This window comes from Streptosporangium sp. NPDC000095 (genome assembly GCF_042899335.1).
Classification (GTDB): domain Bacteria; phylum Actinomycetota; class Actinomycetes; order Streptosporangiales; family Streptosporangiaceae; genus Streptosporangium.
In genome coordinates this window covers 1,203,730-1,261,400 of record NZ_JBIAZS010000001.1, presented here as the reverse complement: position 1 = coordinate 1,261,400, position 57,671 = coordinate 1,203,730, and the positions used below count along the sequence as shown (strand labels likewise).

Sequence of the window (57,671 nt, the reverse complement as noted above, 5' to 3'; positions counted from 1 at the left end):
CGCCTCCGCGCAGCAGGTGCGCGATGTCGGTCACCTCGCCCACGTGCACCCAGCGCACCCGGCTGTCCAGCCGGTCGGCCCCCGCCACGACCCGTGGATTGCCCCGACGGACGGTGTCCAGGGCGAGGACGTCGGCGACGGTAGGGAGCACGTGTCGAGAATATCCGATCAGCATGTAAGCGCGAGGGGGTCACGCTTTACAGCCTGCTTGTCCCACCCTCCCCGCCACCTGCTTCCCCCGCGAGCGCGGTCACCGCTCGGCTCCCGTGGGGGCGGTCCAAGGATCGAAGACCCGCGCTGCGGCGGCCCTTACTCCATCGCCACCCCTCACCCGCTCTTGCGTGCCTACCGGCGTGACTCCCCGGTTTCTTCGATGTCCGCGCCGGGTGCCGAGCGGCTCCGAGGCGCCAGAGGTGGGGTGGCGCGGTTCAGGCGGGCATCCAGTCCGTCGAGGAAGCAGGTCAGGCCGAACTCGAAGTTGAGCGCCCTGGCGGAGTCGACGTCCATGCACCGGTACTCGGCGTAGCGGGCGGCCAGCTCGGGGTAGTCGGCCGCAGCCTTCTCCACCACGGGCTGCAGGGCCTCGTTCAGTTCGTTGGAGTCGAGGCCCGCTTTGGCGGTCATCGCTCGCCAGGAGATTTCGGGCGCGGTGACCCCGAGCACGTACGCCAGAAGCGTCGAGGCGGCGTGGTCCTGGTCGAGGCCGCGGAACCCGGCGTGGTCGAAGGTGGCGACGAGTCGGCTCATCATCCGCATCGCGTTGGGGCCGATGGCGGGGGTCGTCCCGATGTAGCTGATGACCCAGGGGTGTGCGAAGAGCGCCTGGCGGATGGAGTACGCGAAGGAGGAGGCGACGTTGCGCCAGGTGGTCTCCCGGACGTCCGGAATGTCGAACTCGCCGTAGACCTCGTCGAGGACCAGCTCAAGCAACTCGTCCTTGTTCGCCACGTGCCAGTAGATGCTGGTCGTCCCCGAGCCGAGCTTGGCGCCCAGGCGGCGCATGCTCAGTGCGTCCAGCCCTTCGGCGTCGAGCAGCTCCATCGCCGTGCGCACGATCTGCGTGCGGCTGAGGGTGGGACTCTTCGCGGTGCGCCGCTCACGGGTCCAGACGGAGCTGAATTGCTGTTCCACTCCTCAAGCATAAATCTTGTAGCACACTGTTCGAGTTTATCGTACGGTGTGCGAGTGGAATCGAACACTGTACGAGTCGAACGTGATCCGAGGCGCTGGTGGATCCTCGGAGTGCTCTGTCTGAGCCTGCTTGTCCTCGTGGTGGACAACACCGTCCTGAACCTGGCGATCCCCGCCCTCATGGTCGATCTGGGGGCGAGCCCGGCAGACATCCAGTGGATCATCGATGCCTATGTCCTGGTCTTCGCGGGGCTGCTGCTCACCTCCGGCAGCCTGTCGGACCGTTACGGTCGCAAGCGCTTCCTGATCATCGGTCTGGTGCTGTTCGGCGGCGCCTCGCTGCTCGCCGTGCTGGTCACCGAGCCCTGGCACCTGATCGGCGCCCGCGCGCTCATGGGCGTCGGCGGCTCCATCCTCATGCCGAGCACCCTGTCGATCCTGATCACCGTCTTCGACGACGAGGAACGCCGCAAGGCGATCGCCGCGTGGAGCGCGGTGGCGATGGTCGGCGTGATCGCCGGTCCCACGCTGGGCGGTTTCCTGCTCGAACACTACTGGTGGGGATCGATCTTCCTGCTCAACGTGCCGGTCGCGATCGTCGCCGTGATCGCCGCGGCGCTGCTGATGCCCGAGTCGCGCGGTCCGGCGAGAAGGCTCGACCCGGTCGGCGTCGTGCTGTCCACGACCGGCATGAGTGCCCTCGTCTACGTGGTCATCTCCGCGCCGACCGCGGGCTGGACCTCGGCGGAGTCGCTGGTCGCCGCCGGGCTGGCGGTGGTGGCGCTGGGGGCGTTCGTGATCTGGGAGCTCAGGACGGAGCACCCGATGCTTCCGCTGGAGCTGTTCCGCGACCGGAACTTCAGCGGGGCGTCGTTCTCGATCGTGCTGATGTCGTTCGGCACGGGAGCGCTGCTGCTGATGCTCACCCAGTACCTGCAGTTCGTGCTGGGCTACAGTCCGATGCGCGCCGGTCTCGCGCTGCTGCCGTACGCCGTGGCCGCCGCGGTGTTCAACGGGGTCGGCGCCGCGCTGGGGCAGAAGGTCAGCAACCGGATGCTGGTCGCCGTCGGCCTCGCCGTGATGGCCGGCGGGTTCGGGGTGCTCGCCGTCATGACCGCCGACACCGGGTACGGCCTGCTGATCACCGGCCTCATGCTGATGGGGGTCGGCGGGGGTCTGGCGGGACCCGCGGCCTACGCGACGCTGATGGGGGCGGTACCGCCCGCGCACGCCGGTGTCGGGTCGGCGCTCAACGACACCGTCCAGCAGGTCGGCATGGCGCTGAGCGTCGCCGTGCTCGGCAGCGTGCTGGCCGGGGTCTACACCGCGTCGATGCCCGACGACGCCCCGGCCGCCGCGCGCGAGTCGATCGGTGAGGCGCTGCGACTGGGGGACGGGGGAGTGATCGAGACCGCGCGTGAGGCGTTCGTCTCGGCCATGTCGTTCGGCTCCTGGGTGGGGGTCGGCTTCACCCTCGCCGCCGCCACGCTGGCGTTCCTGGTACTGCGCTCCGCGCCCGTGTCCGGGGCCGGTACGGAGGAAGGGCTGGTGAAGGCGGGGAGCTGAGAGGTCGTCCAGGTCGTCGGCCCCGTGCGGCTCGCGCCACGCCGAGGACGGCGCGAGCCGCACGGGGGCCGGGACGGGGCTCAGGTCGCCCGCGCTCCGGCGTGGGACGCGAGCCGCACGGGCTCCGCCGCGGGATGCGAGGGCGCCGTGGGATGCGAGCCGCACGGGCTCCCAGTGCCCCACGGCTTAGGTTTCAGGGATCGTTGCAACACCTGATCAGTTCAGGGGTTGCAGCGTTCGAGATTCGTGGCGTTCGGTCGCCGCAGGGGCGAAAGAAACTCCTGGCGCCAGCCAGTTGATCACCTGTGTTGCAACGCCCCCTTGAAACCGCCCGGCCGCGTCAGGGACCTTTCCCTGCGGAGCGGACGACCGCCTCCGGTGCCCCTCGGTGCCCTACCGCCCCAGGGTGAGGGTGATCCTCACGGGCAGAACCTGACAGTGTGCAGGGTTTGGCGGCGATATGCCGACATATTGTAGGTATGAGCGATGGCCCCGAGAGGCGATACTCGATGTATGTCGGACCTCCTTGCGCGCCATCGCGCGGTAATGCCCAACTGGCTGGCCCTTTACTACGACGAGCCCATCGAGATCGTCTCGGGCAAGGGAAACCGCGTCGTCGACGCGTCGGGCAAGAGCTATCTCGACTTCTTCGCGGGCATCCTGACCAACATGATCGGGTACGACGTGCCCGAGGTGCGCGAGGCCGTCGAGCGGCAGATCGCCACCGGTGTGGTGCACACCTCCACGGTCTACCTGCTGCGCGGTCAGGTGGAGCTGGCCGAGAAGATCGCGAGGCTCTCCGGCATCCCGGACGCGAAGGTCTTCTTCACCAACTCCGGCACCGAGGCGAACGAGACCGCTCTGCTGCTGGCGACCTACGCGCGTAAGTCCGACCAGGTGTTCGCCATGCGGCAGAGCTACCACGGCCGCTCCTTCGGAGCGGTCAGCGTCACGAGCAACCGCGCGTGGAAGAACAACTCGCTGTCACCGCTGAACGTGCACTTCCTGCACGGCGCCGACCGGCATCTCACCCGGTTCCGCGGCCTGTCCGACGCCGACTACATCGCGGCGTGCGTCGACGACCTGCGCCACGTGCTCTCCACCGTCGTCGCCGGCGACGTGGCGGCGCTGATCGCCGAGCCGATCCAGGGGGTGGGCGGTTTCACCATGCCTCCCGACGGGCTGTTCGCCGCCTACCAGGAGGTCCTCGACGCCGAGGGCATCCTGTTCATCTCCGACGAGGTGCAGACCGGCTGGGGGCGCACCGGCTCGGCCTTCTTCGGCATCCAGAACCACGGCGTCACGCCCGACATGATGACCTTCGCCAAGGGGCTGGGCAACGGCTTCGCGGTCGGCGGCGTCGTCGCCCGCGGCGACCTGATGGACAACCTCCACGCCGTGGGACTGGCCACCTTCGGCGGCAACCCGATCTCCATGGCCGCCGCCAACGCCACCCTGGACTACGTCCTCGACCACGACCTGCAGGCGAACGCCGCGAGGACCGGCGCCCTGATCATCGACGGGCTCCGTGCGGCGGCGCCGAGGCTGCCGATCGTCGGCGACGTCCGCGGCAAGGGCCTGATGTTCGCCGTCGAGCTGGTCGACCCGGCGACCGGCGAACCCTCGCCGGCCCTCGCCACCCGGTTCATGGAGGAGACCAGGAAGTCCGGCCTGCTCGCGGGCAAGGGCGGCCTGAAGGGCAACGTGCTCCGGATGGCCCCGCCGCTCACCCTCTCCCTCGACGAGGCCGCGGACGGCCTCGGGATCATCGTCAGCGCGCTCGAAACCATCAACGCCGAGGTCGTCTCGTGAAGAACGTCACCCACTGGATCGGCGGAGGCCCCGTCGAAGGCTCCGACCGTACTTCGGAGATCTTCGACCCCGCGACAGGGGAGGTCGCGGGCCGCGTCCACCTCGCGTCCGTGGGCGAGGTGGACGCGGCCGTGGCCGCCGCCGTCGAGGCCTGGCCCGCCTGGCGGGACGCCTCGCTGGTCAAGCGCTCGCAGGTGCTGTTCCGCTTCAGGGAGCTGATGTACGCCAACCGCGACGAGCTGGCCCGTCTCATCTCCGAGGAGCACGGCAAGGTCCACTCCGACGCGCTGGGCGAGGTCGCGAGGGGCCTGGAGGTCGTGGAGTTCGCCTGTGGCATCCCGCACCTGCTCAAGGGCGGTTTCTCCGAGGGCGTCTCCACCCGGGTCGACTCCTACTCGATCCGGCAGCCGCTGGGCGTCGTGGCCGGGATCACCCCGTTCAACTTCCCGGCGATGGTGCCGATGTGGATGTTCCCGATCGCGATCGCCGCGGGCAACGCCTTCGTCCTCAAGCCGTCGGAGAAGGACCCCTCGGCGTCGCTGCTGATGGCCGCGCTGTGGAAGGAGGCCGGGCTGCCCGACGGCGTCTTCAACATCGTCCAGGGCGACAAGGTGGCGGTGGACCGGCTGCTGGAGCACCCGGACGTGCGCGCGGTCTCGTTCGTCGGGTCCACGCCCATCGCGAGGTACGTCTACGAGACCGGCACCTCCCACGGCAAGCGGGTCCAGGCGCTCGGCGGCGCCAAGAACCACATGCTCGTCCTGCCCGACGCCGACCTCGACCTCGTCGCCGACGCGGCGGTGTCGGCCGGTTTCGGCTCGGCGGGGGAGCGCTGCATGGCGATCTCCGTCGTGCTCGCCGTGGATCCGGTCGGGGACGAGCTGGTCGACAAGATCGTCTCTCGGGTCTCCGCGCTCACCGTCGGTCCCGGCGGTGACCCGTCCTCCCAGATGGGACCTCTCGTCACCGGGGTCCACCGCGACAAGGTCGTCTCCTACCTCGACCTGGGCGTTTCCGAAGGCGCCAAGCTCGTCGTGGACGGCCGCCTGACCCCCGTCCTCGGGGGCGGCGCCGCCCAGGACACGGCCGGATTCTGGCTCGGCCCCACGGTCCTCGACCACGTGGCCGCCGGCTCCCGGGTCCACCGGGAGGAGATCTTCGGCCCGGTCCTGTCGATCGTCCGCGTCTCCTCGTACGAGGAGGGCCTGGAGCTGATCAACGGTGGTGAGTTCGGCAACGGCACCGCGATCTTCACCAACGACGGCGGCGCGGCCCGGCGTTTCCAGAACGAGGTGGAGGTCGGCATGATCGGCATCAATGTGCCGATCCCGGTGCCGATGGCCTTCTACAGCTTCGGCGGCTGGAAGGCATCGCTCTTCGGGGACACCCACGTCCACGGGGCCGAGGGCGTGCACTTCTACACCCGGGGCAAGGTCGTCACCTCCCGATGGCTCGACCCGAGCCACGGTGGCGTCAACCTCGGCTTCCCGACCAACGGGTAGCCTCCGACCCGCGAGGCCCGCGCCCCTCCTGCCGGGGCGTGGGCCTCGCGTCTTTTTCCGCCCCTTTCTCGGTGCGACATGCGGACACCCGGGGTGGGCGCGGGCCGGTAGGCTCCCGGGCAGGTCGGTGGCGATGTCGGGAGGAAACCTCGTGGGCCTCGTGGGCAGGGACAGGCTTCGCCTGGCGCGGCTGGGAGCGCTGCTCGGAGTGGGCGTGCTCGCGCTCGCCGCCTGCGCCCAGGCGGGGGCCACGACCACGGCGAGGCCGATGCGCGGCCCCTCGTCCTCCGCGACACCCGTCACCCCCTCCGCGACGCCCACCGCCGCGACCCGTGCGGCCAGTCCGAGCCCGACGCCTTCGCCGTCCATCGGCGAGGGCGAGGGCACGCTGCGGGTGCTCACCTTCCAGGGGTACGTCGAGTACGGCGGGACCAGTTCGCAGGTCAACTGGCTCACGCCCTTCGAGCGGGAGAGCGGCTGCGTCGTCAAGCTCGACCGGGTCCGTACGAGCGAGGAGATGGCCGTCAGGTTCGCCACCGGCGCCTACGACGCCGTCTCACCCGCCCCCGACCTGGCGGGGCTGCTGGTGGCGCAGGGGAAGGTGGCGCCGCTGGAGACGGCGTTGGTCGACGACTACCGGCGGATCCCCAGGCGGCTGCGCGAGCTGCCCGGCCTGCGCGAGGACGGCAAGGTCTACGGCATCCCCTACCTGTGGGGGGTCAACCGGGTCCTCTACGAGGAGGGCAGGCCCGAAGGGCCGTCGGCGCTCTACGAAACGTCCTCCGCGGCGATCAGGAACAGCCCGCTGAGCATCGCCGACGCCGCGCTCGCCCTCGGCGGGAGGCGTCCCGGGTCGAAGACCGAGGATCCGTTCCAGCTCACTTCCGCGCAGCTCGACGCCGCCCTGAGGCTCCTCGCCGAGGGCGAGGGTCCCGACCGGGTTTACTGGGACGGCTCACTCGACCTGGTCAGGGCCCTGTCGGCGGGACCGGTGCGGATCGCCCAGGCACTCCCATACCACCTGGACCTCTTCCGGCGCGCGGGCCGGCCGATGAAGGCGCTGGAGGGGGTGCCGATGACCGGGTGGGTCGACTCGTGGATGCTCGCGGCGAAGCCCGCCAGCCCCAACTGCGGCTACCGGTGGCTGAACTGGGTGAGTTCGGCGTCGGCGCAGCGCCCCGCCGCGGCCTGGACCGGGCTGGCCCCGGCCAATCCGGAGGCGTGTGGCGGTCACGCCCGTCGGATGTGCGAGATCTACCACGTGCGAGACAGCCGGTGGCTGCGCGATGTCGTCTTCGCCACCCGCCCGACGCGCGATTGCGGGGGTCGTGGTGGGGAATGCACCGATTACACCGAGTGGGCGGAGCGCTGGAAGCAGCTCCTGAAGTGACCGGTTTCCCGCCGGTCCGAGCGTGAAGGGCCGCGGGCCCGTCCTTCCCTCCTCGTGACACTCGTCTCCAGCCATGCCCGCATATCTCGCGTTTTGCCGCGCTTTTCGTTGTCGTGATCGTGTTTGGCGATGGATTCGATGGGAAAATCATGGCCTCAATATCGACTGGTTGACCAGTCAGTGGGTAGTCTGGTCGCCATGAGAATCCTTCTTGTTGGAGCGGGCGGCGTCGGTTCCGCCGTCGTGCCGATCGCCGCACGCCGAGATTTCTTCGAACACATCGTGGTCGCCGACTCCCAACAGGACCGGGCCACCGCCGTCGTGGCCAGGATCGCGGACCCGCGCTTCAGCGCCATCGGACTGGACGCCTCCGACCGGGTGGCGGTCGAGGCCGCCCTCGCCGAGCATCGCTGCGACGTGCTCTTCAACGCCGTGGACCCCCGCTTCACCATGTCCCTGTTCGAGGCGGCGCTCAACGCCGGGGCGCACTACCTCGACATGGCGATGTCGTTGTCGCGACCGCACCCGCGCAGGCCGTACGAGCTGACCGGGGTGAAACTCGGCGACGAGCAGTTCGCCCTCGCCGAGGCCTGGCGGCGGAAGGGCGGCCTGGCGCTGGTGGGGATGGGGGTGGAGCCGGGGCTCGCCGACGTGTTCGCGCGCTACGCCGCCGAGCACCTGTTCCGGAGCATCGAGGAGATCGGCATCCGCGACGGCTCCAACCTGGTGGTCGACGGCTACGACTTCGCGCCGACGTTCTCCATCTGGACGACGATCGAGGAGTGCCTCAACCCGCCGGTGATCTGGGAGAACGGCGGCTGGCACACCACCGAGCCGTTCAGTGAGCCCGAGGTGTTCGACTTCCCCGAGGGGATCGGGCCGGTCGAGTGCGTCAACGTCGAGCACGAGGAGGTGCTCCTCGTGCCCCGCTACATCGACGCCAAGCGGGTGACGTTCAAGTACGGCCTGGGTGAGGAGTTCATCGGGGTCCTGAAGACCCTGCACAAGCTCGGCCTGGACAACGCGGACAAGATCAAGGTGGGGGGAGTCGAGGCCTCGCCGCGCGACATGGTCGCGGCCAGCCTGCCCGACCCGGCCACCCTCGGCGACCGGATGCGCGGCAAGACCTGCGCCGGGACCTGGGTGAAGGGTGTGGGCAAGGACGGCCGGCCGCGCGAGGTGTATCTCTACCACGTGGTCGACAACGAGTGGTCGATGCGGGAGTACGGCTGCCAGGCCGTGGTCTGGCAGACGGCCGTGCACCCGGTGGTCGCCCTGGAACTGCTGGCCACCGGTGCCTGGTCGGGCAGTGGCGTGCTCGGCCCCGAGGCGTTCGACGCGGTGCCCTTCCTGGAGTTGCTCAACGCCTACGGCTCGCCGTGGGGCATGCGCGACGAGAGCACCGAGAGCGCTAAGACGCTCCTGTCCGCCTGAGGGCCCTCCCCGCCGTCTCCTCGGCTTACTTCGTAAAGGCGTTCCGGGGATTCCGGCCGCATCGGCTTCGCGAGGGTGATCGGGGTGCCGACGGAGGCCGCGGCCGTACCGGTGATCAACCGGTGCGGGGCCGCGGACTCGCACCGGTTGTCGAGAAGAGCTCAGAAGAAGGCCACGCGCCGGGGCCGGGAGCGGGCGTCGTCCTGCTGCGGTAGCAGCGCGTCGGCGCACTCCGGGCAGGCGAAGAGGGCCGTGCCGTCGGGGAGGCGGCCGATCCTGGTCCGCGGGCGAGGCCACTTCTTGTGGCAGGCCACGCAGGCGTCGCCCTCACGCTGGGTGCGGGTCAGTCCGTCGGGATCGAAGGTCATCGTGGCGTGTGCCGTGCTGGGTGGCCTCCAGTTCATCGTGTTCCTTTCAGCGCGGAGACCCCGCCTTGAGGCGTGGGAAGGAAACGCGGCAAGGCGCCGTACGGGTTGGTGGCGTGCGCGTGCGGTGGCGATGGCCGAGCCGCCTGCGCATCCCCGCACCACCCTCGCCGCCGGGCCGGCGGTGAGAGAAAACGCCTGTGGAGCCGGGGTGGGACCTCAGAGGGGAGAATTTCTCTCCTGGCGGGCAACTGGCGGTGAAGCGGGAGACCCACCCGTGAGGGGTGGAATCCCCTGGCTTCGGTCGTGGGGAGGAAGCCGATCACATTCCTCCAGCGTGGTGACTCCTTGTTCTCTCCCGTGGCTCGGCCGCGAGGAGGACGTCGGCACGTTTCCTGTCTTGATCGCGTACTTTCATATCGGAACCGTTATAACGCGGTCACGACCCGTGATCGCTGTGGCGGATGTCAAGCGGTGGTTAAATCACGGCCTACATGCGGGCCGTATAGCGGCAAAAGGGACACTCGGCATCAAGCCGGGTGCCCCTTTTGGTGTGTTCTAAACAGTCAGGCCTCGTTCACGGCCTTCTCCAGAATCGCGAGACCCTCCTCCAGGAGGTGATCGGGGATGACCAGTGGCGGCAGGAAACGCAGCACGTTGCCGTAGGTGCCCGCGGTCAGCACGAGCAGACCCTCCGCGTGACACCTTTTCGCGATCTCGCCCGCCGCGGTGGGGTGGGGCTCGCCGGTGCCGGGCACGACCAGCTCGATGGCGATCATGGCGCCTCGGCCGCGTACGTCGCCGATGATCGGGTTTCTCCTCGCCATGGCGCGCAGCCGCGGAAGCATGGTCTCGCCGATGCGGCGGGCCTTCCCGATCAGGTCGTCGGCCTCGATGGTCTCCATCACGCCCAGCGCGGCCTCGCAGGCGAGCGGGTTGCCGCCGTAGGTGCCGCCCAGCCCGCCGACGTGGACCTTGTCGAGGATCTCGGCGCGGCCGGTGACGGCGGCGAGCGGCAGGCCGCCCGCGATGCCCTTCGCGGTGACGATGATGTCGGGCACGATGCCCTCGTCCTCGCAGGCGAACAGGTGGCCGGTGCGGCAGAAGCCGGTCTGCACCTCGTCGGCGACGAAGACGATGCCGTTCTCGCGGCAGAACTCCAGGATCCTCGGCAGGAAGCCCTTGGCGGGCTCGATGAAGCCGCCTTCGCCCGCGATCGGCTCGATCACCACGGCGGCGACGTTCTCGGCGCCGATCTCCTTGGTGATCTGGTCGATCGCCTGGGCCGCGGCCTCCTCCGCGCAGTTCTCCGGGCCGGTGGGCCAGCGGAACGGGTAGGCGAGCGGTACCCGGTAGACCTCGGGCGCGAACGGGCCGAAGCGGTGCTTGTAGGGCATGTTCTTGGCCGTCAGCGTCATCGTCAGCAGGGTCCGGCCGTGGTAGCCGTGCTCGAAGACGACGACCGCCTGGCGGCCGGTGGCGTGGCGGGCGACCTTGACCGCGTTCTCCACCGCCTCGGCGCCGCTGTTGAGCAGGAAGGTGCGCTTCTCGTGGTCACCGGGGGTGATCTCGTTGAGTTTCTCGGCGACCCGCACGTACGACTCGTACGGCGTGATCATGAAGCAGGTGTGGGTGAAGTCCGCCACCTGCCTGCTCACCCGCTCGACGACGCGCGGGGCGGAGTTGCCGACACCGGTCACCGCGATGCCGGATCCGAAGTCGATCAGAGAGTTGCCGTCGGCGTCGACCACGACACCGCCCCCGGCGTGCGTCACGAAGACGGGCAGCGTGGTGCCGATGCCCGGTGGTACGGCGGCCTGCTTGCGCGCGAGCAGTTCGCGGGACCTCGGGCCGGGAATCTCGGTGACGAGGCGGCGCTCCTGCGGAAGCGAGGGGCCGCCCTCGGTGACGGTGCTCATGATGTGAAGCTATGTCGCCGATGCCGGTGTGCCGATGATGCACTATGGCAAAATTGCGAAGAGCAGAATAGACATAACGTACAAAAAAGGGGGTGGGGATGGCGCCGACGCTGAACACCGTCGTACGGCGGCTCGCCCTCGGGCTCGTGGTCCTCACCGGGCGGGAGGCGCTCGACCGGCCGGTGCGCTGGGTGGCGGTCAGCGAGCTGGAAGATCCCACCCCGTTCCTCGAGGGCGGCGAACTGGTTTTGACCACGGGCATGCGCCTGGACGCCCGCAACGCCGGCCCCTACGTCGAGCGCCTGGTCGCCAGAGACGTCGCCGGACTCGGGTTCGGCGTCGGACTCGGGCACGAGACGATCCCCGAGGCACTGGTCGAGGCCGCCACGCGGGCCGGGCTGCCGCTCGTCGAGGTGCCGCGCGACACCCCGTTCGTCGCCATCGGCAAGGCGGTGAGCGAGCTGATCGCCGCCGAGCAGTACGACGAGCTCAGCAGCGCCTTCGCCGCCCAGGGCCGCCTCACCCGTGCCGCGCTGCGCCCGGAGGGCCCTCGCGCGGTGATCGACCGCCTCGCCCGCGAGCTGGGCGGCTGGGCGATCCTGCTCGACGAGGCGGGGGCCGTACGACATCTGGCGGGCAGAGGCGCCGCCGCGGCGGCCGGAGACCTCGGCCCCGAGCTGGAACGGCTGAGAAGGATCACGAGTCAGGGCGCTCCCGCGAGCGTCGCCCTCTCCTCACCCGAGGAACACGTCATCGTGCGGCCACTGGGAGCCCGTCGGGTGAGGGGATTCCTCGCCGTCGGCATCGGCCGGTCCTTCACCCCGGTCGCGCACACCGTGGTCAACGCCGCCGCGTCCCTGCTCACACTCGCCGTCGAGCACGGTGTGGAGCACCTGGCCGCCGAACGCCGGGTCCGCTCCGCGGTGCTGCGGCTGCTGCTGGCCGGGCAGCCGGAGGCCGGGCGCGAGACGTTGGAGCGGCTGGGGGAGCGACTCGCCGGCGAGCCGCTGGTGGCGATCGCCTGCGCCGGTGAGCCGGAGGCGGTGCTCGAGGCCGCGGGGGCCGAGTTCGCGGCGGCCGACGGCGACAGGGTGGTCCTGCTGGTCCCGCCCGCGCGGGCCGACGCCGTGGCCGCGACGCTCGGAGAGTACGGCCCCGTCGGGGTCGGCGAACCGGTGGGTCTCGACGACCTGCGCGCGGGACTGGAGCAGGCCGACCGGGCGCTCGCCGCGGCCGGGCGCGGCACCGCGCCGGTGGCGCGCTTCGCCGACCTGGCGGGGCAGGGGCTGCTCTCCCTGCTCGACCCCGGCGTGGCGGAGGCGTTCTCCTCCGCGCTGCTCGCCCCGCTCAGGGAGTACGGCTCGCGCGCGGATCTGCTCGGGTCCCTGCGCGTCTACCTGGACTGCAACGGCCACTGGGACGCGGCGGCGCAGCGGCTCGGGGTGCACCGCCACACTCTGCGCTACCGCATGCGCCGGGTGGCGGAACTGGTCGGACGTGACCTTGAGGACCCCGCCGTCCGCGCCGAACTCTGGGTCGCCCTCGCCGTCGCCAGGTGAGGGCGGGGTCAGTCGCGGTCGACGACCAGATAGCGGGAGATGACGGCATAGGTGACCGTTTCGTAGGTGGCGCTGTCGCGCAGGTGCCCGGCACGTTCCAAGCCGATCGCGCCCTGGGCCGCGGCCCACACGGCGTCGGCGATCTTCCTGGGCTGGGTGGGGACGATGTATCCCGCCGAGATGCAGTCCGCGATCACCCGATCGACGATGTTCAGCGCCGCGCGGGCGAGGGTCCTGGCCCGCTCGCTCGGCACGAAGCCGGGGATCGCGCGCTCGAACATCAGGGCGTAGTAACCGGACTCGTCCAGCGCGACCTCCCGGTAGACGGGACCCAGCGCGATGAGGTGCTCCAGGGCGTCCTTGCGCGAGGGCACGGCCTCCAGACGGCGCCGGAAGCGCTCGAAGCCTTCCAGGTACAGCGCCTCGGCGAGGCCCTCCTTGCTGCCGAACATGGTGTAGACGACGGTCGTCGAGCATCCCGCCTCGGTGGCGATGCGACGCATCGAGAGGCTCTCCGGCCCGATGGTGACCAGCAACTGGCTGGCGACGTCGAGCAACCTGGCACGAAGCTCGTCCTGAGATGCCCGCTCACCGACAAGGTAGGCGCCCTGAAGGCCGCGCGGCGCCGAGAAGGTCATGCGCCCACGCCCTTCCGCTCTCATCGTCATCCGGTGACTTAGCCACGGTGAAGATCATTCAAACCGGTGCCTTGTAAGGAATATCCCCGATTACCCCTGTTTTCGTTACAGGGCACGGGCGGGCGGTTTTATGCGGAACGGCGTGCCGTCGCGAGGCTGTTGTGCGGAGTGGAGTAAGGCCGCTCCCATGCCGGTGACATAGCGTCTGGATATGGACGTGCGCCCCTTCTGGCTCGCCGGACGCCCCGCCAAGGGCGAGACCGAGCTCACCGTGACCAACCCGCATGACGGCCGCGTCGTCGCCGTCTGCTCCGTGCCGACCGACGGCCAGGTCGAGGAGGCCGTGGCCGCCGCGGCGGCCGTGCGGAAACAGGCCGCCGCGCTTCCGATCCACGTACGGGCCGAGGCCCTCGCGCACGTCTCGCGTCGCCTCGCCGAGCGCGCCGACGAGATCGCCGCCCTGATCACCGCCGAGAACGGCAAGCCGATCTTCTGGGCCCGCGGCGAGGTCGGCCGGGCGATCTCCACCTTCAGGTTCGCGGCCGAGGAGACCCGCCGTCTCGGTGGCGAGACCGTGCGCCTGGACACCGAGGCCGCCTCCGCGGGCCGCCTCGCCTACATCTCCCGGGTCCCGCACGGCCCGATCCTGGGCATCAGCCCGTTCAACTTCCCGCTCAACCTGGTCGCGCACAAGGTGGCCCCGGCCATCGCCGTCGGTGCCCCGATCGTCCTCAAACCCGCACCGGCGACGCCGGTCTCCTCGCTGGTCCTGGGCGAGATCCTGGCCGAGACCGACCTGCCGGAGGGCATGTTCTCCGTGCTCCCCGTGTCCAACGACCGCGCCGGTGCCCTGGTCGAGGACCCGCGCCTACCGGTCGTCTCCTTTACGGGTTCGGCCCCCGTGGGGTACGCGATCATCGACCGGGTCCCGCGCAAGCACGTGACCCTGGAACTCGGCGGCAACGCCGCCGCGGTCGTGCTCGCCGACGCCGACCTCGACTGGGCCGCCTCGCGGATCGCGCTGTTCTCCAACTACCAGGCCGGTCAGAGCTGCATCGCCGTACAGCGGGTGATCGTCGAGGCGTCGGTCCACGACGACTTCGTGGCCCGGCTCGTCCCGGCCGTCGAGGCCCTGGTCACCGGTGACCCCGCCGACGAGAAGACGCAGGTCGGCCCCCTCGTGTCGGCCGAGGCCGCCGAGCGCGTGGAGCAGTGGGTCGGCGAGGCCGTCTCCGCGGGCGCCCGCCTGCTGACCGGCGGCACCCGCGACGGCGCCACGTTCGCGCCGACCGTGCTCGCCGACGTGCCGGCCGACGCCAAGGTCTCCCGCGAGGAGGTCTTCGGCCCGGTGATGGTCGTTCAGAAGGTGTCCGGTGTGGACGAGGCGTTCGCCGCGGTCAACGACTCCAGGTACGGCCTGCAGGCGGGGGTGTTCACCCGCGACCTCGACCACGCCTTCCGCGCCAACCGGGAGCTGGAGGTCGGCGGTGTGATCATCGGTGACGTGCCGTCGTACCGCGCCGACCAGATGCCGTACGGAGGGGTCAAGGACTCGGGCGTCGGCCGCGAGGGACTTCGCTCGGCGATCGCGGACTTCACCTACGAGAAGGTGATGGTCCTCACCGGCCTCACCCTCTGACGGGCCGGGGCCCGACCCGCGCGCCGCCGATCCGCCCTTCCGAGGCTCATCAGGGGCACCGGCCCGAACTTTCGACGGGCCGGTCCCGGCGCCACAGGCCCGGCCTTCCGCGGCCGGTTCCGGCTCTCGGTGCCGTCGAAGCGACCTTGCGACGCTCTCGGCGCGGTCTCAGCGCCGAGGTCACGACGCGGAGGCCGTGGCGTAGAGGGCCTTGGCCGAGTCACCGAAGTAGGGGCCGTACATGGTGCGGCGGTCGTCGCTGTACTTGAAACTGCTGACCGAGACGATCGTGCCCCGGCCGGTGGAGGCGTCGAAGCCGCTCAGCCAGGGACCCCCGCTGGATCCGGCGGTCATGTCGCAGCGCATGCCCTGGTCGCGGGTCTGCCCGTTCGGGTCGTCGCGGAGCGGGCCCGCGCAGTAGACCAGGTGCTCGCCGTCGTAGGGCGCGTCGGCGGGAAAGCCGAAACCGCTCGCGAGGCGCCCCCTGGGAACGCCGAAGGCGATGTCCTGGCCGCCGACGACGTCGCCGAGGTGCCTGCCGCCGCTGGTGGCGACCGCCACCATGCCGATGTCGTGGCTGTCGTCGCCCTCACGCGACCAGGGGCCCGCGACGAACATGCGGCGCGCGGTGTACTGCCCGTACGGGCGGCGGCCCTGGCTGTAGCCGGGGACGAAGGTCCAGTTGTCGGCCCAGGCGCCGGTGCCGTCCTTGACGCAGTGGCCGGCGGTCACCACCAGATCCTTGTTGGCGCTCCTGACCGAGCTCGCCGAGCACACGAAGTCGCTGCCCTTGATGGTGAGGAACACCCGTCCCGTGGTGCGTGCCACCGCCCCGCCGGAGGTCCACCGGGCGCCGGCGGTGCGGGACACGGCGCCGCGCGATCTCTGGCGGGGGACGACCCCCCGACCGGTGGCGGAGAGCCGCCCGAGCGTTCCGGCGACCTTGTCGAGCCGGTCGAAGGGGGTCGCGGAGGCCATCCGGCGGGGGGTCCAGTAGCCGAGCAGGCGCTCCCGCTCCGACGCGGTGGGAGCGGGCGCGTGCTCGACGACGTCCGGAGCACCGGACGTCGCGACCGTCGCGGGTTTCCCCGTCGTCTCCGTCGTCCCGGCCTTCTCCGCCGTCTCCGCGAAGGGGTGGACGGAGGGCTTCGCGGACCGTTTCCCGAACTCGGTGACCGCCTGCCAGATGGCCGTCGCGCCGGGCATCGGGGCGCTCAGCGACCCGGCGAGGAGCGAGGCGGCCGCAAGCAGGGGGAGGCTTGAGGTCATGAAACCCGAGTTTGCACTACGTGTGGTGTTCCTGTGATTACTTTTGGTGAATATCAGGGGGTGCCGGTGGTCTGGGCCGCCTCGTAGACGGCCCGCGCCTCGGCCCCGAAGTAGGGACCGAACATCCAGCCCTCGGCGAAGCCGTACTTGAAGCTGTTCACCGAGTTCAGGGTGCCGAGGCCGGTGCTCTCGTTGAAGTCGAGGAACCAGGGTCCGCCGCTCGACCCGCCGGTCATGTCGCAGTTCAGCCCGATGTCGCGGGACATCAGGAAGTCGTCGAACGCGCGCCCGGAGCAGTAGACCAGTTTGGAACCGTCGTACGGGGCGGCGGCCGGGTAGCCGAAGGAGTGCATCTGCCGGCGTCGCGCCTGGTTGAAGGAGACGCCCTGGCCGCCGACCACGTCGGTCAGCGATTTGCCGTTCAGCGGGGCCACCACGGCCGAGGCCACGTCGTAGTTGATGTCCTCGCTGTTGTTCCACTGCGGGGTGGTGTAGAGGGTGGTCGCCACCCACGTGCCGTAAGGCCGGTCGCCGTTCTGGTAGCCGGGCACGAAGACCCAGTTGCCGTGGAAGGCGCCGCCCATCCTCACGCAGTGCCCCGCTGTGATCACGGTGCTCTTGTTCTCGCTGGTCACCGCGCTCGCCGAGCACGAGGCGTTGCGGCCCTGGTAGGTGAAGAAGACCCGGCCCGCGGTCTTGACGATCGCCCCGCGACGGGTCCACGCCGCGCCGGTGGAGGCGCGGGCCGCCGCCGAGCCCCTGGTGACCGTGACGGCGTCGCCGTCGGGCTCGGTCGCGGGGACGGAGACGGGGTCGGCCGCGGTCTGGGCCGCGATCGCCCCCGCGGTGAGCCGGGCGCCGTCCTTCTCGGGGACGAGGGCGGCGAGCGGCTTGGCCGCCTCCATCTTCGCCTCGGTCCAGTAGCGCTGGACGGTCTGCTGTTCCTTCTTGGTGTCGGCCGCCTCCTCCTCGACCGGCTGGGGAACGGCCCGCGCCGGGGTGACGCCGCTCCCGCTCCTGCCCGCCGCGCCCGCCGGGGTGTCCAGCCTGGCACCCGTCGTGGCCTCCACGGTGGCGCCGTGCGCGACCGTCGCGGAGAGCAGTGTGCTTCCCGCGATGGCGGTGAGAACAGGGATGAGTCGTGCCGTGCGCCGCATATGTACCTCCCGAGGGCCTGTCACTGCTCCGGGAAGCTAGTGCGCTGTACGTATGCATTTCTCAGGCTTTACAACTATTGATATGACGAAATTCGGACTTAAATGCTGCCTTTTATCGTGTGCTCCACGGCTAACAGTTTTTCGCCGCGATCCTGCCTGATCAACACTGACGTACGCCGATCCGGATTGATCAATCCTGGTACGGCCAATTCGACGATCCCCCGGGCGTTGGATCGCGGACAGGGGGATTCACCCCGGTGCGACCGATTCGACAGCGCGGTCCGAGCCGGGAGAATGGGGCGGTGCAGCCAGACACCGTTCGCTCCGTCGTCCTGCTCGGCTCGACCGGGTCCATCGGGACCCAGTCCCTCGACGTCATCGCCCGCAACCCCGGCAGGTTCCGGGTGGCCGCGCTGGCCGCCTACGGTGGCCGGATCGACCTGCTGGCCAGGCAGGCGGCCGAGTTCCGGCCCGACGTGGTCGCCGTCGCCGACCCCTCCGCGCTGCCGCGGCTGCGGGAGGCCCTGGCCGCGCACGGGGTGGGCTCGCGGGTGCTGGCCGGCCCCGAGGGGGTGGCCGAGGCCGCCGCCTGGCCCGCCGACGTCGTACTCAACGGCATCACCGGGGCTCTGGGGCTCACCTCCACGCTGGCCGCGCTCGAGGCGGGCCGGGTGCTCGCGCTCGCCAACAAGGAGTCGCTGATCGTCGGCGGGCCGCTGGTGAAACGCCTGGCCAAACCCGGCCAGCTGATCCCCGTCGACTCCGAGCACTCCGCGCTGGCCCAGTGCCTGTGGGCGGCGGGCCCCGCCGGCCCCGACGCCTCCGCCGTGCGCCGCCTGGTCGTCACCGCGAGCGGCGGCCCCTTCCGCGGCAGGTCGCGCGCGGACCTCGCGGACGTGACCCCCGAGCAGGCCCTCGCCCACCCCACCTGGTCGATGGGGCCGGTCATCACGGTGAATTCCGCCACACTCGTCAACAAGGGCCTTGAGGTCATCGAGGCCCACCTGCTCTTCGACATCGGCTTCGACCGCATCGAGGTCGTCGTCCACCCGCAGTCGGTCATCCACTCGATGGTCGAGTTCGTCGACGGCTCGACCATCGCCCAGGCCAGCCCGCCGGACATGCGCCTGCCCATCGCCCTCGCCCTCGGCTGGCCGGAGCGGGTCGCCGACGCCTCCGCCGCGGTCGACTGGACCGCGGCGCACACCTGGACGTTCGAGCCGCTCGACGAAGAGGCCTTCCCCGCCGTCGCGCTGGCCAGGCAGGTCGGCAAGGCCGGCGGCACCGCCCCCGCCGTCTACAACGCCGCGAACGAGGTCTGTGTCGAGGCCTTCATGTCCGGGCGCCTGCCGTTCCCCGGCATCGTCGACACCGTGGAGGCGGTGCTCTGCGAGCACGAGGTGACCGAGGCCGCCTCCGTCGCCGAGGTGCTCGACGCCGACTCCTGGGCGAGGATACGGGCACGCGAGCTCACTGGGACTGCCTAGACTGATGGGTGTCGTCGACTCTTCAAGGGCTGAAAATGACTTCTGTTGCTCTCGGAATCCCGTCCGTCAGGACCAGGCCGATCGCCGAGCGACGCGTATCCCGTCAGATCATGGTCGGCTCCGTCCCCGTGGGCGGGGACGCGCCGGTCTCCGTCCAGTCGATGACCACCACGGTCACCGCCGACGTCAACGCGACGCTCCAGCAGATCGCCGAGCTGACCGCCTCGGGCTGTCAGATCGTGCGGGTCGCGGTCCCCTCCCAGGACGATGCCGACGCGCTGCCGATCATCGCGAGGAAGTCGCAGATCCCGGTGATCGCCGACATCCACTTCCAGCCGAAGTACGTCTTCGCCGCGATCGAGGCGGGCTGCGCGGCGGTCCGGGTCAACCCCGGCAACATCAAGAAGTTCGACGACAAGGTCGTTGAGATCGCCCGAGCGGCGGCCGAGCGCGGCGTGCCGATCAGGATCGGCGTCAACGCCGGCTCGCTCGACCCCCGCCTGCTCCAGAAGTACGGCAAGGCCACCCCCGAGGCGCTGGTGGAGTCGGCGCTCTGGGAGTGCTCGCTGTTCGAGGAGCACGGCTTCCGTGACATCAAGATCTCCGTCAAGCACAACGACCCGGTCGTGATGGTCCAGGCGTATCGCCTGCTCGCCGCCCGGTGCGACTACCCGCTCCACCTCGGCGTCACCGAGGCCGGTCCGGCCTTCCAGGGCACGATCAAGTCCGCGGTCGCCTTCGGCGCCCTGCTCGCCGAGGGCATCGGCGACACCATCCGCGTGTCGCTGTCGGCCCCTCCGGTCGAGGAGGTCAAGGTCGGCAACCAGATCCTGGAGTCGCTCAACCTGCGCGAGCGCGGCCTGGAGATCGTCTCCTGCCCCTCCTGCGGACGTGCCCAGGTCGACGTCTACACCCTCGCCGACCAGGTCCAGGCAGGGCTCGAAGGACTGAAGGTGCCGCTGCGCGTCGCGGTGATGGGCTGCGTCGTCAACGGTCCCGGCGAGGCCCGCGAGGCCGACCTCGGCGTCGCGAGCGGCAACGGCAAGGGCCAGATCTTCGTTAAGGGCGAGGTCATCAAGACCGTCCCCGAGTCGCAGATCGTCGAGACCCTGATCGAGGAGGCCCTGCGCCTCGCGGAGGAGATGGGCGTGGAGGTCGATCTCGACGACGACGCCCCCGGACCCCAGGTCGTCGTCGGCGGCTGACCGCGCGTCCCGCGCCTGCTCCCGTCCGCCCCCGGGTGGTCCCTCCTCGCGTCGGACGCGGCCGCTGACCCGCGACGGCGCGGCAGGTGCGGAGAGCGGTGCGGCACCTGCGGAGAACCGGGCCGACGGCCGCCCTGCCGTGGAGTTCCCTTCCGCCCGTCCCCGAGATCGCGTTCGCGCCGGGGCGGGCGGTTTCCTTTGGCGTTCAGCCTCGCGCCGTCTCGCCTGCAGGCGCGGCCGGAGGCGGGCGCTCGCCGGTCTTACGGGCGCCGCACCTCGCCGTACCCGTACCGCGGCGCGGGCGGGTCGCCGGGGCGGTCGGGGCCCCGATGACCGCTGTCGGCGTTCACGGCTCCTCGATCGGCCCTTCCCACCTGCGGCCATTACAGTTAGCAATTATCTGACTACACTTTGCCAGGTGTTCGGCTGTGTTCCGGATGACCGTGCCGCGCTCGGGAGACCATCGCCTCTGCCGTACGAGTAGGGGGATCACACAGTGAAGAAGAGGGTTGTCGGGATCGCCGCGAGCATCGCGATGCTGGCCGTGGCGATGGGGGTGCCGCAGGGGGCGGTGGCCCAGGAGAGACAGGCGAGGGAGGGGCTGGTCTGGGGCTCCTGCGAGGGCGGGGTTCCGGTGACCGGGGCGGCGTCCACCGGAGCGGGGGACAACCCGATGGAGTGCGCCACCCTGAGGGTGCCGCTCGACTACGCCAACCCGCAGCGGACCATCGGCATCGCCCTGAACCGGATCAGGGGGAAGGCCGTTCACGACCGTCTCGGCGCGCTGCTGGTCAACCCGGGCGGTCCCGGGGCGTCCGGCCGCGACCTGGTCAGGACCGTGGTGGCCGGGCTTCCCGACGGCCTGGCCGACCGGTTCGACGTGATCGGGTTCGACCCGCGCGGGGTGGGGGCGAGCGATCCCGCGCTGAAGTGCGTCGATCCCAAGAAGTACTACGAGGCGCCGCGGCCCGACCAGGTGCCGGTCACCAGGCGCGACGAGAACGTGCTGATCGGCCGGGCCCGCAGGTACGCCGAGGCGTGCGGCGAGCGCTGGAGCTGGATGCTGCCGCACATGACCACCGAGAACTCCGCCAGGGACATGGATGCGATCAGGGCGGCCCTCGGCGAGTCGAAGATCAGCTTCCTGGGTTACTCGTACGGGACCTATCTCGGGGCCGTCTACGCGACGCTCTTCCCTGACCGGCTCAGGCGGCTCGTCCTGGACAGCGTGGTCGATCCGCGCGGCATCTGGTATCGCTCGAACCTCGACCAGAGCATCGCCTTCCAGGACAGGCACGAGGACTTTCTGAAGTGGGTCGCCCGCCACAATCCGGTCTACCGGCTCGGCGCCACGGAGAAGGCGGTCTCCTTCGCCTGGGACGCCATGCGGACCCGGCTGGCCGGCCGCCCGGCCGGAGGGGTGGTCGGCCCGAGTGAGCTCGACGACGTCTACACCCTGGGCGGCTATTCGGACGTCATCTGGCCGCAGCTGGCCAGGGCGTTCTCCGCCTACGTCAAGAAGGGGGAGGCGACTCCCCTGGTCAACGCCTACCGCAAGCACGCGGTGAACGACGACAAGGACGAGAACAACTACGCGGTCTATCTCGCGGTGCAGTGCCGCGACGCCGCCTGGCCGCGCGACTGGGCACACTGGCGGACCGACATGACCAGGGTCCACACCAGAGCACCCTTCCTCACCTGGCCCAACGCCTGGTACAACGCGCCGTGCGCCTTCTGGCCCCAGCCGGCCGGGACTCCGGTACGGATCCACGACGACGCCAAGCTGCCGCCGGTCCTGCTGATCCAGGGGCAGCGCGACGCCGCCACCCCGTACGCCGGGGCGGTGCGGATGCGCGCCCTGTTCTCCCGCTCCCGGCTGCTGGCCGTGCCCGGCGGCAACCACGGGATCGCGCTCAACGGGAACGCCTGCGTCGACCGGCGCCTCGCCGCCTACCTCAGGGACGGCACCCTGCCCGGCACCCGCCAGACCTCGGGCGCCCCTGACGCCCGCTGTCCGGGAGTCCCCGCACCTGTTCCGGTGGCCGCCCCACCGGCCGTCCGTGTCCCCGCCGGTCACGCGGCGGGTCGCGTGACGGGTCATGTGGTGAGGCACATGGTGAGGCGCCCGGTGGAAAGAGATGGCCAAAGCAGGTAGATGAGAGGCTCTGTGTTGGTTCCTGCCAAAATCGAGGGGGTCGCGTAGGCTGAGCACGTGATGCTGCGCACAACGGCGTCGCGCGTGCTCGACGACAACGATCGAGACGAGGTCCTGGCGCTTCTCGACACCGATCCCGTCGGCAATGTCTTCGTCGCCTCCAGGGTCCGTTCGGTCGGGCTCAATCCGGCCAGGCTCGGTGGCCAGATGTGGGGGTTCGGGCCGCGCGGCGGCCTGACCTCCATCTGTTACGCCGGTGCGAACCTGGTTCCGGTCAACGCCGGTACGGACGCCGTCCACGCCTTCGCCGATCGCGCGCGCAAGCAGGGCCGCCGCTGCTCCTCGATCGTCGGCCCCGCGGACGCGGTGGAGTTGCTCTGGGAGCGGCTGGAGCCGCACTGGGGGACCGCCCGCGCGATCCGCTGGGCGCAGCCGGTCATGGTGATCGCCGAGCCGTCGCCCGTGCCCGCCGACCCGCTGGTGCGGCGCGTCCGGCCCGACGAGTTCGACATCCTGCTCCCGGCCTGCGTGGCGATGTTCACCGAGGAGGTGGGCGTCTCCCCCGAGGCGGGCGACGGCGGTGCCCTCTACCGCTCCAGGGTCGCCGAGCTGATCAGGATCGGCAGGTCCTACGCCCGCATCGAGGGCGGCAGGGTCGTCTTCAAGGCCGAGATCGGCGCGGTGACGCCGCACGCCTGTCAGATCCAGGGTGTCTGGGTCCACCCCGACCTGCGCGGCCGCGGCCACGCGGTGGCGGGGATGGCCGCGGTGGTCAAGCACGCGCTCGACTACTTCGCGCCGGTGGTCTCGCTGTACGTCAACGACTACAACGCCCCCGCCAGGGCCGCCTACCGCAGGGCGGGTTTCGTCGAGGTGGGCACCTTCATGTCCGTGCTCTTCTGAAACCCGCCCCCGGACACGTCCGTGCTCTCCCAGGAGCGGCCCTCTGTTTTCCGGGGCCGGACCGTCTGGGCCGCCCCAGGGGCGCCCGGCCGGGATGTGGCGATCACGTCGGCGAGCGGCGCCGAGCTCCCGAGGCCGGGCGGCCTCGGACCAACACCGAACCTCTGGGGCCGGACATCTCGGACCGGTCAAGGGCTGCGGACCAGCCGGGCCACGAGGCGCTCCAGCTCCGTCTCCGGGTCATCGGTGAGACCGGCGTGGACCGGGCCGGTCTGCACGATCGTGCTGCGCGGGGCGGTCAGCCAGCGGAAGCGGCCGCCCAGCGGCTCCCTGGTCAGGGGCCCCGAGTCGCTGCCGCAGGAGCGCTGGTAGGCGCCGAGGGCGTGCCGTACCCCTTCGAGGTCGACGCTGTCGTCGAGGGCGCGCAGGCGCGCCTCGTCCAGCTCCACCCGGGCGCACAGGTATTCGCGGGGCTGGCAGTAGAGCAGCACCCCGGCGTTGATCAGCTCGCCGCGTTCCACGCGGGGGATGACCCGGATGATCGCGTACTCGTAGACGTCCTTCACCGGTTGTCCCTCCAGAACGCGCCCACCGAGCCGGTCTTCCTCTCCTGGTCCTGCGGTGTCTCCTGGACCGCGGGACCCGGCAGCCAGGTGCGCGGCCCCTGGGCGCGGGCCAGCAGATGCTCGACGTACGCCTGCCGCACCGCCTGCGCCCCGTCGAACCCCGGTTCGTCCTCCAGCCACTCGTCGGGGACCTCGTCCACCACCCCGTCGAGCAGGTCCCTGGTGATCATCTCGCTGAACTCGGCGTCGGCCTCGGGCATCAGGGTGGCGAAGGGCGCCATCACGTGGTCGCTCGCGTCGAAGTCGCGCAGCGGGTTGGCCGAGGGCCAGTTGTGGTGGAACCAGAGCGCGGCGCCGTGGTCGATGAGCCAGGTGTCGCCGTGCCACAGGAGCAGGTTCGGGTTGCGCCAGCTGCGGTCCACGTTGTGGATCAGCGCGTCGAACCAGAGCAGACGGGAGGCGAACCCGGGCTCGGGGGGCCAGGCGAGCGGCTCGAAGCCCAGCGCGCCCGGCAGGAAGTCGACCGCCAGGTTGTTGCCCTCGCTCGCCCTGAGCAGGTCCTGGATCTCCTCGTCGGGCTCGCGGGCGCCGAGCTGCGGATCGACGTCGATCACCTTCAGCTCGGGCGTACGGAACCCCAGGCGCCGGGCCAGCCCGGCGGCCACGATCTCCGCGACGAGAACCCGGCGGCCCTGCCCCGCGCCGCGGAACTTCACGACGTGGGTGCCGAGGTCGTCCGCCTCCATGATCCCGGGCAGCGACCCCCCCTCACGCAGCGGTGTCACATAACGAGTGGCTTTGATCGCTTCAAGCACCTCGCCAGGCTACCGGCCGGCCCGCGGAACGACACGGCGGGCAGACGGCGGGAAGGGAGAACAAAGGCGGCTGCGTATTCGGGGGATGTGTTGTGTCTTGCCCTGACCTGAGCATCACATGAGTGTCACGGTGAGGAAGACAAGACCTTCAGCCCCGTTGACTGTCGGCGATGCTTCTTCTTGAGTGAGAAGGGTGGCGGCGAGGGGAGGCTCGCGTGCCGTATGCGCAGCCGCTCAAAACGGGGGATCCGGCACGGCTCGGTGAGTACGAGATCATCGGGCGTCTCGGCGAGGGTGGGCAGGGGGTGGTCTATGTCGGGGTGCGCCCCGGCACCGGCTCCGAGCCCTACGCGGTCAAGCTTCTGCACGGCTCGGTGGGGGAGGATCCCGACGTCTTCCTGCGCGAGGTCGAGCTGGCGAAGCAGGTCGCCAGGTTCTGCACGGCCCAGGTGATCGACGCCGGGCTGGACGGTGACCGGCCCTACATCGTCAGCGAGTACGTCGACGGCCCGTCGCTGCACCGAGAGGTCGCGGTGAGCGGGCCCCGTGAGGGAGGCAGGCTGGAGCGCCTGGCCATCGGCACGGCGACCGCACTGGCGGCCATCCACCGGGCCGGGATCGTGCACCGCGACTTCAAGCCCCAGAACGTGCTGCTCGGTCCCGACGGGCCGAGGGTGATCGACTTCGGGCTGGCCAGGGCGCTGGACGCCGCGGCCACCCAGAGCGGGCGCGGCGCGGGCACGCCCGCCTACATGGCGCCCGAGCAGGTGGAGGGCGCCGAGATCGACCCGGCGGCCGACGTCTTCGCCTGGGGCGCCACGATGTGCTTCGCCGCCAACGCCCAGGCTCCCTTCGGGCAGGACTCGATCGCGGCCGTGCTGAACCGGATCCTCACCGCGGCTCCGCGACTGGGCCGTCTGGACGGGCTGCTCGGCGCGCTGGTGGTCGACTGCCTGGACAAGAATCCCCGCAACCGCCCCACCAGCCGGGAGTTGCTGCTCGCGCTGCTCGGCGACGACGGGGGCCGCTCGGTGGCCGGGTCCCGCTCCTCGCCGGTGCCGGGGTTCCCGGCCGTGCTCGGCGGGCCCGACGCCTCCGGCCCCTCGCTCTTCCCGGGACGGACCGGTCTCACGGGCGCTTCCGGCCGATGGAGCGACTCCGGGTCCGCCTGGCGGGCCGGGGGCGGCGGGTCCGGCGAATCGGGCGGTGCGTCCTCGGCGGGCGCGAGGTCCGGCGGGCGCGCGTTTCCCGCGGAGGGTGAGAAGTTCGACGAGCACCGGACCCACCCGGGGCGTGCGGCGACCAGGGCCTCGGTCGCGGTCTCCGGCGCGCTGCTCGTCAGTGCCGCCGTGCTGGTGGGGGTGCTGGTCCCGGCGCTGAGCGGTGTGACGCCCGGAGGCGCGCCCGCGCCGCCGATCGTCCCCCTGGTGGAGACCACGGCCCAGGGCGGCACCACGTCGCACGAGGGCAGGGCGAGCGCTCCGATCAAACCGCTCCCGGTCGTGCCGGCCGTCACGGCCGGGCCCCCACGAGCGGAGGGCGTCAAGTCCTCCCCGCTGCCGCCCCCCGCCGCCACGGTGGTCGTGCCCGCGCTCATCGGGCTGGATCGTTCCGAGGCGGCGCGCCTGATCAAACGGGCCGGACTGGTCGCGGGGGCCGTGAAGGCGGTCGACTCCACCCGGCCGCTCGGGGAGGTGCTCGCGAGCAGCCCGGCGCCGGGGACGGCCCTGCCGAGGAAGGGCAGGGTCGATCTGCAGGTCTCCGGTGGCATCCAGGTGCCCACGCTGGTCGGTCTCGCCAGGGGAGGCGCCGAGGCGGCGCTCGCCCAGGCCGGGCTGGTCTCCGGCGGGGTCAGCACGCGCTGCTCGGAGCAGCCGGCCGGGCGGGTGCTCGCGAGCACTCCCGGCGCGGGCAGGCGCGTCTCTCCGGGGAGCGCGGTGGCGCTCGTCGTCTCCAGGTACGGTGTCCCGGTGCCTCCGGTCACCGGTCAGGGCGCGACCGACGCCTCCAACACCCTCGGCGGGGCGGGCTTCGCCGTGCGCACGCGGGCGCGTCTGGTCACCAACGAGGCCCAGGACGGGGTGGTGCTGGCGCAGAGCGTGGCGCCCGGCACCTGCGCGAGGCCCGGCGCGACGATCGTGCTCACGGTCGGTGTCGAGGGGCAGAGCGGCCCGGGCCCGGGCCCGGGGCCCGGACCGGACCCGGGGGAGACCGTCGAGCCCCCCGACCCCACGGTCCCGCCGACGCCCGTTCCCGGGGAGGCCGCTCCTTCCGGGTGAGGCGCTTCTTCGGCCGGACACACCCGAGGGACGGTCGAAAGCGGTGCGGGTTCGCCGTCCCGGCCCGGTGTGAGGCGACCGGAGGGCGGGACCTTCGGAGGCCGGCGCGGAGAGTTCAGTGCCGTCCGGCGAGGCCGGGGCCGGGAGGAATGGCGTTCGGCGCCGTGCCCGGGGAGTCCAGGGAGGCGAGGACGGTGGCGAGGAGGGTCTTCCTGACCTCCTCCTGGGGGAGGTCGATCGTCTTGATCACCGACTGGAGCGAGCCGAGCGTGGCCCACGCCCAGACCTGGCGGGCAAGGCCGGGGTCGGGTCCGGCCAGACGGCTGTAGATCGCGTCGCGGAAGGCGCGGATGGCCTCGCCGGGGGAGCCGGGGGGCGCGTCGTCGGCGCAGTGGATGTCCTCCATGATGAGCCGGATGATCGCCCGATGCCTCACCGTGAAGGTCACCAGGGCCTCGACGAAGGCGCGGTCGTCGGCGAAGTCGTCCTCGATCAGGGCCACGATGTCCTGGCCGGCGGGGGCGATCAGCTCCGTGGCCAGACGGTCCTTGGGATGGAAGTGGTAGGCGACGGCCGTCTTCGTCAGGCCGACGACGGAGGCGATGTCGGCCAGCGAGGTCGCGGCGTAACCGCGCTCGGCGAACAGTTGACGGGCGGCGTCGAGGATTCGCTCCCGCGTTTCGTGCCCGTGCTCAGGTGTGGTCATCGTCTCAGTCCCACGCTGCTTACAGCATTTACCGATTTATCCCCCTACGCTCTACCGTAGGTACTGTACGAGCGTACAGTACGACTTTTCAGGGTGTTTGATACTCCAAAAGCGGGGCGGTCACCGATGTCTGGTTTGCTGGGGCGGCTCGGAAGTTGGTGCGCGCGACACGGCAAGGCCGTGCTGGCCCTCTGGGTGATCGCTGCGGCGTTGCTGACGGCGGGCTCGGTGTTCTTCCCGGGACCGGTCAGCAACAACGTCAGCATTCCCGGCACTGACGCCCAGCGTGCCGTCGACCTGATGAAGGACGGCTTCGGCCCCGGCTACGGAGCCGGCGGCTCGGCACAGATCGTCCTCTACTCGCCCGACGGCTCTCTCATCACCGAGACGAGGAAGCGCGCGGTGGAGCGCGCCGTGGACCGGATCCGCGAGGTGCCGCACGTGGTGGAGGTGAAGTCCCCCCATCAGGGAGGTGGTCTCGCCTCCAGCCTGGCAATCGGCATCATCACCGTCAAACTGGAAGGGAACGACACCACCAAGCTGGCCGAGACCACCGAACTCCTCTCCGAGGCGGCCGAGCCCGCACGGGCGGCGGGCATCGAGGCGGTGCCCGCGGCCTCGGCCAACCCGGCGGACAAGGAGATCAAGACCGGGACGAGCGAGATCATCGGTGTGATCTGCGCGCTGCTGGTCCTGCTGCTGGCGTTCGGCACCCTGGTCGCCGCGATGATCCCGATCTTCACCGCGCTGGTCAGCATCGCGACCGGGCTCGGCGTGGTCAGCCTGCTCGGCCACGTCGTGGACGTGCCCAAGCAGGCGTCGATCATGGCGACGATGATCGGTCTCGGCGTCGGCATCGACTACGCGCTCTTCCTGCTCAGCAGGCACCGCAAGCTGCTGGCCGACGGCCTGCCGCCCCAGGAGGCGGTCCGCCGGGTGGTCGCGAGCTCCGGCGGCGCGGTGGTGTTCGCCGGGGCCACGGTGATCATCGCGCTCAGCGCGCTCATGCTCGCGGGCTTCCCCATGCTGCAGACGCTCGGCTGGATCACCGGCATCTCGGTCGTCTGCGCGGTGTTCACCTCGGTCACGCTGGTCCCCGCGCTGCTCGGCCTGCTCGGGCACCGGGTCAACGCGCTGCGCCTGCCGTTCATGGGACGGCAGGGCAGCCACGGCTCGTCGGGCTGGGCCTCGCTGGGCGACTGGGTGGCCAGGCGGCCGTGGAGTGTGCTCGCGCTCAGCGTCGTCCTGCTGGGCGCGCTGGCCGCACCCGCCCTCTTCATCAAGCTGGGCTCGGTCGACAACGGCTACGCCGACCGCGGCACCGACGCGCGACGCTCCTACGAACTCCTGCAGGCCGGTTTCGGGCCCGGCATGAACGGCCCGCTCGTCGTGGTGGCTGACCTGGACACGAAGGTCGTCGACCGGGAGCCGACCCCGGCCGTGCTGCGCGACCTGAAGGACAGCGTCGCGGACGTCGAGGGGGTGGCCCACGTCGGCGATCCCGTACTCAACGAGGACGGTACGGCGGCGCTGGTGCAGGCGATCCCCGACTACGCTCCGAGTGACCCCCGGGCGCTCGACGTGGTCAGGGCGGTACGCGCCCTCGACGTCGAGGGCGCCCAGGTGCACGTGGGCGGTCAGGTCGCCGGCATGGCCGACGCCGGCGACAGGATCGCCGGACGCACGCCGATGGTCGTCGGCGTCGTGGTGCTGCTGAGCGCGCTGTTGCTGCTGCTGGCGTTCCGCTCGCCGGTCGTCGCGATCAAGGCCGCGCTGATGAACCTGATCTCCCTCGGCGCCGCGTTCGGCGCGCTCTCGCTGGTCTTCTCCCTGGGGCTGGGCAGCCGCCTGGTGGGCATGGACACGCCGGTCAGCGCGGACGACTCGTACCTGAGCACGGTGTTCTTCACGGTGCCGATCGACAGCTACATCCCGCTGATGCTGTTCGCGATCCTGTTCGGCCTGTCGATGGACTACGAGGTCTTCCTGCTCACGGCCGTGCGGCAGGCGTACCTGAGGCACGGCGACAACCGCAGGGCGGTGGCCGAGGGGCTGGGGTCGACCGGTAGGGTCATCACCTCCGCCGCCCTGATCATGGTCGCGGTCTTCGTCGCGTTCATCGCCTACCCCGATCCGATGGTCAAGATCTTCGGTGTCGGACTGGCGGTGGCCATCGCGGTGGACGCCACGATCATCCGGGGACTGCTCGTCCCGGCGACCATGGCCCTGCTCGGCAGGGCCAACTGGTGGTGCCCCGCCTGGCTGGACCGCATCCTGCCCAACCTCTCCGTCGAAGGCCACGAGGAGGACGAGGAGGCGGAGGAGCCGGACAGGGAACTCGTCGGCGCCGGTCGCGGCTGAGGGGCGGAACACCGTCCCAGTCGCTTCCAAGTCCTCCCCAAGTGGCCTCCGCCATGCTCTCGCCTGGGAAGCGAGTTTTGGGGAGAGTACGAAGATGTTGGGAAGAATCAGCGCCGTCGCCGGCCTGGTGCTGGCGAGCACGCTGGCGCTGCCGGGCACCGCGGTGGCGAAACCCAAGGAGGTCGACGTCCCCGTCGGGACGTGGCTGGCCGCCAGGACGCACCCGGCCGTCCAGCTGACCTCGGTGTCCTACACGGCCGACGTGGCCGTGCCGACGCCCGAGGCGAACCTGGAGGCGATCAGGGTCCTCACCCAGCAGGGGGTGAACGCCGTGCAGAGCGGCAAGATCTCCTCCGACGAGAACAGCATCTACCGCTGGGTCGTCCAGCAGATGGCGAAGGACCCCGGCCGCTACTTCTCGCCCGGCGGGCGTGAGCGGGTCGTCGAGGCGACGGCGGGCGGGCTGTGCACCGGCTGGTGGGTCACGCCGGACGGCTACATGGTGACCGCGGCGCACTGCGTCGGCCAGGAGGAGACCGAACTGGCGCGGACCTTCGCGGCCCAGGCACTCACGAAGATCAACGAGAAGGACGCGGCCGACCTGGTCGCCGAGCTCGGGGACATCGCCTCCGACGAGGAGATCCTCAGGACGGCGACGAAGATCTTCCAGATCTGGAACGCGGACAACATCAAGATCCGAAATGTGCAGAGCTCGCTCTCGCTGCTGCAGAGCCTGCCGGGCGGCGGCGTCGACAAGACCACCAAGACGGTGCCGATCGAGCTCGTCGCCAAGGGGACGGTCTACCCGGGCAAGGACGTCGCGATCCTCAAGGCCAACGGGCAGAGTAATCTGCCGACCGTGCCGCTGGGGGAGGACTCCGACGTGCGCGTCGGCGACACGCTCTACATCAGCGGGTTCCCCGGCACGGTGACGCAGACCTCGATCTTCAACCTGGAGTCCAAGCTCGATCCGGCCTTCACCGAGGGGCCCTACAACGCCGCCCGCCAGACCCCGGAAGGGGTGCCGTACATCCAGACCCAGGCGCCCTCCTATCCCGGCAACTCGGGCGGACCGGTGTTCGCCAAGAACGGCAAGGTGATCGGTGTCCTCGTCGGCGGCCTGGTCCAGCAGGACGGCGGCTCCACCGAGGCGGAGAGCTTCGTGCTGCCGGTCAGCATCGTCAAGGAGAAGCTGAACGAGAAGAACATCAAGCCGGTCGAGTCGACGACGACGAAGGCCTACAACGAGGCGCTCGACCTGTTCTTCCAGAACAGGTACTCCGACGCGCTGCCCAGGTTCCGCGAGGTGCAGGCGCTGCAGCCGAACCACCCGTACGTCGCCAAGTACATCAGCGACTCCCAGCAGGCCATCACCGCGGGCAAGGACGAGAGCGGCACGCCGATCCTGCCGTGGCTGCTGTGGGGTGGCGGCGGCCTGGCCGTCCTGTTCGTGATCGGTACGATCGCGGCGGTCGCGAGGGGCAGGCGCCGTTCCAGGGGACCGGCCCCGTTCCCGCCCACCCCCTACGGTGCGCAGCCCGGCTACGCGGCGCAGGTGCACGGCGGTGCCGCGTACGGGCAGCCGCAGTACGGACAGCAGGGACAGCCGTACGGCGCGCCGCAGCAGTACCAGCAGCGGGCACCCTATCCGCTCCCGGCCGCGCCGGAGGAGACCCGGGCGGTCCGGCCGCACTCGCCCTACGGCCCGCCGAACCCCCAGCCCGGCCATGGGAGCGCGGGGGGCCCGGGGGCCAACACCCGGATCGCCGGTCTGGAGGCCGAGCTGGAGCAGCTGCGCCGCTCGATGGGGCAGCGCCCGCCCGAGCAGCGTTGAGCGCGCCCTCCGGGACGCGCCGAGGGCCCGGCCTCCGGGCCCCGGTGAACGCGGTCCCCGCCGGTGTCACGCCGGCGGGGACCGACCCATCTCCTGGCCCGGGAGAGACCCCTGCCTCATCTGGGTGGAGGGGTCCCAAGGGCGACGTGTTCACCGCGACGCGGCGGGCCGGACCTAGATCCAGCCCTCCTCCCAGGCGCGGTGCGCGGCGGCGTGGCGGGAGCCGACACCGAGCTTGGCCATCGCCGCCGACAGGTAGTTCCTGACCGTGCCGGGCGCGAGATGGACCTGCGCCGCGATCTCGTTGACCGAGGCGCCCGCCCGTGAGGCGCGCAGCACCTCCAACTCTCGTTCGGACAGCGGGCAGTCGTCCTCCGACAGCGCGGAGGCGGCGATGTCGGGGTCCACGTAGCGCCGGCCTGCGGCGACATCGCGGATGATCTCGGCCAGCCGGGTGGCGGGCGTGGTCTTGGGCACGAACCCGCTCACCCCCGCGGCGAGGGCACGCCGCAGCACGCCGGGCCGGGCGTGCCGGGTGACGAGGACGATCCGGGTGGGCAACTCGGCGCGGATCGCCTGCGCGGCGCGCAGCCCGTCGGCGGGCGGCATCTCCAGGTCGAGCACGGCGATGTCCGGCCGCCGCTCGTGTGCCAGGCGCACCGCGTCGGTGGTGGTGGCCGCCTCGGCGACGACGTCCAGGTCGTCCTCCAGTGAGAGCAGCGCCGCCAGGGCACCTCTGATGAGGTCCTCGTCGTCGGCGACCAGCAACCGGATCACCGTGCGCCCGCCTCGGCCGGGTACGCGTGCGCGTCGGCGGGCAGGGCGGCCACCACCTCGAAGCGGTCGCCGTCGCGCCGCCGGTCCAGCGTGCCGCCCGCCCGCTCCAGCCGTTCGGTCAGGGAACGCAGCCCGGTGCCGGGGTCCGTTTCCCGTTGGAGACGATCGTCCTCGACGCCGTCGTTGCCGATCCGGAGCCGGGCGCGGCCGTCCTCGACGTCGTAGGCGATGTGTGCCCGGCGCGCCCGGCTGTGGCGCAGCACGTTGGTGGTGGCCTCGCGCATCACCAGGCCCAGGATGTGGCGCGCGGGCTCCGGCAGAGTGCCCGCCCCGCCGGCCCGGCCGTGCTCCACGGCCGTGTCGATGCCGGCGGCGGTCAGCACCTTCGAGGCGTTGGCGATCTCGTCCTCCAGGGTCGTGCGCCGGTATCCCTGCACCACGGCACGGGTGTCGCGGAGCGCGTCGGACGCGAGCCGCCGTACCTCCCGCATCTCGGCGGCGGCCCGGGCGGGGTCGGACTCGGCGAGCCTCTCTGCGAGCTCGCTCTTGAGCGCGACCACCTGCAGGTGATGTCCCTGGATGTCGTGCAGATCGGCGGCGAACCGCAGCCGCTCGTCCTTGACCGCCAGTTCGGCGGCGAGGTGCCGCGCCTGGTCCAGCCGGTCGGCGATGTCCCAGGCCCACAGCATGCCCAGCGCCACCCAGGCGAAGGAGACGACGGTGCCGACGGGGAAGGCCACCGCGAGAAGCCGGTCGGAGTCCTCCGAGACGAGGGCCACGGACCCGCCGAGTGCCGCCGCGACGACCACCGCGCCGGCGATGAGGGTGCGCCGGTGCGCCGGCCGCAGGAACATCGCCGTGATCGACACCATCACCGCCGGGGCCACCGCCCACAGCCCGTCGTCGCGTGAGGCGAGCGGGACCGCGCCCAGCACGGTCGTCGCGAGCCCTCCTGTCACCAACCAGCCCACCGGCGGCCCGGCGGCCCGTTCGCGCGTGGGTGAGGCGCGGAACCGGTCCCGCGCGTCACCGGGTACGCGCGGCAGCCGGCGGCCGAGCAGCACGCCGACGGACACGATCAGCACGGCGAGGGCGAGGCCGGTGACGCCCCTGATCCAGGGAGGCACGCCCTCGTCCATCGCCCAGGCCCTGACGAAGAGCACCAGGGAGACCGTGATGCCCCCGGTGAGGCTCCACCAGGTGTAGCGGCGGAAACCGCTCAGTCCCGTTCCGTGCTGACCCGGCCGCTGATTCGGCTGCTCACTCGGTTGCTCGCTCGGCCCGTCACGCACGCGGACATTGTCCCCCGCGAGGTGGCGGCCATGGGGTGCCCGGATGACAAATGTCACGAAATCTCGTGACACGACCATGCCGGGACGTGCCGGTTCGCCACTACTGGCGGCTGCCGCCCTCCCGCAGTCTGGGTGTCGCGTACCCCGACCCCGTACACCGGAGGAGCACGAGATGACAGTGAGAACCGTCCACGTCCGCGCCTGGTGGCCGTTCTGGCGCCACTACCTGGAGATGCTCGCGGCGATGGTCGTCGGCATGGTGGTGCTCGGTGCCGCCGTGCGCGCCGGGCTGGCGCTCGCGGGCCTGGAGTTACCGGCGCGACCGGAGGTGGTCGCCCTGGAGATGGCCGTCGACATGTCCGCCGGGATGATCGTCTGGATGCGGTATCGAGGTCACGGCTGGGCCGCGACGCTGGAGATGGCCGGGGTCATGATCGTTTCCGCCCTCGCGCTGTTCCCGCTGCTGTGGATGGGGGTGATCTCGGGTGACGCGCTGCTCCTGCTGGAGCACGTCCTGATGCTCCCGCTCATGCTCCTGGTGATGCTCCGCCGCCGCGACGAGTACGGGGGCCCCTCCCGTGTCTGACGTCAAGGCGCGCGGTACTCGCTGGAAGGCCGTGCTGCGGCGCCGGCCGACCGTCCTGGCGGTCGGGACGGCGGCGGTGTCTGCGGTGTCGGCGGCGTCGGCCGGAGGTTCCTCGGCGGAGGAGATCACCTCGCTCACCGAGATCCTGCTGCTCCTGCCCCTGGTCTACCTCGTGGTGGCCAAGGTCCGGCGACGGGAGGCGTCGTGGCCGGCGCTCCTCGTCTTCACCGTCCTCTATGTGGTTCTGCGGGCACTGGAGGTGGTCGCCGTACCGGTCGTCTTCGCCGTCGTGGCGCTGGCCGTCCTGGTGTGGGGCGCCGTCTCCGGCGACCTGCGCCGCTCGGGCTCGTTCCGGGCGCAGTCCCTGGGGATGATCGGATTCGGCGCGCTGGTTTTGGCCGCGCTGATGGTGGAGCCCGACCTGGGCCGATATCTGGTCGCGGCGGGCTGGCTCCTGCACGGCGCCTGGGACTTCGTCCACCTCAGGAGGAACGCGGTCGTGTCGCGTTCGTACGCGGAGTGGTGCGGCGTTTTCGACATCCTCACCGCCGCGCAGCTGGTGTTCCTCGCATGAGCGGGCGCGCGGGTACGGACCCGCGCGCCCGCTCGGGGCGTCTCAGGTCTCGCCGTCGAGGTGTCACGGCCACCTCGGTCGGGCGGGCCGGGTGGCGGAGGCGCCACGAGACTCGGCCGCCACTTCGGCGACGTCGCCTAGACCGGTGTCCTCGCCCGGCGCCGCCCCCGGTAGCCGCTGTGGACCAGGATGTCGCCCGGCTCCGCGAGGAGCGTGGCGGAACCGGCGGGGACGGCGGGTTCGCCCCGGCCGGTCCGTACCGTCGAGACCGGAACGGACGTTCTCGGTCCGGGGACCGGGCGGGCGGACGTGGTGGACCGGGTGGGGGCGATGGGGCGGACAGGACGGGCGGGGCGCGTCGGGGTGGCCGGGACGGTGGTGACCACGGGGTCGGCCCGGCGGTGACGGCGTCCGCGCGGCGGGGAGTCCTGGACCCAGGTCGACGACATCGACGACATCGACGACTCCGCCACGGCCTGCTCCTGCAGGCGACGCCTGCCCCGGTAGGGGGCCCGGGGGCGGTCGTCGCGAGGGCGCGGTACGGGGGAGAGCGCGGCAGGGCGCCCCGAGGGCTCCTCGACGTGGGCGACGGAGGTCGTGACCGAGGGGAACCCGGTGGTGGCGGTCGGGGCGAACGTGCTCTCCGGAACGCTCTCCCTGGGACTCGTGGCCCCGCGGGAGGGGAGGAACGCGTCCCAGAGGTCGGGGGCGACGGGCGTGTGCTCCGAGGCGTCGGCCGGGATCGGCGCGTACCGGAGATCGCGGGAGGCGAGGGTGTTCTCCGGGGTGCCGGACGAGGTCGGCGCGTTCCCGAGGCCGGGGAAGACGGGCGTGTGCTCCGGGGTGCCGGCCGGGGTGGGCAGGTACGGGAGGTCGCGGGAGGCGAGGGTGTTCTCCGGGGTGCCGGACGGGGTCGGCGCGTACGGGAGGTCGCGGGCGGAGGCGTTCCTGGGCATGCGACGACGGCCCGGGGCGCGGCGGCGGCCCGGGGCGCGGCGGGACGAGGAGGCGGGGGCCACCGCGGCGCGCCCCGAGGCGGACGCGAGGAGCCGTACCCTCGACTGCCTCGCCTTGCCGTGGGCGAGGATCGCGGCCGCGGCGAGCAGGACCGGGGCGAGTACGGCGGGGGAGTCGAAACCGGGGACGGGCGTGGCGAGGTCGCGGGCGGTGGCGGTGGGGGTGACGGCGAGCGCGCTGGTGTCGGCGGTGGAGGCCTTGGCGTGCTTGCCCGGCGAGGTACGGCCGGTGGCCGGCGCCTGGGTTTCGCCGGGCGCCTTCGTGGTCGTCCGGTCGCTCCGCTGGGGGTTCGCGGCGGGGTTCCCGCCGGACACGGCGTGGGCGTCGTCGCCCGGAGCGGCCTTCCCCTTCGCCGTCGCGGCGGTGTGCCCGGGAGCCGGCTTGCTCGTCACTCCCTCGGAATTCCTGCCCGGCCCCGTGGAGGCCGAGGTCTCCGGCGTCGGCACGGGGGCGGGGACCATCGCGATCAGGTTGGGCCCGGGGCCGATCACCACCGCGTTGTCCCCGGCCGTGGCGGGCGTGAGGATGGTCTGCTTCTCGGTGGCCTCCCGGTCGAGCCGGGCCTTGATCTTCTCCGGGTATCCGTAACCGACGACCTTGCCGGTGTCGCGCTCCTTGCGCTTGGCGACCCCGCCGTCGATGTTGCCCTCGATCGTGTGGATCCTGTTTCCCTCGACCCTGGTGACGATGCCCACGTGGTCGATGTGGCTGATCTTGTCCGAGCCGCGCCAGTCGAAGAAGACGATGGCGCCCGGCTTGGGAACGGTGCCCCAGGCCTCCTGCTGCCGGAACCACTGGGCGTGGTGGACGGTGTAGGCGAACTGGCCGATCCACTCCTGGTAGCCCAGCTTCTCCGCCGCCCACGACAGATACATGTCGCACCAGGGGGCCGAGGTGTAGTCGGCGTCGAACTCGACGTTCTTGCCGTACCAGTCACCGAACTTGGTGTAGCCGCCACTCTTCTCGGAGTAGCCGAGCTGGCTCTCCAGCAGCTCGATGAACTTGCGCATCTCAGGTGTCATAGAGGATTTCAGGGGGGCTCCCGGTGGCCGTGCGGGCATGGTCGCTCCACCTCGCGACCTGGCTATCGGGAGACGAGGTTGAGCGACGGCGCGTTCACGCGAACCCGCCGAGGGGTGAGGAGGGACGCGTGTGGCGGCACCACTGACCGGTTGTCTTCCGTGACGAGGGAGGTTACCCGTCCCCAAGGATAGGTCAAGACACACTAAAGGGCGCGTCAAGTCGATCAACGTCGCATAGACGGACAAAAGCCGATGTCAGGGCGTCTCTGGGTGATCTTCAGTGGTAAAGCGCCCACGAAAAGGATCTACCGGAGGTCGCGGGCGGAGGGCGGGACCGCCGTGGCCGCGCCGTTCGATCTTGTCGATCCCCCTTTGCCTCGATGCCCGACTTCTTTACCTTTCGGGGAAATGGGTAGACATGTGGGTATTTCTCCCGATATGTAGGTAGTGGTCGCGGGAGATGCTGGTCACACCAGGTAAGGCTCAGCAGCAGTCAGAGAAGGTTAAAAAAGGTACGAGCCATGTGTCAGCACCAGCCGAGATGCCCAGTCGCCAGCGCACCCGACCACGAAGCCGCGTCGCTCGTGGCCTTCCACCCCGAGCAGGGGTGGGGTCTGCTCTGCAACGGTGTGGTGGTCTTCGACGACACCGGAGCGCTCATGCCTGACGGCCGCAGCACTCCCGTCCACGACATGCCGCTCCCGCTCCACCGGGTCACCCTGGGCCAGGCGGCGTGATCTCGCGCCGCGCGCCCGCCGTGCCGGGACCGAACGCGCCACGCGGACGAGTGGTTCCGCGGCGGCCGATGGTCTCCGGCGGGGGACGCGCGTGCGATCCGCATCCGATCGAGGTAACCGACGACCAGGGAGGTGGACAATGAACCCACTCCTCGAAAAGCCGTACGAGCAGGAAGAGCTGGACGGCCGGGAGACGTCGTACTCCTTCGCGCCCGAGGCGGCGTCGGTGCCCCGTGCTCGCCACCTGACTCGCGCCCACCTGGCGGACTGGGGGCTGGACGAGCACAGCGCGGTCGCCGAACTGCTCGTCAGCGAGCTGGTCACCAACGCGCTGCGCCACTCGCGGGGGACCATCGGGCTCCTCCTCTCCTTCCAGGACGGTCTGCTGCGCTGCGAGGTCGAGGACGCCGACCCCTTCCTGCCCCGCGCGTGCCGGGCACGCGACGACGAGGAGCGGGGACGAGGGCTTCACCTGATCGAACTCCTCGCCTGCTGCTGGGGCAGTGCCCGCACCTCCGAGGGCAAGGCCGTCTGGTTCGAGCTCACGACGGCGGACGCGCTCGCGGCCTGACCGCGAGACCACCCGGAACGCCAGGTCAGGAAGCCCTCCGCGAGGCTCCTTCGGGAGCCGGCCACACAGACCATCTCCGAAAGGCCGAAACCGAGTCCCCCGACTCGACCTCGGCCGAGTGCCGGAGCCGGGTCCCCCGACCCGGCCTCGGCAGGACGCCGGAGCCGACGAGATCATCGCACTCGTCGGCTCCGGCGTCCCGGCTTCTCCGGCCTCTCCGTCCCGTCCGTCAGGTGCCGGGCGGGCGCTCCCCGTCCACGTTCAGGATGTGCTCGCCGGTCCATACGGCGATCTGGGCCCGCGAGTGGAAACCGAGCTTGGTCATGATGTGCTCGATGTGACCTTCCGCGGTGCGCTGGGAGATCGTGAGCGAGGCCGCGATCTCCTTGTTGCTCAGTCCCTGGGCGACGAGCCTGGCGATCTCCGTCTCCCTGCGGGTCAGTGGCGAAGGCTCCTCGGCCTCGCCCGAGGGCTCGCCGAGGGGCGCGCTCTCCTCAAGGGCGAAGGCGATCGCCTCGTCGCACCGCATCTTCGAGCCCTGTCTGAGCACGGTGTCGAAGGACTGCCTTCCGAGAGCCTCGCGTGTACGCTCCTCGCACTCGTCGTGGTAGCGCCTCAGGTGCCCGAAACCGGACAGTGGCGCTCCGATCACCTGCCAGACCTGCTCCAGGATCCCCAGCAACCTGGCGGCCCGCCGGTGGTCGTCCTCCGCGGCGGCGATCCAGGCCAGCACCTCCAGGTTCACGCCGATGCCCAGAAGATCGTCGAGTGAGCGGTTGACCCTCAGGCTCTCCTTCCCCAGCTCGGTGGCGCGCCGGGCGTCGCCCTGGCACCAGACCCCGAGGCCGAGCGCCATCATCGCGTACGCCCGGTGCCAGCCCTCCTGGTGGGCGTCGCACAGCGCGATGCACTCCTCGCCGGCGGCGACGGCGCTCGACCAGTCTCCCCGGAAGGAGTGGGCGAGGCAGAGACGAATGAGCGCCAAGGCCTGGCCGGTCGGGTCGTCGTCGGCGCGGTGGCGCGCCGCCGCGTCCTCGTACAGGCCGATCGCGCGATCGACGTCTCCACGGAACATGGCGATCATCCCCGAGTAGAGCGCGACGTAGGCCAGGATCCGCTCGCACCCGGGGCGTTCTCCGATCTCCCTCGCCTCCTCCAGCATCCTCGTGGCGGCGACGACATCGGCCTGGATGATCGCCAGCCAGCTGTCGGACCACAGCGCGCGGCCCCGGCTCTCGTCGGGTCCTGTGCCGCCGAGCAGGCTCAGGTCCATCCAGCGGCGTCCCTCCCTGAGATAGTGGCTGGTGATCCAGTGATAGAGCAGGTCGGCGGCCATCTCCAGCGCGGCGGGGGTCTCCTCGGGGTCGGCGAGGCAGTACTCCAGGGCGGTGCGCAGGTTGGCGTGGTCGAGCTTCAGCCTGCCGAACCAGAACACCTGCAGCGGGCCGAACCGCTGCGCGTACGCCTCCGCCGCGAGCCGCCGGTAGTGGTCGCGGTGCAGCCGCTGCAGGGCGTCCTCCTGCCCCGAGGCCGCGAGTCTCTCCCTCCCGTACTGCCTGATCGTCTCCAGGAGCCGGTAGCGGGTCGCGGTGGAGGCCGAAGGAGGGTCCTCCCGGATCAGGATCGACTTGCCCACGAGTCCGATCACCAGGTCGACCACGTCCTCGCGCTCGATGCCGTTCCCCGAGCAGACCGCCTCGGCGGCTTCGAGGTCCAGGCCGTCGGCGAACACCGAGGCGCGCTGCCACAACAGCCGCTCCTCCTCGCCGCACAGGGCGTAGCTCCAGTCGATCAGCGCGCGTAGCGTCTGCTGGCGGGGCAGCGCCGCGGGGGAGCCGCCGGTGAGCAGCCGGAACCGGTGGTCCAGCCTGGACAGCAGCTCTTCGGGGGAGAGGGCGCGCAGCCGCACCGCCGCCAGTTCGATCGCGAGCGGGATGCCGTCCAGGCGGCGGCAGATCTGTTCCACGGCGGACCGGTTGGCCTCGGTGAGGGTGAAATCCGGCAGGACGGCGGTGGCCCGTTCGGTGAACAGGCGTACCGCCTCCGACAACGCCGGCACCTCTGTGGACAGCCTGGGGAGATCGGGGTCCGGTGGCAGCGGCAGCGTGGGGACGACCAGCGTCTGCTCGCCGGAGATGCCCAGCGCCTGCCTGCTGGTGGCGAGGACCCGCAGGAAGGGGGCCGAGCGTACGAGGGCTCCCACCAGTACGGCGCAGGGTCGCAGGAGATGCTCGCAGTTGTCGAGGATCAGCAGCGCCCGCTTCTCCCGCAGGTGGTCGATGAGCACATCCAGGGGAGACCGGTGGGAGACGTCCCTGATCTCCATGGCCTCGTTCAACGACGCGGCGAGCAGCTCGGGATTCTCCAGCCCGGCGAGCTCGGCCAGCCACACCCCGTCGGGGAACGCCCGCTGGACGTCTGCGGCGACGCGCAGGGCCAGCCGGGTCTTGCCGACGCCGCCGGGACCGGTGAGGGTCACCACGGGTGCCCCGGACAACAGGCGTTTGACCTCGGCCATCTCATGCCGACGCCCCACGAAACTGGTCACCTCGGGGGGCAGGTTCGTCGCCTGCCACCGCTTCGAGGTGGTCGATGCCACCTCTCCCATCAACCCTCACGCCGGTTTTATCAATTAAATCGCTTTATGTCCGGATCTGGTGGGCGTAATCCACCCTATGCGCACGCCGTTCCCCGCGCGCACCCGTGGCCGGGCGGGCACTCAACGGGGCGGTGGCCCGCCGACGGGGACCCGTTCGCGTACGGTGGGCGCGGCGCCCCGAGGCTCGCCGAGGCACTGGCCCGCCCTCCCCGGCGGGGAGCCGGTGGGAGGACGCGTCACGGGCCGGGGCGGTCCTGAGGGGTCGGCGGCCGATCACTTCGGCGGCCGACCACCACGCGGCGCGGGCGTGGTCGGCTCACAGGATGCCGCCCAGGTCGAGGTCTACGTCCAGGTCGATCAGGCCGGGCTCTTTCCCTGTGGGCCCCTCGGAGTCCCGCGGTTCCCGCGGACCCGGGTTCTCGGAGTTCCGCGGCTCTCGTGAACCCGGGCTCGCGCCCGTGTCCTGGTCCTGGCCGGTGCCCGGATCGGGGGTGCAGGAGGGCAGGTCGATCCTGGCCGTCCGGGAGGGGGTGTCCCCCTCGGGAGAGGTGGTGATCGTCACCAGCCGGGTGACGTACCCCCCGCACTCGGGCAGGTCGGGGAACTCCCCGGTCACCTCCCGCTCGTACTCGGTGGCGCCGGACAGCTCCAGCTCCCGCACGCCGCCGGTCGGGGTCCCACGTGTGCCCCCGGCTCTCTGGGCGAACCCGAGCCGCACGGTCACCGCCGAGGTGGTGGGGGTCCGCACCCGGAACCTGACCGTGGTGCCGTCGAAGGAGGTGATCGAGACGGCGGGTGGCGCGCACGGCTCGCCGTGGACCCGCTCCGTGCGGCCCGCCGTCCCGCCCGTGGAACGGGGCACGGTGGAGACGGTGACGCGACGGTAGAGGGTCTGCCCGCAGGCGGGGACGGTGAAGGCGTGCGGGACGGTGTGGGAGTAGGTCTTCAGCCCGCCGATCACGGAGGTGTGCGAGGACGCCCGGACGAGCCGGTCACGGTCGGGGCCCTCGGCGAAGGTGACGGTCACCGCGACGTTCCCGGTCGTGGAGGCGCGGAAGCCGACCGTGGTCCCGTGCGCGTCGATTCCCACGACCTTCAGGCCGCTCACTGTGTGCGCGGGCCCCGGTGTCGCCGTTGGCGTGGGCTCGGGGGCGGGTGTGGGCGTGGAGGTGGGCGGCGGGGGCGGTGGCTGCGAAGCGGTCGGTGTGGGGGGTGGGGAGGGTGGGGCGACCACCGTCCGGGTGGGGGCCGGGACCAGGGAGGGGCGCGAGGTGGCCTGGCCGGGGTTCGCGCCACCCGAGGGGGAGACGGGCTTTTTGACGGCGGCGCTTCGCGAGGGGGTGTCGGGTTCAGGGGAGGGGTCCGGCGGTGCCGACACCCGGCTCTGCCGCCGCTGCGCGGGGGTCTCCTGGATGATCGCGGAGCTGGGCGGCGGGGTGAAGATCGTGTCCGCGGAGAGCCGGTCCTGCGGCCGGTTGGCCGCGATCACACCGGCGGTCATCGCGACGGTGATCACTCCCAGCCCGGCGAGGGTCCGGGGGCCCAGCCGGGGGCGGCGCGCCCGTCCCACCCGGCCGAGCACCGTCCGGGCGACCGAGGAGCCGGCCTTCGGGGTGGGCTTGGCCAGCGGGAACGCCAGCGCCAGCAGCGTGGCGAGCTCGGCGAGGTGCCGCCGCCCGCGCTGCTCCCAGTCCGGTCCGTACGCCGCCCGCGCGGCCGTCTCCAGCTCCTCCAGGAACGCCCGCGCGCTCCGCGGCCGGTCCGCCGGGTTCTTGGCCAGACCTCGCGTGACCAGCCCGCGTACCGACGCCGGCACCTCCTCCGCCGGGATCGGCGCGTGCCGGTGCCGGTGCATCATCACGACGCGGTGATCGGCCGCGTACGGCCGGTGGCCCGTGAGGCACTCGAAGAAGACGCACGTGGCCGCGTAGACGTCGCTCGCCGCGCTCGCCGGCGCCCCCTCCCACTGCTCGGGGGCCATGTAGGCGGGAGTGCCCGCGGTCACCCCCGCCTCCCCGACGTGGGCCGCGATGCCGAAGTCGGCGAGCTTGCTGCCGCCGTCGGCCTGGATCAGCACGTTCTCCGGCTTGTAGTCGCGGTGCACGATGCCGGCGGTGTGCGCGAAGGCCAGACCGAGCAGCGAGCCCTTGAGCACGGCCAGCGCCGCCTCCGGGCTCGTACTGCCGTGCTCGGACAGGATCCGCCTGAGCGCGACCCCGTCGACCAGCTCCATCACGATCGCGGCTTCGAGGACGTCCTCGTAGTACTCGTAGAGCTGGACCACGTTCGGGTCCTGCAACTCCACCATGACGCGCGCCTCCGCGCGGAAGCGCGCCAGGAAGCGACGATCGTCCTTGAGGGTCGCGTTGAGGTATTTGATGGCCACGTAGGCGCCGGTGGGGGCGTACGTGGCCAGCACCACGCGCCCGCCTCCGCCGATGCCGAGTTCCCGAACCTCGCGGTATCCCGGAACCATCCCGTCCCCTTCCGAGCGCCGTCGACTTGTTCGACGGTCTCACCCCTGCGGTTGGTTGTCACGATTGGTCAACTTTGGCGGAGAGTGACGTTGGAATAATGGCCGGTAGCCGATTTAGTGGCTTATGAGATTAATGAGTCATGCGAGTTCTGAAAAGGGAGTCGCGGAGGTTCTCGGTCGGGGGATCGCCTGGAACGGCGGACGCGTGGTCGCGGCCTGGGAAACCCGCGCGGTACCCGAGGCGAGCGGACCGTTCCAGGACAGGTGGGCACGGCGGGAAAGCCTGGATCGGCAGTGACTAGAATAGTTGTACTAACATCTGAAATTAATTCCCCGGGGGAGAAGTATGAGCCGTCCACAGCGGGGGACCCTTCGTGACGTGCGCAAGGGCAACCGGTCCGTGGTCCTGTGGACGCTGTACTTCGCAGACGAGTTGAGCAGGCACGATCTCGCCCGGCTGACCGGGCTCAGCGCGGCCACGGTCAGCAACGTCATCGGCGACCTCATCACGGACGGCATCGTGGTGGAGACGGGTTCCGTCGACTCGGACGGCGGGCGGCCACGGATCATGCTCAGGGTGGATCCCTCGTACGGATACGTGGTCGGGGTGGGCGTCGGAGAGACACGCGTCCGCGTGGAGCTGTACGACCTGGCGTTGCGGGAGCGGGCGAAAAAGGAGTTCGCCCTCGACCCGGGCCACCACGAGCCGGCGGTGGTGGCCCGTCACGTCCTCGACGGTCTTGAGGCGGTCCTGTCCGACGCCGGAGCCACCGAGTCCGAGGTGCTGGGCATGGGCCTCGGTGTACCCGGCGTCGCCGAGCAGGGGCCTGACCTGCTCATCCACGCCCGCGCGTTCGGCTGGGACGGTGTTCCCCTGGGCGCGCTCATCCGCGAGGGCACCTCGCTGCCAGTCTTCGCCGACAACGGGGTCAAGACGACGGGCCAGGCCGAGCTCTGGTTCGGCGCGGGCAAGGGTGCCCAGCACCTGGTCATGGCCTTCATCGGTACGGGGGCCGGGGCGAGCGTCGTCAACGGTGGCGTCACCTACCGGGGAACGGCGAACGGTGCCGGTGAGTGGGGACACACCAAGATTGTTCTTGGTGGGCGTCCCTGCCGATGCGGCGGCCAGGGTTGCCTGGAGGCCTACGTCGGGGCCGAGGCGATACTCGCCGGCGCGGGCAGGGACCTGGGAGGTGACGACGAGGAGAGCGTCTTCGCCGAGTTCCTCGCCGACCCGCTCGCGCGGCCCGCGCTGGAGGAGGCCGTCGGCTCCCTGGGGGCCGGGCTGGCCAACCTCATCAACCTCCTCAACCCCGAGCGTGTCATCCTCGGCGGCTGGGCCGGGTCCCTCCTCGGGCAGAGGTTCCTCCCCGAGATCCGCGCCGCGGCCTCCCGGTACGCCCTGCCGCTGCCCTTCTCACAGACGTCGATCGAGCTGGGAAGGCTCGGCGCCGAGGCGGTCGCCCTGGGCGCGGCCACCCTGGTCGTCGAGGACTTCCTGCTGCGCAGCCACGCGGTGCGCCCGGCGGGCCGCGTCGAGCCCTCCGCCCCAGCCCCGGCGGGACACGTGTCCGGCTGAACCGGCGCAGTGAGGCCGTGCCCCTGGCGGCACGCGAAAGTGAGAACGGGCGTACGGGTCCGATAGCTTTCCGTGGGTGACTGTCCTTCTGCCCGGTGTGGCGCTCACCGACCACGTGTTCACCGTTCCCCTCGACCACGCCGACCCCGGTGGCGAGACGATCGAGGTCTTCGCCCGTGAGGCGGTGGCCCCGGAACGACGGGGGGAGGACCTCCCGTGGCTGCTGTTCCTGCAGGGCGGCCCCGGAGGCAAGTCGCCTCGCCCGGCCTCCGCCGACGGATGGCTGGGACACGCGCTGAAGACCCACCGGGTCCTGCTGCTCGACCAGCGGGGGACCGGCCGCAGCACCCCCATCACCGCGCAGACCGTACGCGACACGGACGCCGAGCTCGCCGCCCGCCTCGCGCACTTCCGGGCCGACTCGATCGTGGCCGACGCCGAGCTGATCCGGCGCGAGCTCTCCGGTGACCGGCCGTGGGAGACCCTCGGTCAGAGCTACGGCGGTTTCATCACGCTGACCTACCTCTCCCGGGCTCCCGAGGGCCTGGCGGCCTGCTACGTGACCGGTGGCCTGGTCGGGCTCGACGCCACCGCCGACGACGTCTACTCCCGCACCTACCCGCGGGTCCGCGACAAGGTGAACCGCTACTTCGCCCGCTACCCGCACGACTCCGAGCGCCTGGACGCGATCGCGGCCCACCTGCGCCTTCGCGAGGTGCTCCTGCCCGACGGCGACGTGCTGACCGTGCGCCGCCTGCAGACCCTCGGCATGTGCCTGGGCATGAGCGACGGGGCCGAATACCTGCACTGGGTGCTGGAGGAGGCCTGGAGCGGCGGCAGGCTCTCCGACCTGTTCCTGTACGAGGTCATGATGGCCACCGGCTTCGTCGGCAACCCGCTCTACGCGGTCCTGCACGAGTCGATCTACGCCCAGGGTGCCGCCACCGGCTGGGCCGCGCACCGGCTGCTGCCCGAGGAGTTCCGCGAGGACGCCGGGCCGACCCTGCCCACCGGAGAGATGATCTATCCCTGGATGTTCGACGAGATCGCCGCGCTCCGCCCCTTCAAGGGCGCCGCCGAGATTCTCGCCACCGTCTCGGACTGGCCGGCCCTCTACGATCCCGCCCGGCTGGCCGCCAACCGGGTTCCGGTGACCGCCGCCGTCTACTACGACGACATGTACGTCGATCAGGGCCTGTCCATGCGCACCGCGAAGGCGGTGGGCAGCGTGCGGACCTGGGTGACCAACGAGTGGGAGCACGACGGTGTCAGGGTCTCCGGCGGCAAGGTCCTCGCCCGCCTGATGGAGATCGCGGGTGGTGTCCACGGCTCCTGAGCGCTCATGACCGCCGAGCGGCCACGGCTCCTGAGCACCCGCGCCTTCCGAACCGAACGCCCACGCCTCCCGGACCGCGGTAACCGGCCGGACGCCATGGAGGCCGTGGGGTCCTCCCGCCGCCGGGCGGGAGGACCCCACGTTCCGGTGTCAGCCGGGAGCGGCCGTCTCGGTGAGGGGCAGACGCACCTCGAAGCGGGTGTCGCCGGGCTTGGACTCCACGCGCAGGTCGCCGCCGTGCCGGCCGGCGACGATGCGGAAGGAGATGTCCAGGCCGAGCCCCGTGCCCTCGCCGACCGCCTTCGTGGTGAAGAACGGCTCGAAGATCCGCTCGCGCAGGGCCTCGGGGACGCCGGGGCCGCTGTCGCAGATCTCGATCAGCGCGATCGTGTCGTGCTCGAGGCGGGTGCGGACGGTCAGGACGCCGGTGCCGGCCATCGCGTCCAGCGCGTTGTGGATCAGGTTGGTCCACACCTGGTTGAGCTCCCCGGCGTAGGCCGGGATGGGCGGCAGGTCCGGGTCGTAGTCGGTGACGATGCTGATCCCCGGCGGGATCTTGCCGCGGAACATGGTGAGGGTGCTGTCCAGGAGTTCCCGCACGTCCACCGTCTGGTACGGCGCCCGGTCCATCTGGGAGTACTGCTTGGCGGAGGCGATCAGCGAGGAGATCCGCTCGGTCGCGTCGGTCACCTCGTTCAGCATCTGGGTGATCTCGATGGCCTCCGCCAGCCAGTGCATCGCCCCGGACAGGTACCGTTCGCCCAGCGCCTCGCGGATCTTGTCCAGTTTCTCCGGCTTGAAGCCGGCCGCCACCAGGGGCGAGGCGATCTCCCAGGGGTCCTCCACCCCCGCGTCCTCCATGGCGTCGGACAACTCGTCCTCGGCGTCGGAGATCTCCATCGGGGAGCGGGGCGGCATCTCCGCGAGGCCGGCGGCGCACGCCTCCTGCAGGTCGACCAGGGCGCTCAGCCGGTGGGGCTCGATGCCGTCCTCGGCCAGCACGGCCAGCCGCCTGCGCGAGGTCTTCATCCGGACCCGCAGGTCGTCGACGGCCCGCACCGCCGCCGCGGCCGGGTTGTTGAGCTCGTGGGTGAGTCCGGCGGTGATCGTGCCGAGCGCGGTCAGCCGCTGCCGCCGGTCGATGAGCTCCCGCTGTGCCATCCCGCCCAGACGGGCCCCGTCCAGAAGGTGCACCGCCATCGGGAACCACTCGGCCATGATCATGCCGTACTTCCTGGCGGGGAGCATGAACATGCGGGTCGGCTTGGTGGCGCGCAGCGTGTGGGCGTAGGTGGCCGGGGCGCGGTCTCCGAGGTAGGCGAGGACCGCGCCGCCGTAGGCGCCGGGCTGCGAGGTGGGGGTCATCGTGACGGGCCCGGCGGTGGTCTCGGTGACCATCACCACCTCGCCCTCGACGAGCACGGCGAAGCAGTCGGCGGGATCCCCCTGCTTGACGATCGGGTCGCCCGCCTCGTACTCCTCCTCGTCCCCGTACCTCGCGAGCCACCGGAGCTTGTCGTCGTCGAGCTTCTCGAAGAGGAACAGCCCGCGGAGCACCTCGATGTCGATCATGTGACCTCCTTCGTGAGCGCCGCAGGAGACCTCGTCGGGGGCACTCACGTCTTCTCCAGGTAGCGGTGGACGAGGGCCACGGCCATCGCGCCCTCACCGACCGCGGAGGCGACCCGCTTGATCGAGTCGGCACGGACGTCGCCGGCGGCGAACACCCCCGGCACGTTCGTCTCCAGGTGGTACGGCCCGCGCCGGAGCGGCCAGTTGCGCGGCCTGTTCTCGTCGGCGGTCAGGTCGGGACCGGTGAGGACGAAGCCCTTCGCGTCGCGTTCGACGGTGTCGCCGAGCCAGTCGGTGAACGGCTGGGCGCCGATGAAGACGAACAGCCACTCGGCCTCGACGGTGCGCTCGCCCTCGGGACCCTTCAGCGTGATCCGCTCCATGTGGCCCTCGCCCTCGGCGCCGACGACCTCGGTCTCGGTGTGCACCTCGATGTTCGGGATCTGGGAGATCTGCTCGATCAGGTAGTGCGACATGGTCCTCTCCAGCCCGTCGCCCCTCACGATCAGGTGGACCTTGCTGGCGTACCCCGACAGGTAGACCGCGCCCTGGCCCGCCGAGTTGGCGGCGCCGACGATGTAGACCTCACGGTTCGCGCACTCGGGCGCCTCGGTGAGGGCCGCGCCGTAGTAGCAGCCGGAGCCGATGAAGTCGTCGAGGCCGGGGGCGTTCAGCCGCCGGTAGGAGACGCCGGTGGCGAGGATGACGGTGTGCGCGGCGATCGAGCCGCCGTCGGCGAAGCCGACCACCCGGGCCTGGCCCTTGACCTCAAGGCTGGTGACCGTGCGGGCGGTGAGCAGCTCGGCGCCGAATTTCAGCGCCTGGCGCCTGGCGCGATCGGCGAGTTGCGCGCCGGAGACGCCGTCGGGGAAGCCCAGGTAGTTCTCGATCCTGGAGCTCTGGCCCGCCTGCCCGCCCGAGGCGTGCTGCTCGACCATCACCGTGCGCAGCCCCTCCGAGGCGCCGTAGACCGCGGCCCCCAGGCCGCCGGGACCGCCCCCGATCACGATCAGGTCGTAGAAGTCGGTGGCCGGGGCGGTGGACAACCCCACGGCCTCGGCCAGCTCCGAGGTGCTCGGCGCGGTGAGCTTCGTGCCGTCTCCGGTGATGACCAGCGGCAGCCTGGCCGGGCCGGCGGCCCCCTTCTCCCCGGCCTCCGCGGCCGCCGCGAGCAGCTCGGCGCCCTCGGAGGAGTCGGCGAGCATCCAGCGGTAGGGCACCTGGTTGCGCGACAGGAACTCTCTGACCTCGTACGACGGGGCCGACCAGCGCGCGCCCACCACCCGCAGCTCGTCGGACTCGCGCCGATCCGTCCGCTGCCAGGCGTCGAGCTGGGCGTCCAGCACCGGGTAGAACTTCTCCTCCGGCGGGTCCCACGGCTTGAGCAGGTAGTGGTCGAGATCGACCACGTTGATCGCCTGGATCGCGGCATCGGTGTCGGCGTAGGCGGTCAGCAGTACGCGGCGCGCGTAGGGATACAGGTCCATCGCCTGCTCCAGGAACTCCACGCCGTTCATCTGGGGCATCCGGTAGTCGGCGAGGATCGCCGCCACGTCGTCGCCCCTGAGCCGCAGCTCGCGGACACTGGCCATGCCCTCGACCGCGGTGTCGGCCCGGATGACGCGGTAGGCGTGGCCGTAGCGGCGCCGCAGGTCGCGGGCGATGGAACGGGACACGCCAGGATCGTCGTCGACCGTCATGATGACCGGTTTTTCCATGTCCTGCCTTCCCCCGAGATGGAGATAGCCGATATTAAGGACAATCTCTCCGAAGGATGTCACATCCGTGTTAAAGCCAGCATTGATCAGGCGTGGTCATGAGGGGTGGGAGTCGCGGGGGGCGCGAGGGAACCGTGGAGACGGTGACCGGGCATCCCGGCGGCGCGCAGCAGGACGGCCGGGCGGTCGCGGTCGCTGAGGAAGCGTCTGAGTTCGGAGTCGGTCGTCCAGATCTCGCGCATGGCCTCGTGCCCGACCCGGTCGGCGACGATCTGCAGGGCGATGTCCTGCCTGACGTACTCGACCGCCATCGCGACGACGGCCGGGTCCTCGGTGTAGACGCCCCACGCGGTGCCGCCGGCGAAACCGCCGACGAGGGCCTCCCGCCGGTCCCCCGCGACGACGAGCAGCCGGTGGTCCTGGTCCTCCTTCACGCTCCCCTCGCCCTCGTGCAGGGGCGCGGGGAAGGGGAAACGGCGCTCGTACAGGTTCCCGACCGGCTCCCGCGCCACGCCGAAGTGCATCACCGAGGTCTCGACCCCGCGCTCGACGGCGCGCCTGATCAGCGGGGAGAGCGGTTTCATCTCCTCGGGCCAGATCGACACGAACAGGTCGCTCCGTGCCCCGGCCACCACGTCCTCCGCCCGGTCGAGCAGCGCTACGGGGTCCTTGAGGCTGTGGATCAGATAGGCCTTGGGAGGCGCCACGATCGCGGGCAGCGCGACCTCCAGTGCCCCGATCGAGTCGGCGAACTCCCTGCGCATGCGCTCCAGCAGGGATCGCGGTGGTAGTGGCAGGTAGTCGGTGGCGTCGTCGGAGCCGCGCAGCTCGTAGGCCGCGCCCTTGGCCACCAGCTTGCCAAGCGTCTCGTAGACCGTGCTGCGCGGCACCCCCGAACGTTTGGCGACCTCGTAGCCGTTGAGGGGCTGTCCGGCGCCGACCAGGGTGACGTACGCCTTGGCCTCGTAACCCGACATGCCCAAGCGCTGTAATTGCTCCACTACGTCCCGCATCGCAGTTATGGTACGGCGCCGACTACCCGTTTAGCGCTGTCCTAAAGCACCTGTTTTGTAGGATTTTTGTGACGTGAGGTCGTCCGGACCCGTGGAACGGGGGCGACGAAGCGTGGGAGCGCTCCACCGGGAGGCGTTTCACTCTCGTCCGGCCGCCGACGTCATCATGCGTGCTCAGCTGCCTGCGAGGGGCACCGCCCGATCCTGTCCGGGGCCGGACCCGCCGGTCCCGGTGGCCTCCGCGGGTGGGAGCGCCGCGGGGCCGGGGCCCGTCCCGCTCGGGTGGCGTGCGCGGTAATTTCGGTCGCGGCCGCCGCGCCTTCGCTCCGCTACGCGGGCTTCAGGGCCCGCAGGGCGAACTCCACGAGCGTGTCGGCGTACTCGTGGGTGAGAGGGGCGGTGCGCAGCATCCAGCGGTGGTAGATCGGTCCGTACAGCAGCTCCACGGCCACGCTCAGATCCGCGTCCTCGGCTACCTGGCCCGCCCGCTGGGCGCTGCGCAGCCGTTCCCTGGTCGCCTCCAGGTGCGGCCCCAGGAGTCGCGCGGTGATCTCGGCGCTGATCGCGGGGTCGTTCAGGGACTCGACGGTGAGTGCCCTGGTCATCGTGTCGAGCTCGGGATCGTGGTACTCGTCGACGATGGCCCGCAGCGTGAGGCGAAGGTCGGCCCCGAGGTCGCCGGTGTCGGGAAGTGCGACGCTCCCCTCCTCGTCGGAGGTCCTGGAGAGGAAGGCGTCGATGAACACGGCGCCCTTGGAAGGCCACCAGCGGTAGATCGTCTGCTTGCCCACTCCCGCGCGGGCGGCGATCGCCTCTATCGTCAGCTTGGCGTATCCGGACTCGGCGACCAGGTCGAAGGCGGCGCTCAGAATGGCCCGGCGCGACTGCTCGCTGCGACGGGCCGGGTTCGGGGTCTTCACGTGCCCGAACGTATCATTTCACGAGTCGAAACGTATCGTCTTGCTCGGCTCGCCGCATTGGCCGCGCTCGCGGGTCGATTCTCCCCGAGAGGCCCCGGACGCGGCCGAAGGGGGCGGGTGAGCGGACGAGCGGAACGCCGAAGGCCGCGGAGACCCCCGGCAGGGCTTCCGCGGCCTTCGAGTCTGCGGTCGGATCAGACCTGGCCGGCCTTCTCCAGGGCGGAGCAGCAGGTGTTCACGATGAGGCGGGTGACGAGGTAGGGGTCGACGTTGGCGTTCGGACGCCGGTCCTCGATGTAGCCCTTCTTCTCCACCTCGACCTGCCACGGGATGCGGACCGAGGCGCCGCGGTCGGAGACGCCGTAGCTGAACTCGTTCCAGGGGGCGGTCTCGTGGAGGCCGGTGAGGCGCTCCTCGATGCCGGCGCCGTAGTGCTTGACGTGCTCCAGGGCGTTCGCGGCGAGGGCCTCGCAGGCGGTGACGATCGGGTCGTACTCCTCGCGCATCGCCTTGGTGGAGAAGTTGGTGTGCGCGCCGGCGCCGTTCCAGTCGCCCTTCACCGGCTTGGCGTCCAGGGTGGCGCCGACGTTGAAGTCCTCCGCGGTGCGGTAGAGCAGCCAGCGGGCGATCCACATGTGGTCGGAGGCCTCGACGGGACCGGCCGGGCCGATCTGGAACTCCCACTGCCCCGGCATGACCTCGGCGTTGATGCCGGAGATGGCCAGGCCCGCCTCGATGCAGTAGTCGAGGTGCTTCTCGACGATCTCGCGGCCGAAGACCTCGTCGGCGCCGACGCCGCAGTAGTAGCCGCCCTGCGGGGCGGGGAAGCCGCCGATCGGGAAGCCGAGCGGGCGGCCCTCCTTGAAGAAGGTGTATTCCTGCTCGATGCCGAACCACGACTCCTGGTCGGCGTACTTCTCGGCGACCTCGACGAGGGCGGCGCGGGTGTTGCTGGAGTGCGGGCTCATGTCGATGTTGAGCACCTCGCACAGCACCAGCACGTTGGCGCCGCCGCGGATCGGGTCCGGGCAGGTGAAGACCGGCTTGAGCACCCGGTCGGAGGAGGAGCCGTCGGCCTGGTTGGTGCTGGACCCGTCGAAGCCCCAGATCGGGAGCTCCGCACCGTCCGCCATCACCTTGGTCTTGGAACGAAGTTTGGCGGTCGGCTCGGTGCCGTCGATCCAGATGTATTCAGCCTTGAAGGTCATCGGCGGAGTCCTTGAGGATGGAGGGATCTTCTGCTCTCAAAGATTCGCAAGGCGCGATTTCGCATCTGTTGCCCATGTGTGAACAGAGTGTTACTCAGACCTATATGGGCAGGCAGAGGCTGTATTGAAATCCGCACAGATGGTTTCCAGGGCTGTGAGCTGCCCTTTCGTGGGACGATTGGAACGATTGAGACATCCGTCACAGGTGACGCCGATTATTGCGCCAAGTCATTTTCGTCACCTTTGTCGCAGGTGATATCAGCTGCCGAGGAGACGGGCCGAGACCGACTCGTGGGCGAGCCGCCGCATGATGTCGAGGACCCTGCCGTGCACGACGGTGCCGAGGACGAGGGCCTCGACCGCCTCCTCGCGGGGTCCGTCGAACGGGATGGTGCCGATCTCGTGCTCGGTCACGAGCCGCAGGGCGACGTCGGCGTAGGGGCGCAGGGCCTCACCGTCGGCGGGCATGCCGAGCCGGCCGAGGGTGAGGACGGCCTGGGCCAGCTCGTCGCGGGCCGGGGCTTCGGGATCGATCTGCCATCCAAGATCTGTGATCATGGTGTCGGCCTCGGCGCGGGCACGCGTCCACTCCTCGTCGGGTGTGTCCGGCTCGACCGCGGGCGCGAGGGCGTACTGCGCGACGCCGAGGACGTGGTGCAGGTCCAGGCTCTCGTCGTCGACGGCGGCCACCACCTTGCCGATGGAGGCGATGGGCAGCCGCCCGACCTCCAGCAGCGCCCGGATCAGCCGCAGCCTGCGCACGTGGCCCTCGCCGTACCGCGCGCTGGTGGCCGAGGTCTGCTCGCCCGCGGGAAGCAGGCCCTCGCGCAGGTAGTACTTGATCGTCGGGATGGATACGCCCGATGCGGCGCTGAGCTCGGATATCCGCATCATTGGATAGTACAGATGGCCAGTGTGGGGGGCGTCTAGCGCAACGAGGGACGGACGTCGATGACGGTCATCCCCGCGGCGAGGGCGGAGGCCACTCCCTCGTCGGTGTCCTCGTAGGCGACACAGGTGTACGGGGCGACGTCGAGGAGGCGCGCGGCGAGGAGATAGACGTCGGGGGCGGGCTTGCCGTAGCGGACGTCGTCCCTGGTGACCACGGTGTCGAAGAGGGGGCGCAGGCCGGTGACCCGCAGGGTCTCCTCCACGGCCTGGCGGGCGCCTCCCGAGGCCACGGCCATCGGCACCCGTCCCCGGTGGGCCTCGGCGACCGCGCTGACCGGCCGGTGCGGGGTGACCGTGTGGATCAGCCACTGGTAGGCGTCGAGCGCCGCCGCCCGCACCGCCTGGTAGTCGAGCTCGGCTCCGGTCTCGGTCTCCAGCTCCGCCAGCAGACGGTCGGACGACAGGCCCGTGCGCGCCCGGTACCACGCGGAGTCGAGGTCGACCTGCCACCCGGCCAGCGCGGTCCGCCACGCGCTCTCGTTGGCGGAGGTGGTGTCGACGAGGGTCCCGTCGCAGTCGAAGATCAGGGCCGCGTAGGGGGTGGGGGGCTGGAGTCGCTGGTGGAGCATGGTCGCCTAACACGTGACGGTGGATCTACGCCCACTTTAGCCCGCGCGGGAAAGGGCGGGCGCCTGCCCGGGGGGGTGGTCGCGTCACCGCGACGGGTGAGATCGCGACGGCGGGTGCGAGGGGCGGTCAGGGCGGCGAACGTGCGGTTCTTCGGCTTCCGCCGGCGGGGCGGACAGGGCTCCCGAGCTCGTCCGGCGGGGTCCGGCCCGGCGGGTGCGCGCGGTCGCCCGCGTACGCCGGAGGTGCCGATCCGTCGGAACGCGGCCGGTGCTGGAGGACTCAGCTGATCTCGTCGCCCCAGCCGTCGTGCCGTGCCCTGGCCAGCTCGTTCTCCATCTCCTCAAGCTCCCGCATGAACCCCTGGAACCCCCGCGGGCCCAGGCGGCGCCAGACGAGCAGCTGCAGGGAGCGCGTCTCCTCGTCGACGAGCGGCTCCTGGTGAGGCGGCGACGTCAGCAGCTCCTGGGCCTGGCGCTCCGCGGCCTGGAGTTCTTCGGCGGTGAAGCGGATGCCGTGCTCGTGTTCCAGCAGCCGGATGTGCGGGTCGTTGCGCAGTCTCTGGTCCCGGGCGCGCCGGGCGCGCCGGGCGGCGAGCTCGTCGTGGACGTGCGCGCCGGAAACCTGGTGCGGCGTGTCGGCCGGACGTGGAGTCATCGTGGGGTTCGCCTCCGTCAGCGCGGTTCCTTTTTCTGGAACCTCTGCTAGAAACGACGCTCGAAAGGCGGCGGAGGTTGTCGATTTCTCCCCCGAAACCCCGGCTGGGCGGGTGCGGGGCACCTAACGGTGCCCTCGACGGCCTTGACGCGAGCTTGACTTGAGAATAATTTTCACCCAGAAGAACTCCGGTGAAAGGAATGCTTGTGGCCGCAGGCGCGCTCGGACGCATACAGACCGAGACACCCGCGCTGCCCGAGGCGCTGCGCCGGGTGGGGGAGGCGATCCTGGCCGACCCCGCCGAGGCCGCGCGATCGACGATCATCACGCTCGCCGAGCGGAGCGGCAGCTCGCCCGCCACGGTGACCCGCTTCTGCAGGGTGTTCGGCTTCGCCGGGTACGCCGGGCTGCGCGTCGCCCTCGCCACGGAGAACGGGCGTGCCGCGCAGGCCAACTGGGACGCGGGGGTGGGCCACGAGATCGGTCCCACCGATCCGCTCGACGCGGCGATCGGCGTGATGGCCGCCGCCGACTCCCGGCTCATCCAGGAGACCGCCGCCCAGCTCGACGTGGGCACCGTCGCCACGGTCGCCGACGCCATCGTCGCGGCCCGCCGCGTCCTCATCTTCGGGGTCTCCACCAGCGGGGCGGTCGCCGTGATGTTGGGCGGGCGGCTGCGCCGCATCCGGATCCCCTGCTGGAGCCACGCCGACGCGCACGAGGCGCTCGCCGACGCCGCGCTGCTCGCCGAGGGCGACGTCGCGATCGGCATCTCCCACCAGGGCCGTACCCGCGAGGTGCTGGAGTCCCTCGGCGAGGCGGGGGACCGGGGCGCGCTCACCGTCGCGGTCACCTCCTTCGCCCGCTCCCCGCTCGCCGAGCTGGCGGATCAGGTGCTGACCACCGCGAGCCGCGAGACCACCTTCAGGCTGGGCGGCCTCGCCGCCGTCCACTCCCAGCTCTTCGTCCTCGACACCGTCTATGTCGCGGTCGCGCAGCGCACCTACGAGCAGACCAACGAGGCCTTCGAGTTGACGATCAGGGCTCTGGAGAGCCATCGCGTGGAGAGGAGCTGACCGTGCGGATCGGTGCTGCCGAGTACGTTCACGAGGTCAAGGCACTGGTGGACGAGGTTTCCGGCACCCAGCAGGAGGCGGTGGGGGCCGCGGCGGCGCTGATCGTCGAGTCCCTGCGCGGTGGCGGCGTGATCCAGGCGTTCGGCTCCGGGCACTCCGAGGCGATCGCGATGGAGATCGCCGGACGCGCGGGCGGCCTGGTGCCCAGCAACCGCCTCGCCCTGCGCGACGTCGTCCTGTACGGGGACGCCCCGGTCGCCACCCTGCTGGGAGCACCCGGCGAGCTGGAGCGCGACCCCTCGGTCGCCCGGCGGATCTACGACCTGGCTCCCGTCCGCCCCGAGGACGTGTTCGTGCTGATCTCCAGTTCAGGGGTGAACGGATCGGTGGTCGAGCTCGCCTCGATCGTCAAGGAGCACGGGCACCCCCTGATCGCCCTCACATCGGTGCGGCACAGCACCGCGATGACCTCCCGCCACCCCTCGGGCCGCAAGCTCCTCGACCTCGCCGACGTGGTGCTCGACAACCGCGCCCCGTACGGCGACGCGGTCCTGCCGCTCCCGGACGGCGGCACGTTCGGTGCGGTCTCCACCATCACCTCGGCGCTGCTCGCCCAGATGGTCGTGGCCGAGGTGGTGCGCGACCTGAGCGAGGCGGGCCTCACCCCGCCGATCTACCGCTCCGCCAACGTGACCGGCGGTGACGAGCACAACCGCGCCCTTGAGAACCGCTACGCCGGAAGGATCCGGCGAGGTGCCTGAGCACCGCCCCTCACTCCCAGGCCACTTCCAGGAGGAAGCATGACCCAGCTATCCAGGCGCGAGCTCCTGCGCGGCGCCGCCCTGGCCGGTCTCACCGTGCCGGCCCTGTCCGCGTGCGCCACCCCCGCGGGCAACGGCGGCGCCGCCTCCTCGGCACCCGTCGTCGGGGCCACCAGCGCGGCCAACCCGCTCGGCCTCGTCGAGGGCAGGCCCCTGGAGGTCTGGATCTTCGACGGTGGTTTCGGCGACGCCTACGCCACGGACGTCCACGAGCCGCTGCTCAAGACGAAACACCCCAACCTGGAGATCAGTCACAACGCCACCAAGGAGATCGCGAAGACCCTCCAGCCGCGCTTCGCCGGCGGCGACCCGCCGGAGTTCGTCAACAACTCCGGCGCCAACGCGATGGACTTCGGCGCCCTCGTCCAGGACGGCCAGCTCACCGACCTCACACCGCTGTACGACGCGCCGAGCTGGGACGACCCCGCCGTCAAGGTGCGCGACACGATCGATCAGAACGCCATCGAGCTGGGCAGCTACGACGGCACGCCGTACGTCCTCAACTACGCCAACACCGTCTGGGGCATCTGGTACTCACGAAAGCTCTTCGAGGCCGAGGGCTGGCAGGTCCCCAAGACCTGGGCCGACTTCCTGGCCCTGTGCGAGACCATCAAGAAGTCGGGCAAGATGGCGCCCTTCACCTACGCGGGCAAGCACCCGTTCTACATCTACGAGGCCATCCTCACGCTCGCCGCGAAGATCGGCGGCAAGGACGTGCTGAAGAACATCGACAACCTCCAGGACGGCGCCTGGAAGGCCGAGCCGGTCAGGCAGGCCGCGGGGGCCTTCGTCGAGCTCGGGTCGAAGTATCTGCTCCAGGGCACCGCGGGGCTCGACCACGTGCAGACCCAGACGGCGCACAACAAGGGCCAGGTCGCGATGCTGCCCTGCGGCTCCTGGCTGGAGAACG

At 70.9% G+C, this 57,671-nt stretch carries 46 protein-coding genes (2 of these 46 only partly in view); 23 read left to right on the top strand and 23 right to left on the bottom strand.

What is annotated here, in order from left to right; genetic code table 11:
- Together ACFY3V_RS05285 and ACFY3V_RS05280 are read right to left on the bottom strand one after the other, a co-directional pair.
- A protein-coding gene (locus ACFY3V_RS05285; protein ID WP_350944821.1) for a PucR family transcriptional regulator crosses the window boundary here: on the bottom strand, positions 1–151 show its 5' end (the start). It extends 1,475 nt beyond the left edge of the window; the window shows 151 of its 1,626 coding nt (coding positions 1–151); its start codon is at positions 149–151; its stop codon lies beyond the left edge, outside the window.
- A 194-nt stretch (positions 152–345) separates the two neighbouring features.
- Entirely contained in the window at positions 346–1,131 is a 786-nt protein-coding gene (locus ACFY3V_RS05280; protein ID WP_362898753.1) for a TetR/AcrR family transcriptional regulator, read from the bottom strand.
- Positions 1,132–1,185: 54 nt separating this feature from the next.
- Here ACFY3V_RS05280 and ACFY3V_RS05275 point away from each other — a divergent pair, with 54 nt between their 5' ends.
- The 5 genes from ACFY3V_RS05275 (at position 1,186) to ACFY3V_RS05255 (ending at position 8,835) form a co-directional block, all read left to right on the top strand.
- A complete protein-coding gene (locus ACFY3V_RS05275) occupies positions 1,186–2,697 on the top strand; it encodes an MFS transporter (RefSeq protein ID WP_389770162.1) in 1,512 nt (503 codons plus the stop codon).
- A 513-nt stretch (positions 2,698–3,210) separates the two neighbouring features.
- Complete coding sequence (locus ACFY3V_RS05270; RefSeq protein WP_362898749.1) at positions 3,211–4,509, top strand: aspartate aminotransferase family protein; 1,299 nt, start codon at positions 3,211–3,213, stop codon at positions 4,507–4,509.
- The gene (locus ACFY3V_RS05265; RefSeq protein WP_389770159.1) at positions 4,506–6,011 is read left to right on the top strand and encodes a CoA-acylating methylmalonate-semialdehyde dehydrogenase; all 1,506 of its coding nucleotides are present in this window, start codon (positions 4,506–4,508) and stop codon (positions 6,009–6,011) included. Before ACFY3V_RS05270 ends, ACFY3V_RS05265 begins: the two co-directional genes overlap by 4 nt.
- A gap of 133 nt (positions 6,012–6,144) precedes the next feature.
- Positions 6,145–7,401, top strand: a complete 1,257-nt coding sequence (locus tag ACFY3V_RS05260; RefSeq protein WP_389770156.1) for an ABC transporter substrate-binding protein — start codon at positions 6,145–6,147, stop codon at positions 7,399–7,401.
- Between the two features lie 198 nt (positions 7,402–7,599).
- Positions 7,600–8,835 carry a saccharopine dehydrogenase family protein gene (locus tag ACFY3V_RS05255; protein ID WP_389770152.1) on the top strand — a complete coding sequence of 412 codons (1,236 nt, stop codon included), beginning with the start codon at positions 7,600–7,602 and terminating at the stop codon, positions 8,833–8,835.
- Between the two features lie 161 nt (positions 8,836–8,996).
- On the opposite strand, the gene ACFY3V_RS05250 is transcribed toward ACFY3V_RS05255, so the two are convergent.
- A complete protein-coding gene (locus ACFY3V_RS05250) occupies positions 8,997–9,239 on the bottom strand; it encodes a hypothetical protein (RefSeq protein WP_350944810.1) in 243 nt (80 codons plus the stop codon).
- Positions 9,240–9,766: 527 nt separating this feature from the next.
- Entirely contained in the window at positions 9,767–11,119 is a 1,353-nt protein-coding gene (gabT, locus tag ACFY3V_RS05245; protein ID WP_350944809.1) for a 4-aminobutyrate--2-oxoglutarate transaminase, read from the bottom strand.
- A gap of 98 nt (positions 11,120–11,217) precedes the next feature.
- Here gabT and ACFY3V_RS05240 point away from each other — a divergent pair, with 98 nt between their 5' ends.
- Complete coding sequence (locus ACFY3V_RS05240; protein WP_362898738.1) at positions 11,218–12,678, top strand: PucR family transcriptional regulator; 1,461 nt, start codon at positions 11,218–11,220, stop codon at positions 12,676–12,678.
- 8 nt (positions 12,679–12,686) lie between these two features.
- Here ACFY3V_RS05240 and ACFY3V_RS05235 read toward each other — a convergent pair whose 3' ends face one another.
- On the bottom strand, positions 12,687–13,316 hold the full coding sequence (locus ACFY3V_RS05235) for a TetR/AcrR family transcriptional regulator (protein WP_362898736.1): 630 nt from the start codon (positions 13,314–13,316) through the stop codon (positions 12,687–12,689).
- Positions 13,317–13,527: 211 nt separating this feature from the next.
- Between ACFY3V_RS05235 and ACFY3V_RS05230 the strand changes: the two genes are divergently transcribed.
- Positions 13,528–14,955 (top strand): aldehyde dehydrogenase family protein, encoded by a 1,428-nt coding sequence (locus tag ACFY3V_RS05230; RefSeq protein WP_362898734.1) that lies wholly within the window; start codon positions 13,528–13,530, stop codon positions 14,953–14,955.
- A gap of 180 nt (positions 14,956–15,135) precedes the next feature.
- Here ACFY3V_RS05230 and ACFY3V_RS05225 read toward each other — a convergent pair whose 3' ends face one another.
- Positions 15,136–16,224 (bottom strand): trypsin-like serine peptidase, encoded by a 1,089-nt coding sequence (locus ACFY3V_RS05225; RefSeq protein WP_389770146.1) that lies wholly within the window; start codon positions 16,222–16,224, stop codon positions 15,136–15,138.
- Between the two features lie 53 nt (positions 16,225–16,277).
- On the bottom strand, positions 16,278–17,381 hold the full coding sequence (locus ACFY3V_RS05220; RefSeq protein ID WP_389770143.1) for a trypsin-like serine peptidase: 1,104 nt from the start codon (positions 17,379–17,381) through the stop codon (positions 16,278–16,280).
- A gap of 302 nt (positions 17,382–17,683) precedes the next feature.
- Here ACFY3V_RS05220 and dxr point away from each other — a divergent pair, with 302 nt between their 5' ends.
- The 4 genes from dxr to ACFY3V_RS05200 all read left to right on the top strand — a co-directional run bounded on the left by dxr (position 17,684) and on the right by ACFY3V_RS05200 (position 23,131).
- Positions 17,684–18,868: a 1-deoxy-D-xylulose-5-phosphate reductoisomerase gene (gene dxr, locus ACFY3V_RS05215; RefSeq protein WP_362898728.1), complete on the top strand. Its 1,185-nt coding sequence runs from the start codon at positions 17,684–17,686 to the stop codon at positions 18,866–18,868.
- Between the two features lie 35 nt (positions 18,869–18,903).
- Positions 18,904–20,073 carry a flavodoxin-dependent (E)-4-hydroxy-3-methylbut-2-enyl-diphosphate synthase gene (gene ispG / locus ACFY3V_RS05210; RefSeq protein ID WP_389770139.1) on the top strand — a complete coding sequence of 390 codons (1,170 nt, stop codon included), beginning with the start codon at positions 18,904–18,906 and terminating at the stop codon, positions 20,071–20,073.
- A gap of 496 nt (positions 20,074–20,569) precedes the next feature.
- Positions 20,570–22,228 carry an alpha/beta hydrolase gene (locus tag ACFY3V_RS05205; protein ID WP_362898726.1) on the top strand — a complete coding sequence of 553 codons (1,659 nt, stop codon included), beginning with the start codon at positions 20,570–20,572 and terminating at the stop codon, positions 22,226–22,228.
- Positions 22,229–22,288: 60 nt separating this feature from the next.
- A complete protein-coding gene (locus tag ACFY3V_RS05200; protein ID WP_350944854.1) occupies positions 22,289–23,131 on the top strand; it encodes a GNAT family N-acetyltransferase in 843 nt (280 codons plus the stop codon).
- Between the two features lie 188 nt (positions 23,132–23,319).
- On the opposite strand, the gene ACFY3V_RS05195 is transcribed toward ACFY3V_RS05200, so the two are convergent.
- Both ACFY3V_RS05195 and ACFY3V_RS05190 read right to left on the bottom strand, forming a co-directional pair.
- Positions 23,320–23,697, bottom strand: a complete 378-nt coding sequence (locus tag ACFY3V_RS05195) for a DUF3037 domain-containing protein (RefSeq protein WP_350944798.1) — start codon at positions 23,695–23,697, stop codon at positions 23,320–23,322.
- Positions 23,694–24,512, bottom strand: coding sequence for a HipA family kinase (locus ACFY3V_RS05190; protein WP_350944797.1), 819 nt, complete (start codon positions 24,510–24,512; stop codon positions 23,694–23,696). The genes ACFY3V_RS05195 and ACFY3V_RS05190 overlap by 4 nt, the downstream gene beginning before the upstream one ends.
- Positions 24,513–24,727: 215 nt before the next feature.
- Here ACFY3V_RS05190 and ACFY3V_RS05185 point away from each other — a divergent pair, with 215 nt between their 5' ends.
- Positions 24,728–26,791, top strand: coding sequence for a PASTA domain-containing protein (locus tag ACFY3V_RS05185; protein WP_362898721.1), 2,064 nt, complete (start codon positions 24,728–24,730; stop codon positions 26,789–26,791).
- 115 nt (positions 26,792–26,906) lie between these two features.
- On the opposite strand, the gene ACFY3V_RS05180 is transcribed toward ACFY3V_RS05185, so the two are convergent.
- On the bottom strand, positions 26,907–27,497 hold the full coding sequence (locus ACFY3V_RS05180) for a TetR family transcriptional regulator (protein ID WP_362898719.1): 591 nt from the start codon (positions 27,495–27,497) through the stop codon (positions 26,907–26,909).
- Between the two features lie 126 nt (positions 27,498–27,623).
- Here ACFY3V_RS05180 and ACFY3V_RS05175 point away from each other — a divergent pair, with 126 nt between their 5' ends.
- Both ACFY3V_RS05175 and ACFY3V_RS05170 read left to right on the top strand, forming a co-directional pair.
- Complete coding sequence (locus ACFY3V_RS05175; protein WP_362898717.1) at positions 27,624–29,858, top strand: MMPL family transporter; 2,235 nt, start codon at positions 27,624–27,626, stop codon at positions 29,856–29,858.
- Between the two features lie 94 nt (positions 29,859–29,952).
- Positions 29,953–31,692, top strand: a complete 1,740-nt coding sequence (locus ACFY3V_RS05170) for a serine protease (RefSeq protein WP_362898715.1) — start codon at positions 29,953–29,955, stop codon at positions 31,690–31,692.
- A 174-nt stretch (positions 31,693–31,866) separates the two neighbouring features.
- Here the strand turns inward: ACFY3V_RS05170 and ACFY3V_RS05165 are convergent, their stop codons facing one another.
- On the bottom strand, positions 31,867–32,469 hold the full coding sequence (locus tag ACFY3V_RS05165) for a response regulator transcription factor (protein ID WP_362898713.1): 603 nt from the start codon (positions 32,467–32,469) through the stop codon (positions 31,867–31,869).
- Positions 32,466–33,761 (bottom strand): sensor histidine kinase, encoded by a 1,296-nt coding sequence (locus ACFY3V_RS05160; RefSeq protein ID WP_389770130.1) that lies wholly within the window; start codon positions 33,759–33,761, stop codon positions 32,466–32,468. The genes ACFY3V_RS05165 and ACFY3V_RS05160 overlap by 4 nt, the downstream gene beginning before the upstream one ends.
- Positions 33,762–33,933: 172 nt before the next feature.
- Here ACFY3V_RS05160 and ACFY3V_RS05155 point away from each other — a divergent pair, with 172 nt between their 5' ends.
- Positions 33,934–34,347, top strand: coding sequence for a hypothetical protein (locus ACFY3V_RS05155; RefSeq protein WP_362898709.1), 414 nt, complete (start codon positions 33,934–33,936; stop codon positions 34,345–34,347).
- Entirely contained in the window at positions 34,340–34,921 is a 582-nt protein-coding gene (locus ACFY3V_RS05150; protein ID WP_389770125.1) for a hypothetical protein, read from the top strand. Before ACFY3V_RS05155 ends, ACFY3V_RS05150 begins: the two co-directional genes overlap by 8 nt.
- Positions 34,922–35,058: 137 nt before the next feature.
- Here the strand turns inward: ACFY3V_RS05150 and ACFY3V_RS05145 are convergent, their stop codons facing one another.
- The gene (locus ACFY3V_RS05145; protein ID WP_389770122.1) at positions 35,059–36,948 is read right to left on the bottom strand and encodes a CHAP domain-containing protein; all 1,890 of its coding nucleotides are present in this window, start codon (positions 36,946–36,948) and stop codon (positions 35,059–35,061) included.
- A 533-nt stretch (positions 36,949–37,481) separates the two neighbouring features.
- Here ACFY3V_RS05145 and ACFY3V_RS05140 point away from each other — a divergent pair.
- Positions 37,482–37,697: a DUF5999 family protein gene (locus ACFY3V_RS05140; RefSeq protein WP_362898703.1), complete on the top strand. Its 216-nt coding sequence runs from the start codon at positions 37,482–37,484 to the stop codon at positions 37,695–37,697.
- A gap of 139 nt (positions 37,698–37,836) precedes the next feature.
- A complete protein-coding gene (locus ACFY3V_RS05135) occupies positions 37,837–38,268 on the top strand; it encodes an ATP-binding protein (RefSeq protein ID WP_389770118.1) in 432 nt (143 codons plus the stop codon).
- A gap of 229 nt (positions 38,269–38,497) precedes the next feature.
- Here ACFY3V_RS05135 and ACFY3V_RS05130 read toward each other — a convergent pair whose 3' ends face one another.
- Positions 38,498–40,876 carry a LuxR C-terminal-related transcriptional regulator gene (locus ACFY3V_RS05130; RefSeq protein WP_389770115.1) on the bottom strand — a complete coding sequence of 793 codons (2,379 nt, stop codon included), beginning with the start codon at positions 40,874–40,876 and terminating at the stop codon, positions 38,498–38,500.
- A 307-nt stretch (positions 40,877–41,183) separates the two neighbouring features.
- On the bottom strand, positions 41,184–43,343 hold the full coding sequence (locus tag ACFY3V_RS05125; protein WP_389770112.1) for a protein kinase: 2,160 nt from the start codon (positions 43,341–43,343) through the stop codon (positions 41,184–41,186).
- A gap of 346 nt (positions 43,344–43,689) precedes the next feature.
- Between ACFY3V_RS05125 and ACFY3V_RS05120 the strand changes: the two genes are divergently transcribed.
- Complete coding sequence (locus ACFY3V_RS05120; protein ID WP_362898695.1) at positions 43,690–44,922, top strand: ROK family transcriptional regulator; 1,233 nt, start codon at positions 43,690–43,692, stop codon at positions 44,920–44,922.
- A 76-nt stretch (positions 44,923–44,998) separates the two neighbouring features.
- Positions 44,999–46,258 (top strand): alpha/beta fold hydrolase, encoded by a 1,260-nt coding sequence (locus tag ACFY3V_RS05115; protein WP_389770108.1) that lies wholly within the window; start codon positions 44,999–45,001, stop codon positions 46,256–46,258.
- 150 nt (positions 46,259–46,408) lie between these two features.
- Here the strand turns inward: ACFY3V_RS05115 and ACFY3V_RS05110 are convergent, their stop codons facing one another.
- The 8 genes from ACFY3V_RS05110 to ACFY3V_RS05075 form a co-directional block, all read right to left on the bottom strand.
- Entirely contained in the window at positions 46,409–47,830 is a 1,422-nt protein-coding gene (locus ACFY3V_RS05110) for an ATP-binding protein (protein WP_362898691.1), read from the bottom strand.
- Positions 47,831–47,874: 44 nt separating this feature from the next.
- Positions 47,875–49,548, bottom strand: a complete 1,674-nt coding sequence (locus tag ACFY3V_RS05105) for an FAD-dependent oxidoreductase (RefSeq protein WP_362898689.1) — start codon at positions 49,546–49,548, stop codon at positions 47,875–47,877.
- Positions 49,549–49,634: 86 nt separating this feature from the next.
- Entirely contained in the window at positions 49,635–50,561 is a 927-nt protein-coding gene (locus tag ACFY3V_RS05100; RefSeq protein ID WP_362898687.1) for a helix-turn-helix domain-containing protein, read from the bottom strand.
- A 329-nt stretch (positions 50,562–50,890) separates the two neighbouring features.
- A complete protein-coding gene (locus ACFY3V_RS05095) occupies positions 50,891–51,481 on the bottom strand; it encodes a TetR/AcrR family transcriptional regulator (RefSeq protein ID WP_350944776.1) in 591 nt (196 codons plus the stop codon).
- A gap of 194 nt (positions 51,482–51,675) precedes the next feature.
- Positions 51,676–52,689 (bottom strand): glutamine synthetase, encoded by a 1,014-nt coding sequence (gene glnII, locus ACFY3V_RS05090; RefSeq protein ID WP_362898685.1) that lies wholly within the window; start codon positions 52,687–52,689, stop codon positions 51,676–51,678.
- A gap of 258 nt (positions 52,690–52,947) precedes the next feature.
- Complete coding sequence (locus ACFY3V_RS05085) at positions 52,948–53,580, bottom strand: MerR family transcriptional regulator (RefSeq protein ID WP_389770101.1); 633 nt, start codon at positions 53,578–53,580, stop codon at positions 52,948–52,950.
- Between the two features lie 35 nt (positions 53,581–53,615).
- The gene (locus tag ACFY3V_RS05080) at positions 53,616–54,209 is read right to left on the bottom strand and encodes an HAD family phosphatase (RefSeq protein ID WP_362898681.1); all 594 of its coding nucleotides are present in this window, start codon (positions 54,207–54,209) and stop codon (positions 53,616–53,618) included.
- 280 nt (positions 54,210–54,489) lie between these two features.
- Complete coding sequence (locus ACFY3V_RS05075) at positions 54,490–54,864, bottom strand: hypothetical protein (protein ID WP_362898679.1); 375 nt, start codon at positions 54,862–54,864, stop codon at positions 54,490–54,492.
- 200 nt (positions 54,865–55,064) lie between these two features.
- Between ACFY3V_RS05075 and ACFY3V_RS05070 the strand changes: the two genes are divergently transcribed.
- The 3 genes in view from ACFY3V_RS05070 to ngcE are tightly spaced (at most 39 nt apart) and all read left to right on the top strand, a layout consistent with a single transcriptional unit that may run on beyond the window.
- Positions 55,065–55,940: a MurR/RpiR family transcriptional regulator gene (locus tag ACFY3V_RS05070; RefSeq protein ID WP_389770243.1), complete on the top strand. Its 876-nt coding sequence runs from the start codon at positions 55,065–55,067 to the stop codon at positions 55,938–55,940.
- A gap of 2 nt (positions 55,941–55,942) precedes the next feature.
- A complete protein-coding gene (locus ACFY3V_RS05065; RefSeq protein WP_350944771.1) occupies positions 55,943–56,701 on the top strand; it encodes an SIS domain-containing protein in 759 nt (252 codons plus the stop codon).
- Positions 56,702–56,740: 39 nt separating this feature from the next.
- Positions 56,741–57,671 carry the 5' portion of an N-acetylglucosamine/diacetylchitobiose ABC transporter substrate-binding protein gene (gene ngcE, locus ACFY3V_RS05060; RefSeq protein WP_362898676.1) on the top strand. 479 nt of this gene lie beyond the right edge of the window, so the window shows 931 of its 1,410 coding nt (coding positions 1–931); the start codon lies at positions 56,741–56,743; its stop codon lies off the right edge, out of view.

Coding starts and splice junctions, on each gene's coding strand:
- ACFY3V_RS05125 (WP_389770112.1), bottom strand. CDS start 43,343: ATGGTTCCGGGATACCGCGAGGTTCGGGAACTCGGCATCGGCGGAGGC.
- ACFY3V_RS05080 (WP_362898681.1), bottom strand. CDS start 54,209: ATGCTCCACCAGCGACTCCAGCCCCCCACCCCCTACGCGGCCCTGATC.
- ACFY3V_RS05070 (WP_389770243.1), top strand. CDS start 55,065: ATGCTTGTGGCCGCAGGCGCGCTCGGACGCATACAGACCGAGACACCC.
- ACFY3V_RS05155 (WP_362898709.1), top strand. CDS start 33,934: ATGACAGTGAGAACCGTCCACGTCCGCGCCTGGTGGCCGTTCTGGCGC.
- ACFY3V_RS05235 (WP_362898736.1), bottom strand. CDS start 13,316: ATGACCTTCTCGGCGCCGCGCGGCCTTCAGGGCGCCTACCTTGTCGGT.
- gabT (WP_350944809.1), bottom strand. CDS start 11,119: ATGAGCACCGTCACCGAGGGCGGCCCCTCGCTTCCGCAGGAGCGCCGC.
- ACFY3V_RS05240 (WP_362898738.1), top strand. CDS start 11,218: ATGGCGCCGACGCTGAACACCGTCGTACGGCGGCTCGCCCTCGGGCTC.
- ACFY3V_RS05230 (WP_362898734.1), top strand. CDS start 13,528: ATGGACGTGCGCCCCTTCTGGCTCGCCGGACGCCCCGCCAAGGGCGAG.
- ACFY3V_RS05180 (WP_362898719.1), bottom strand. CDS start 27,497: ATGACCACACCTGAGCACGGGCACGAAACGCGGGAGCGAATCCTCGAC.
- ACFY3V_RS05255 (WP_389770152.1), top strand. CDS start 7,600: ATGAGAATCCTTCTTGTTGGAGCGGGCGGCGTCGGTTCCGCCGTCGTG.
- ACFY3V_RS05260 (WP_389770156.1), top strand. CDS start 6,145: ATGTCGGGAGGAAACCTCGTGGGCCTCGTGGGCAGGGACAGGCTTCGC.
- ACFY3V_RS05170 (WP_362898715.1), top strand. CDS start 29,953: ATGTTGGGAAGAATCAGCGCCGTCGCCGGCCTGGTGCTGGCGAGCACG.
- ACFY3V_RS05225 (WP_389770146.1), bottom strand. CDS start 16,224: ATGACCTCAAGCCTCCCCCTGCTTGCGGCCGCCTCGCTCCTCGCCGGG.
- ACFY3V_RS05145 (WP_389770122.1), bottom strand. CDS start 36,948: ATGCGCAAGTTCATCGAGCTGCTGGAGAGCCAGCTCGGCTACTCCGAG.
- ACFY3V_RS05220 (WP_389770143.1), bottom strand. CDS start 17,381: ATGCGGCGCACGGCACGACTCATCCCTGTTCTCACCGCCATCGCGGGA.
- ACFY3V_RS05200 (WP_350944854.1), top strand. CDS start 22,289: ATGCTGCGCACAACGGCGTCGCGCGTGCTCGACGACAACGATCGAGAC.
- ACFY3V_RS05100 (WP_362898687.1), bottom strand. CDS start 50,561: ATGCGGGACGTAGTGGAGCAATTACAGCGCTTGGGCATGTCGGGTTAC.
- ACFY3V_RS05140 (WP_362898703.1), top strand. CDS start 37,482: ATGTGTCAGCACCAGCCGAGATGCCCAGTCGCCAGCGCACCCGACCAC.
- ispG (WP_389770139.1), top strand. CDS start 18,904: ATGACTTCTGTTGCTCTCGGAATCCCGTCCGTCAGGACCAGGCCGATC.
- ACFY3V_RS05085 (WP_389770101.1), bottom strand. CDS start 53,580: ATGCGGATATCCGAGCTCAGCGCCGCATCGGGCGTATCCATCCCGACG.
- ACFY3V_RS05270 (WP_362898749.1), top strand. CDS start 3,211: ATGTCGGACCTCCTTGCGCGCCATCGCGCGGTAATGCCCAACTGGCTG.
- ACFY3V_RS05135 (WP_389770118.1), top strand. CDS start 37,837: ATGAACCCACTCCTCGAAAAGCCGTACGAGCAGGAAGAGCTGGACGGC.
- ACFY3V_RS05075 (WP_362898679.1), bottom strand. CDS start 54,864: ATGACTCCACGTCCGGCCGACACGCCGCACCAGGTTTCCGGCGCGCAC.
- ACFY3V_RS05175 (WP_362898717.1), top strand. CDS start 27,624: ATGTCTGGTTTGCTGGGGCGGCTCGGAAGTTGGTGCGCGCGACACGGC.
- ACFY3V_RS05130 (WP_389770115.1), bottom strand. CDS start 40,876: ATGGGAGAGGTGGCATCGACCACCTCGAAGCGGTGGCAGGCGACGAAC.
- ACFY3V_RS05250 (WP_350944810.1), bottom strand. CDS start 9,239: ATGAACTGGAGGCCACCCAGCACGGCACACGCCACGATGACCTTCGAT.
- glnII (WP_362898685.1), bottom strand. CDS start 52,689: ATGACCTTCAAGGCTGAATACATCTGGATCGACGGCACCGAGCCGACC.
- ACFY3V_RS05110 (WP_362898691.1), bottom strand. CDS start 47,830: ATGATCGACATCGAGGTGCTCCGCGGGCTGTTCCTCTTCGAGAAGCTC.
- ACFY3V_RS05120 (WP_362898695.1), top strand. CDS start 43,690: ATGAGCCGTCCACAGCGGGGGACCCTTCGTGACGTGCGCAAGGGCAAC.
- ACFY3V_RS05105 (WP_362898689.1), bottom strand. CDS start 49,548: ATGGAAAAACCGGTCATCATGACGGTCGACGACGATCCTGGCGTGTCC.